Source organism: Microbacterium sp. VKM Ac-2923 (assembly GCF_022815605.1).
GTDB lineage: Bacteria > Actinomycetota > Actinomycetes > Actinomycetales > Microbacteriaceae > Microbacterium.
Window position 1 is genome coordinate 146,837 of the sequence record NZ_JALGRP010000001.1, and the last position, 57,671, is coordinate 204,507.

Annotated in this window: 49 protein-coding genes (2 of these 49 running past the window's edge); 33 read left to right on the forward strand and 16 right to left on the reverse strand. The window is 70.2% G+C overall.

Features of this window, described 5'->3' with window-relative positions; all coding sequences use genetic code 11:
- The 4 genes from MT347_RS00635 to MT347_RS00650 all read left to right on the forward strand — a co-directional run.
- Positions 1–813, forward strand: partial view of an endonuclease domain-containing protein gene (locus MT347_RS00635; RefSeq protein WP_243497138.1) — the 3' portion only. The gene continues 3 nt to the left of window position 1, outside the view; only the last 813 of its 816 coding nucleotides appear in the window; its start codon lies off the left edge, out of view; it ends in the stop codon at positions 811–813.
- A 211-nt stretch (positions 814–1,024) separates the two neighbouring features.
- Entirely contained in the window at positions 1,025–2,167 is a 1,143-nt protein-coding gene (gene purM, locus MT347_RS00640) for a phosphoribosylformylglycinamidine cyclo-ligase (RefSeq protein WP_243497142.1), read from the forward strand.
- A gap of 6 nt (positions 2,168–2,173) precedes the next feature.
- Positions 2,174–3,649, forward strand: a complete 1,476-nt coding sequence (gene purF, locus MT347_RS00645) for an amidophosphoribosyltransferase (RefSeq protein ID WP_243497145.1) — start codon at positions 2,174–2,176, stop codon at positions 3,647–3,649.
- Positions 3,646–4,863: a CynX/NimT family MFS transporter gene (locus MT347_RS00650; protein WP_243497146.1), complete on the forward strand. Its 1,218-nt coding sequence runs from the start codon at positions 3,646–3,648 to the stop codon at positions 4,861–4,863. Before purF ends, MT347_RS00650 begins: the two co-directional genes overlap by 4 nt.
- A 175-nt stretch (positions 4,864–5,038) precedes the next feature.
- On the opposite strand, the gene MT347_RS00655 is transcribed toward MT347_RS00650, so the two are convergent.
- Complete coding sequence (locus MT347_RS00655; RefSeq protein ID WP_243497148.1) at positions 5,039–5,716, reverse strand: hypothetical protein; 678 nt, start codon at positions 5,714–5,716, stop codon at positions 5,039–5,041.
- Between the two features lie 22 nt (positions 5,717–5,738).
- On the opposite strand from MT347_RS00655, the gene MT347_RS00660 reads away from it, so the two are divergent.
- On the forward strand, positions 5,739–6,038 hold the full coding sequence (locus MT347_RS00660; protein ID WP_243497150.1) for a hypothetical protein: 300 nt from the start codon (positions 5,739–5,741) through the stop codon (positions 6,036–6,038).
- A 591-nt stretch (positions 6,039–6,629) separates the two neighbouring features.
- Positions 6,630–8,195, forward strand: a complete 1,566-nt coding sequence (locus MT347_RS18525; RefSeq protein WP_374206480.1) for an Ig-like domain-containing protein — start codon at positions 6,630–6,632, stop codon at positions 8,193–8,195.
- A gap of 222 nt (positions 8,196–8,417) precedes the next feature.
- On the opposite strand, the gene MT347_RS00675 is transcribed toward MT347_RS18525, so the two are convergent.
- Entirely contained in the window at positions 8,418–8,600 is a 183-nt protein-coding gene (locus tag MT347_RS00675; protein WP_243497157.1) for a DUF3073 family protein, read from the reverse strand.
- A 163-nt stretch (positions 8,601–8,763) separates the two neighbouring features.
- Between MT347_RS00675 and MT347_RS00680 the strand changes: the two genes are divergently transcribed.
- Complete coding sequence (locus MT347_RS00680) at positions 8,764–9,276, forward strand: universal stress protein (protein WP_243497159.1); 513 nt, start codon at positions 8,764–8,766, stop codon at positions 9,274–9,276.
- Between the two features lie 4 nt (positions 9,277–9,280).
- On the opposite strand, the gene MT347_RS00685 is transcribed toward MT347_RS00680, so the two are convergent.
- A complete protein-coding gene (locus MT347_RS00685) occupies positions 9,281–9,886 on the reverse strand; it encodes a PadR family transcriptional regulator (protein ID WP_243497160.1) in 606 nt (201 codons plus the stop codon).
- A complete protein-coding gene (locus tag MT347_RS00690; protein ID WP_183418693.1) occupies positions 9,886–10,731 on the reverse strand; it encodes a DUF4097 family beta strand repeat-containing protein in 846 nt (281 codons plus the stop codon). Before MT347_RS00690 ends, MT347_RS00685 begins: the two co-directional genes overlap by 1 nt.
- Positions 10,732–10,905: 174 nt before the next feature.
- Here MT347_RS00690 and MT347_RS00695 point away from each other — a divergent pair, with 174 nt between their 5' ends.
- The 5 genes from MT347_RS00695 (at position 10,906) to MT347_RS00715 (ending at position 16,462) form a co-directional block, all read left to right on the forward strand.
- Positions 10,906–11,175 carry a Rho termination factor N-terminal domain-containing protein gene (locus tag MT347_RS00695; RefSeq protein WP_243497162.1) on the forward strand — a complete coding sequence of 90 codons (270 nt, stop codon included), beginning with the start codon at positions 10,906–10,908 and terminating at the stop codon, positions 11,173–11,175.
- A 4-nt stretch (positions 11,176–11,179) separates the two neighbouring features.
- Positions 11,180–12,145: a DNA topoisomerase IB gene (locus MT347_RS00700; RefSeq protein ID WP_243497163.1), complete on the forward strand. Its 966-nt coding sequence runs from the start codon at positions 11,180–11,182 to the stop codon at positions 12,143–12,145.
- A 176-nt stretch (positions 12,146–12,321) separates the two neighbouring features.
- Entirely contained in the window at positions 12,322–12,687 is a 366-nt protein-coding gene (locus tag MT347_RS00705) for a CrcB family protein (protein ID WP_243497983.1), read from the forward strand.
- On the forward strand, positions 12,684–13,049 hold the full coding sequence (locus tag MT347_RS00710) for a CrcB family protein (RefSeq protein WP_243497164.1): 366 nt from the start codon (positions 12,684–12,686) through the stop codon (positions 13,047–13,049). The genes MT347_RS00705 and MT347_RS00710 overlap by 4 nt, the downstream gene beginning before the upstream one ends.
- 251 nt (positions 13,050–13,300) lie before the next feature.
- Positions 13,301–16,462 carry an efflux RND transporter permease subunit gene (locus tag MT347_RS00715; protein WP_243497165.1) on the forward strand — a complete coding sequence of 1,054 codons (3,162 nt, stop codon included), beginning with the start codon at positions 13,301–13,303 and terminating at the stop codon, positions 16,460–16,462.
- A gap of 1,317 nt (positions 16,463–17,779) precedes the next feature.
- Here MT347_RS00715 and MT347_RS00725 read toward each other — a convergent pair.
- On the reverse strand, positions 17,780–18,682 hold the full coding sequence (locus MT347_RS00725) for an aldose 1-epimerase family protein (protein WP_243497166.1): 903 nt from the start codon (positions 18,680–18,682) through the stop codon (positions 17,780–17,782).
- On the reverse strand, positions 18,679–19,302 hold the full coding sequence (locus MT347_RS00730; protein ID WP_243497167.1) for an antibiotic biosynthesis monooxygenase: 624 nt from the start codon (positions 19,300–19,302) through the stop codon (positions 18,679–18,681). The genes MT347_RS00725 and MT347_RS00730 overlap by 4 nt, the downstream gene beginning before the upstream one ends.
- Positions 19,303–19,675: 373 nt before the next feature.
- On the opposite strand from MT347_RS00730, the gene MT347_RS00735 reads away from it, so the two are divergent.
- Positions 19,676–22,135 (forward strand): DEAD/DEAH box helicase, encoded by a 2,460-nt coding sequence (locus tag MT347_RS00735; RefSeq protein ID WP_243497168.1) that lies wholly within the window; start codon positions 19,676–19,678, stop codon positions 22,133–22,135.
- Between the two features lie 52 nt (positions 22,136–22,187).
- Here the strand turns inward: MT347_RS00735 and MT347_RS00740 are convergent, their stop codons facing one another.
- Positions 22,188–23,291, reverse strand: coding sequence for an Rv2578c family radical SAM protein (locus tag MT347_RS00740; RefSeq protein ID WP_243497169.1), 1,104 nt, complete (start codon positions 23,289–23,291; stop codon positions 22,188–22,190).
- A 119-nt stretch (positions 23,292–23,410) separates the two neighbouring features.
- Here MT347_RS00740 and MT347_RS00745 point away from each other — a divergent pair, with 119 nt between their 5' ends.
- Positions 23,411–24,538: a M15 family metallopeptidase gene (locus MT347_RS00745; protein WP_243497170.1), complete on the forward strand. Its 1,128-nt coding sequence runs from the start codon at positions 23,411–23,413 to the stop codon at positions 24,536–24,538.
- 174 nt (positions 24,539–24,712) lie between these two features.
- On the opposite strand, the gene MT347_RS00750 is transcribed toward MT347_RS00745, so the two are convergent.
- Positions 24,713–25,963: an LCP family protein gene (locus tag MT347_RS00750; protein WP_243497171.1), complete on the reverse strand. Its 1,251-nt coding sequence runs from the start codon at positions 25,961–25,963 to the stop codon at positions 24,713–24,715.
- Positions 25,964–26,190: 227 nt separating this feature from the next.
- On the opposite strand from MT347_RS00750, the gene MT347_RS00755 reads away from it, so the two are divergent.
- From MT347_RS00755 to MT347_RS00770, 4 genes are all read left to right on the forward strand, one after another.
- Positions 26,191–27,981: a TIGR03767 family metallophosphoesterase gene (locus tag MT347_RS00755; protein WP_243497172.1), complete on the forward strand. Its 1,791-nt coding sequence runs from the start codon at positions 26,191–26,193 to the stop codon at positions 27,979–27,981.
- Positions 27,978–28,328, forward strand: a complete 351-nt coding sequence (locus tag MT347_RS00760) for a hypothetical protein (RefSeq protein WP_243497173.1) — start codon at positions 27,978–27,980, stop codon at positions 28,326–28,328. Before MT347_RS00755 ends, MT347_RS00760 begins: the two co-directional genes overlap by 4 nt.
- The gene (locus tag MT347_RS00765; RefSeq protein WP_243497174.1) at positions 28,325–28,891 is read left to right on the forward strand and encodes a hypothetical protein; all 567 of its coding nucleotides are present in this window, start codon (positions 28,325–28,327) and stop codon (positions 28,889–28,891) included. The genes MT347_RS00760 and MT347_RS00765 overlap by 4 nt, the downstream gene beginning before the upstream one ends.
- Before the next feature lie 179 nt (positions 28,892–29,070).
- Positions 29,071–32,643, forward strand: a complete 3,573-nt coding sequence (locus MT347_RS00770; RefSeq protein WP_243497175.1) for a S8 family serine peptidase — start codon at positions 29,071–29,073, stop codon at positions 32,641–32,643.
- Between the two features lie 165 nt (positions 32,644–32,808).
- Here the strand turns inward: MT347_RS00770 and MT347_RS00775 are convergent, their stop codons facing one another.
- Both MT347_RS00775 and MT347_RS00780 read right to left on the reverse strand, forming a co-directional pair.
- Entirely contained in the window at positions 32,809–33,831 is a 1,023-nt protein-coding gene (locus MT347_RS00775) for a pirin family protein (protein ID WP_243497176.1), read from the reverse strand.
- Entirely contained in the window at positions 33,828–34,238 is a 411-nt protein-coding gene (locus MT347_RS00780; protein WP_374206466.1) for a GNAT family N-acetyltransferase, read from the reverse strand. Before MT347_RS00780 ends, MT347_RS00775 begins: the two co-directional genes overlap by 4 nt.
- A 32-nt stretch (positions 34,239–34,270) precedes the next feature.
- On the opposite strand from MT347_RS00780, the gene MT347_RS00785 reads away from it, so the two are divergent.
- From MT347_RS00785 to MT347_RS00825, 9 genes are all read left to right on the forward strand, one after another.
- Positions 34,271–35,014 (forward strand): alpha/beta fold hydrolase, encoded by a 744-nt coding sequence (locus tag MT347_RS00785; RefSeq protein WP_243497178.1) that lies wholly within the window; start codon positions 34,271–34,273, stop codon positions 35,012–35,014.
- A gap of 151 nt (positions 35,015–35,165) precedes the next feature.
- A complete protein-coding gene (locus MT347_RS00790) occupies positions 35,166–37,427 on the forward strand; it encodes a carbon starvation CstA family protein (RefSeq protein WP_243497179.1) in 2,262 nt (753 codons plus the stop codon).
- Between the two features lie 11 nt (positions 37,428–37,438).
- Positions 37,439–37,675: a YbdD/YjiX family protein gene (locus MT347_RS00795; RefSeq protein WP_243497180.1), complete on the forward strand. Its 237-nt coding sequence runs from the start codon at positions 37,439–37,441 to the stop codon at positions 37,673–37,675.
- A gap of 13 nt (positions 37,676–37,688) precedes the next feature.
- Positions 37,689–38,861, forward strand: coding sequence for a sensor histidine kinase (locus MT347_RS00800; RefSeq protein WP_243497181.1), 1,173 nt, complete (start codon positions 37,689–37,691; stop codon positions 38,859–38,861).
- The gene (locus MT347_RS00805) at positions 38,858–39,562 is read left to right on the forward strand and encodes a LytTR family DNA-binding domain-containing protein (RefSeq protein WP_243497182.1); all 705 of its coding nucleotides are present in this window, start codon (positions 38,858–38,860) and stop codon (positions 39,560–39,562) included. Before MT347_RS00800 ends, MT347_RS00805 begins: the two co-directional genes overlap by 4 nt.
- A 100-nt stretch (positions 39,563–39,662) precedes the next feature.
- On the forward strand, positions 39,663–39,809 hold the full coding sequence (locus MT347_RS00810) for a hypothetical protein (protein WP_243497183.1): 147 nt from the start codon (positions 39,663–39,665) through the stop codon (positions 39,807–39,809).
- Positions 39,810–39,811: 2 nt separating this feature from the next.
- A complete protein-coding gene (locus MT347_RS00815; protein ID WP_243497184.1) occupies positions 39,812–40,438 on the forward strand; it encodes a Fic family protein in 627 nt (208 codons plus the stop codon).
- A gap of 137 nt (positions 40,439–40,575) precedes the next feature.
- Positions 40,576–40,986, forward strand: coding sequence for a heavy metal transporter (locus MT347_RS00820; protein WP_243497185.1), 411 nt, complete (start codon positions 40,576–40,578; stop codon positions 40,984–40,986).
- Complete coding sequence (locus MT347_RS00825) at positions 40,983–42,437, forward strand: cation acetate symporter (RefSeq protein WP_243497186.1); 1,455 nt, start codon at positions 40,983–40,985, stop codon at positions 42,435–42,437. The genes MT347_RS00820 and MT347_RS00825 overlap by 4 nt, the downstream gene beginning before the upstream one ends.
- A gap of 293 nt (positions 42,438–42,730) precedes the next feature.
- Here MT347_RS00825 and MT347_RS00830 read toward each other — a convergent pair whose 3' ends face one another.
- Entirely contained in the window at positions 42,731–43,246 is a 516-nt protein-coding gene (locus tag MT347_RS00830; protein WP_243497187.1) for a CGNR zinc finger domain-containing protein, read from the reverse strand.
- A 25-nt stretch (positions 43,247–43,271) separates the two neighbouring features.
- On the opposite strand from MT347_RS00830, the gene MT347_RS00835 reads away from it, so the two are divergent.
- The 3 genes from MT347_RS00835 to MT347_RS00845 all read left to right on the forward strand — a co-directional run bounded on the left by MT347_RS00835 (position 43,272) and on the right by MT347_RS00845 (position 48,052).
- On the forward strand, positions 43,272–43,466 hold the full coding sequence (locus tag MT347_RS00835; protein ID WP_243497188.1) for a hypothetical protein: 195 nt from the start codon (positions 43,272–43,274) through the stop codon (positions 43,464–43,466).
- Positions 43,467–43,565: 99 nt separating this feature from the next.
- Positions 43,566–45,605: a DNA helicase RecQ gene (recQ, locus tag MT347_RS00840; protein ID WP_243497189.1), complete on the forward strand. Its 2,040-nt coding sequence runs from the start codon at positions 43,566–43,568 to the stop codon at positions 45,603–45,605.
- Between the two features lie 344 nt (positions 45,606–45,949).
- Entirely contained in the window at positions 45,950–48,052 is a 2,103-nt protein-coding gene (locus MT347_RS00845) for an acyl-CoA dehydrogenase (protein WP_243497190.1), read from the forward strand.
- 38 nt (positions 48,053–48,090) lie between these two features.
- Here MT347_RS00845 and MT347_RS00850 read toward each other — a convergent pair whose 3' ends face one another.
- On the reverse strand, positions 48,091–48,291 hold the full coding sequence (locus MT347_RS00850) for a hypothetical protein (RefSeq protein WP_243497191.1): 201 nt from the start codon (positions 48,289–48,291) through the stop codon (positions 48,091–48,093).
- Positions 48,292–48,369: 78 nt separating this feature from the next.
- On the opposite strand from MT347_RS00850, the gene MT347_RS00855 reads away from it, so the two are divergent.
- From MT347_RS00855 to MT347_RS00865, 3 genes are all read left to right on the forward strand, one after another.
- Positions 48,370–48,963 (forward strand): DNA-3-methyladenine glycosylase I, encoded by a 594-nt coding sequence (locus MT347_RS00855; RefSeq protein WP_243497192.1) that lies wholly within the window; start codon positions 48,370–48,372, stop codon positions 48,961–48,963.
- A gap of 187 nt (positions 48,964–49,150) precedes the next feature.
- The gene (locus MT347_RS00860; RefSeq protein ID WP_243497193.1) at positions 49,151–50,698 is read left to right on the forward strand and encodes a DEAD/DEAH box helicase; all 1,548 of its coding nucleotides are present in this window, start codon (positions 49,151–49,153) and stop codon (positions 50,696–50,698) included.
- A gap of 202 nt (positions 50,699–50,900) precedes the next feature.
- Positions 50,901–53,288 (forward strand): ATP-binding cassette domain-containing protein, encoded by a 2,388-nt coding sequence (locus tag MT347_RS00865; RefSeq protein ID WP_374206467.1) that lies wholly within the window; start codon positions 50,901–50,903, stop codon positions 53,286–53,288.
- 243 nt (positions 53,289–53,531) lie between these two features.
- On the opposite strand, the gene MT347_RS00870 is transcribed toward MT347_RS00865, so the two are convergent.
- From MT347_RS00870 to MT347_RS00885, 4 genes are all read right to left on the reverse strand, one after another.
- Positions 53,532–54,008: a dehydrogenase gene (locus MT347_RS00870; protein WP_243497195.1), complete on the reverse strand. Its 477-nt coding sequence runs from the start codon at positions 54,006–54,008 to the stop codon at positions 53,532–53,534.
- A 144-nt stretch (positions 54,009–54,152) separates the two neighbouring features.
- Positions 54,153–55,901: a sodium:proton antiporter gene (locus MT347_RS00875; RefSeq protein ID WP_243497196.1), complete on the reverse strand. Its 1,749-nt coding sequence runs from the start codon at positions 55,899–55,901 to the stop codon at positions 54,153–54,155.
- Between the two features lie 307 nt (positions 55,902–56,208).
- On the reverse strand, positions 56,209–57,447 hold the full coding sequence (locus MT347_RS00880; RefSeq protein WP_374206482.1) for a kynureninase: 1,239 nt from the start codon (positions 57,445–57,447) through the stop codon (positions 56,209–56,211).
- Positions 57,448–57,484: 37 nt separating this feature from the next.
- On the reverse strand, positions 57,485–57,671 hold the final stretch of the coding sequence (locus tag MT347_RS00885; protein ID WP_243497197.1) for a hypothetical protein. It continues 752 nt past the right edge of the window; the window shows 187 of its 939 coding nt (coding positions 753–939); the start codon falls outside the window, past its right edge — the gene reads right to left on this strand; the stop codon is at positions 57,485–57,487.

The following is a 57,671-nucleotide window of genomic DNA, read 5'->3' on the forward strand; positions in this document are numbered from 1 at the left end:
AGACAGCGAGGCGGAGTCGTCCGCGGCGTGCGGTTGAGCGAGGCCGGCGCATCGTGGCGCGCGGTGTCTGAGGCCGTGAACGACGGCAGGCTACTGCGGGTGCGCCGTCGGTGGCTCGCTCTGCCCGACGCCGATCCGCACCTCGTCGCCGCCGCGCGCGGAGGCGTGGTGCTCTCCTGTCTCACTGCTGCGGAGCACCTCGGACTGTGGGTCGCGACACGCCGCGGCGTGCATCTCGCCGCCGCGCCTCATGCCGGTCGCGTGGACGTCGCCGAGGGCACTCACGTGCACCGCATGAAGCCGTTGGTGCCTCGGCATCCGGATTCCCTCGTGGATGCCGTGGAGAACACGCTCGTCCTGGCGGCGATGTGCGTCCCCCGGGAGGAGGCGCTGGCGGTCTGGGAATCCGCGCTCAACAAGAGACTCGTCACGATCGACGCCCTGGAACGCCTCGCCCTGCCGGCGAAGGCGCGTGAGATCCTCCGGGTCGCGCAGCCCTTCGCGGACTCCGGGCTCGAGACCATCGTCATCACGCGACTGCGGTGGTTGGGGCTGAGGCTGCTGGCCCAGGCGTGGATACTCGACCACAGGGTCGACCTGTTGATCGGGGACCGGCTCGTTCTGCAGATCGACGGAGCGCATCACGTCGGCGCGCAACGGGCCGAAGACATCCGTTACGACGCCCTGCTGACGCTGAACGGCTACCACGTGATCCGCGTCGGCTACCGGCAGATCGTCGACGATTGGCCGAGCGTGCAGGACCTCGTCACGAGAGCCGTGGCGCAAGGACTCCATCGCGCGCGCCGTCCGTGATCCAGGCCGTGCACCCCGGCGCTGTGCGCTCCCGGTGAGAACGTCTTCGCGCCGGGCGTGCTGCGGGGAGGGGGAGGGGTGGAGGGAGGATGCCGTGGGGATGTGGGTCCTCCACTGGTCCCCGGTCCTCCGCCGGTCAGCGCGCCCGACGGGGCGGGCGGTAGCGACCCGCGCGACGCGCGTGCCTGTCGAGCCCGGGTAGTCTGTTGCGGTGGCCTCAGCTCCCCACGAAAACCCCTATTCCGCCGCCGGCGTCAACACTGCCGCCGGAGACCTCGCCGTCGAATTGATGAAGTCGGCCGTTCGCCGCACCCACGGGCCCGAAGTGCTCGGTGGTGTCGGAGGTTTCGCCGGTCTCTTCGACGCATCCGCCCTGCGCGACTACGCCAAGCCGCTGCTCGCGACTAGCACCGACGGCGTCGGCACGAAGGTGGCGATCGCGCAGGCCATCGACAAACACGACACCATCGGTGAAGACCTGGTGGGCATGGTCGTCGACGACATCGTCGTGGTCGGCGCGCGTCCGCTGTTCATGACCGACTACATCGCGTGCGGCAAGGTCGTGCCGCAGCGGATCGCCGACATCGTCGCGGGCATCGCCCGCGGCTGCTCCCTGACCGGCACGGCTTTGGTCGGCGGCGAGACCGCCGAGCACCCGGGACTTCTCGGCATCGACGATTACGACGTGGCCGGCGCCGCGACGGGCGTGGTCGAGGCCGACCGTATCCTCGGCGCCGACCGGGTGAAGGGCGGCGACGTCGTCCTCGCGCTCGCCTCCAGCGGCCTGCACTCCAACGGCTACTCCCTCGTGCGCCACATCATCGCCGGCGCGGGTATCGCGTACGGTGCCGCGTCCGCCGATCTCGGCGGCACGTGGGGCGAGGCACTCCTCGAGCCCACGCGTCTGTACACCTCGCCGCTGCTGCGCCTCCTCGACGACGGCGCGGTGGGCTCCGGCATCCACTCGCTCAGTCACGTGACGGGCGGCGGTATCGCCGCCAACCTCGCGCGTGTCCTGCCGCAGAACACGTGGGTCGACGTCGACCGCTCCACGTGGAGCCCCTCGCCGGTGTTCCGCGTGCTCGCCGACATGGGCGGGCTGGAGCTGATCGCGACCGAGGGCACATGGAACCTCGGCATCGGCTTCCTCGCCGTCGTCGCACCCGAGATCGCGGATGCCGCGATCGCGGCGCTCACGGCCGAGGGCATCGCCACGTGGCAGGTCGGCGTCGTCCGTGACGACGTGCGCCCCGAAGGCGAGTACGAACAGGGCGCGAAGGGCGTCGACGGAGGCGCAGTGCGCCTGGTCGGGACGTACGCGGATGCCGGACACCCGGCGAACGGAGCGAGCTAACACCCCATGTGCGGCATCGTCGGCATGGCCGGGCAAGGCCCGGTCAACCAGGAGATCTACGACGCGCTCCTCCTCCTCCAGCACCGTGGACAGGACTCCACGGGCATGGCCACCGCCGAGGCGAGCGGTGTCTTCCACATCCACAAGGCCCGCGGCCAGGTGCGCGAGGCGTTCCGCACCCGCGACATGCGGGCCCTCCTCGGCGACATCGGCCTCGGCCATGTGCGTTACGCCACCAAGGGCACCGCGTCGAACGAAGAAGAGGCGCAGCCCTTCTACGTCAACGCCCCCTACGGCATCGTGCTGGTGCACAACGGCAACCTGACGAACACGCGCGAGCTCACCCGCGAGTTGTTCAGCAAGGACCGCCGTCACCTCAACACCAGCAGCGACACCGAGCTGCTCGTGAACATCCTGGGTTCCGAGCTCCAGTCCGAGATCACCGGACCCGATCTCGACCCCGCGCAGGTCTTCCGCGCGGTCGCCCGCGTGCACGAGCGCGTCGAGGGCTCCTACGCCTCGATCGCCCTCATCGCCGGCTACGGACTCCTCGCCTTCCGCGACCCCTTCGGCATCCGTCCCCTCATCCTCGGCAAGCGCCCCGCCGCCGACGTGCCGGGCGGCGAGCCGCGCGACGAGTTCATCGTGGCATCCGAGTCGCTCGTGCTCGAGAACGCCGGCTTCGAGGTCGTGCGCGACATCGAGCCCGGCGAGGCGGTGTTCGTCGCCCTCGACGGCACGCTCCACGCCCAGCAGTGCGCGCCGAACGCGACCCTGGCGCCCTGCTCGTTCGAGTACGTCTACCTGGCTCGCCCGGACTCCGTGATGAACGGCGTCTCGGTCTACGAGACGCGCCTGCGCATGGGGGAGCGGCTCGCCGACACGGTCGCGAAGTACACCCCCGCGGGGTCCATCGACGTTGTCATGCCGATCCCCGACTCCGCCCGCCCGGCGGCGATGCAGGTCGCCCGCAAGCTCGGCATCGAGTATCGCGAGGGCTTCTACAAGAATCGTTACGTCGGCAGGACCTTCATCATGCCCGGGCAGGCCGTGCGCAAGAAGAGCGTGCGCCAGAAGCTCAACGCCATGTCGACCGAGTTCCAGGGCAAGAACGTCCTCCTGGTCGACGACTCGATCGTGCGCGGCACGACCAGCCGCGAGATCATCCAGATGGCTCGGGATGCCGGGGCGCTCAGCGTGACGTTCGCATCGGCCGCGCCGCCGGTGCGGTTCCCGCATGTGTACGGCATCAACATGCCTTCGCGGCACGAGCTGGTGGCCCACGGCCGGACGATCCCCGAGATCGCGCAGGAACTGGGCTGCGACTACCTTGTCTACCAGGAGGTCGACGACCTCAAGGCCGCGATCATGGAGGGCACCGACCTGGCCGACCTCGACATGAGTTGCTTCGATGGCCGGTACGTCACCGGCACCGTGTCGGAGGAGTACCTCGCCTGGGTCGAGGGCAGCCAGGAGTCTTGACCCACCGCGCGGCGGGACACGTCGCGCTCGCCGCGGCCGCCGTCGTCCTGCTGGCGTTGACGCTGCGCATCGCGGTCGCGTCGTTGTCCCCGTTGCTCACGGCGATCGGGCGTGACTTCGAGGTGCCCGCCGCCGTGGTCGGGCTCATCGGCATGGCGCCACCCGTGGCCTTCGCGCTGTCGGGCATGGTGACGCCGGCGATCGAGCGACGACTCGGGCTGGAGCGCACGGTGCTCGTCGCCGCGATCGTCGGCGCCGTGATGCTGGCGCTGCGGGCGGCCGCCGTCGACGCTTGGACGCTGCTGGCGGCCACCGCAGGTGTCTTCGCCGCCGTGGGGGTGGCGAACGTGCTGCTGCCCACCGTGGTGAAGAAGTACTTCCCGGAGCGCATCGGACTCATGACCACCGTGTACTCGACCACGATGGCCGTGGCGACGTTCACGCCGCCGCTCGTGGCGGTGCCCCTCGCTGAGGCGGTCGGCTGGCGGGGGTCGTTCGTGACGTGGGCGGCCGTGGCGGTGGTCGCGGTGGTGCCGTGGATCGGGATGAGCCTGCGCGCCCGTGCCTCGCGCTCCGACATCGTCGCGCAACCCCGGGCGTCGGTGCTGTCGCGTATCGTGCGGGTGCCGCAGACCTGGGCGCTCGTGATCACGTTCGGCGTGAACTCCGCCGTCGCGTACGGGATGTTCGCGTGGCTGCCGCTGATCCTCATCGACGACGCCGGGGTGGATGCCGCCGAGGCGGGCGGTCTGCTCGCCCTCTTCGCGTTCATGGGGCTACCGGTCTCGCTGCTGGTGCCCGTGCTCGTGGCGCGTCTCGGGCGGACGACCCCGTTCTACGCGGTGGCGATCCTCGGAGGACTGACGGGGATCGTCGGTCTTCTCGTGGCGCCCGCGGCGGCGACCGCACTGTGGGTGGTGCTCATCGGCATCCCGCCCCTGATGTTCCCGCTCGCCCTCGTGCTGTTCGGTCTGCGCACGCGCTCGCACGAGACCGCCGTCGCGGTCAGCGCCTTCGTGCAGAGCGCGGGCTACGCCTTCGCGGCGCTCACGCCCCTCGCGATCGGGGTGACCCACGAGCTGACCGGCGGGTGGACGGCGGGGCTCCTCGTGCTCGGCGTGGCATTGCTGCTCGTCGTTCCCGCCGCGATCGTCATGGCCAGGCGGGAGTCGGTCGAGGAGGCGTGGGAGAGGCGCACCGGGCACCGCTGGTGACATTGCCGCCGCTGGGGAGCGGCGAAAGGTGTGGGGCGGGTGAAATTGCCGTCCGCATGCCCGTCGATGCGACGTAGTCGGTGCCGCGTACGTCTGTGGATCCCTAGAGTGGCCCGGCTCGCGCCCTGTCCTCTCACAACTCTGGAGCATCCATGACACTGCCATCCGACCGCGATCACATCCCCGCGTCGTTCCCGCTTTCCCGTCGGGCGATCCTGGCGGCGTCTGCTTTCGCCGTCCCCGCCGTCGTCGCGGTCGGGACGAGCCCGGCCTTTGCCGCGTCGCAGCCGAATTCGCTCGCGCTTACGCTCTCGCCTTCCACCGTGGCTGCGGGTGAGACCACCGACGTGGTGGCGACGGTGACCGATTCGGCGGGTGCGCCCAAGGCCGGACAATCGGTCACGCTGACCTCGTCGTCGTCATCCATCACGTTCTCCGCCTCCACCGGCGTCACGCAGGGCGACGGCACCTTCCGCACGAAGGCGACCGTGGCCTCGTCGGCGAGCACGGGGAAGCCCACCATCTCTGCCGTCTCGGGGGGCGTGACCGCGGTCGCCACGCTGACGGTGGATACGTTCGCGATCACCACATCGGTGGCGCCCGTGTCGGGTGGGGGCATGCGTGTGACCTCGACCGTCCGCGACTCCGCCAGAAAGGTCGCCGTGGGGCGCACCGTGACGTTCTCCTCCCCCACGCGGGGGGTCTCGTTCGACAGCCCGTCGGGTGTGACCGACAGCAACGGACGGTGGACCTCGATGTTCAGCGCGACGAATACCACGCCGACGACTGCCACGATCGTCGGGACGAGCGGAGGGGTGGCATCGAGTTCCCCGTGGCCGATCCTCTCCATCACGGGCTCTCCCTCCCCGTCCTCCATGCAGTCCTACGTGCAGAGCCACTCGACCCTGCCACTGGCCGTCAAGTACGCGGACGGGCGGATCTTCGACGACACGGCGCTCTCCAACCTGATCTACGCGTCGACGACCTACTACAACGGCTACATGGGCACGAACGCTCAAGCCGGAGTCTCCAAGAGCGTCAATGTGAGGCTCGACGACACGACGAAGAGCGCGACGGTGTACTTCCACACGAACAGCATCACGGAGCGGGGCGTCGCCACGATCACGGTGAAGTGCAACGGCACGGTGGTCACGAGGACGGTCACGATCACCTGAACAGGGTCGCGGCGCGGCGGATGTTCGAGCCGCGACGGCTTTTCTGCGGTAGTCGCGGACCGCGGCGCGCAACGGGCGGATCGTCTGAAGGGTCGCACCCCGAGGGGTGCGACCCTTCACGCGTACTCGCAACGGTGTGCGGCGCCGGCGACTCGACGCGTCGACGCTAGTGATCAGCGTGCCCCTCGCGGGGGAACGCCTCAGCCGTCGCCGCGAGAGGCGGGTGAGATCGGCCATCGCGCGCTCGTCCGCAGGGTGAGACGCATGCGGGGAGCGGAGTTCATCTTGGGGTGAACTCCGATCCTCAGGCCGCGGTGGGCGCGCGACATCATCCGAGGAAGGCGAAGACGAGAGGGCATGTAAACATACAGTCTGAGAGGGTTCGTCCACTCGTCGAACCGCTGATCCTCGGGAGTTTCCATGTCGCATCGCAACGAGCAGAAATCGATCGCCTCACCGTCGAGTATTCCTCGACGGGCGGTTCTAGGGGCTTCGGCGGTCGCCGTTCCCGCCATCATGATGACCGCGTCGTCGCCCGCGGTGGCGGCGTCGGGCCAGACGATGGCCATCGTGCTGTCTCCCTCGTCGGTGATGGCCGGGGGCACCTCGTCGGTGGTCGTGACGCTCAAGAGCGCGGCGGGCGCTGCGGTGGTCGGACAAGCGGTGACGCTGTCGGCGGCGACGGGGGTATCGTTCTCACCGGCGACCGGCCCGACGCAGTCCGACGGCACTTTCCGCTCGACGCTCACGGTCGCCTCGACGCGTGCGGCCGGGACGGTCACCGTATCAGCGCTCGTCAGCGGGGCCAACGCGAGCGCGGCCCTGTTGGTCAAGACCGTGGCCGTGGCCGTGGCGGTCTCGCCGGCGTCGTCCGTGCGGGGTGATTCCGCGACGGTGACGGCGACGGTGAAGGATTCCAGCGGTGCTGTCCTGTCGGGCCGCGCGGTGACGTTGTCGACCTCGAGGTCCGGCGTGTCGTTCGCCGCGGCGAGTGGGACGACCAACGCGTCGGGACAGTTCTCCACCACGGTGAGGTCGACCACGGCGACGGCGGCGGGGGCGGCGACGCTCACCGCTACGTCGCTGGGGGCCTCGGGAAACGCGTCGTGGACGATGCTCGGGGTGAAGGTGGCGGTGGCGGTTTCGCCGTCGTCGATCGGCGCAGGCGGGGCTTCCGTCGTGACGGCGACGGTGACCGACTCCAACGGTGCCCCGCTGGCGAATCGTGCCGTGTCATGGGGAACCACGTACAGCAAAGTGGCTCTCAAGGACGCCAGCGGAACGACGAACGCGGCGGGGCAGGTGCAGACGACGCTGCAGACGCGAGGCAACACGCCGGTCGGGGCGGGAACGGTGTCGGCGTCGAGTCTGGGCGCGTCGGGAAGCGGCGCCTTCACGGTGTCGACACCGACCTTGGCCATCTCCGCACCCCCGGAGATCTCGGCCGGAGGCAACGCCACGATCAGTCTGTCGGGGTGGCCCGGGCGCGATGTCACGGTCACGAACAGCGGATCCGGTATCGGTTACCCCAACGGGCCCACCGCGATCTTCGCCGCCAATGGCTCTGCCAGCGTCGTCGTCAGCGTCAGCAACGCGGCCGTTCCGTCGGTGACCTTCACCGCGACCTCGTGGGGTCTGGTGGCGTCCACCACGGCGCGCGTGGGTCCGGCCGGCTCGGCGGGAGCCGGCGGCACCCGACTCGACCTGGCGACGTTCACCGACGGGATCAAGCCGTCGAGGAACCAGGTCGTCGACGCGCTCCTGTTCGATGTGCTGACCGCCAGCGGGACGACTGTGCCGTCGAACCAGTATCACGTTCTCGTTCCGAGCAGCGCACCGAGCGGGTTCGGATGGTTCGCCCTCAACGCGAGAGCCGGTGGGGGTGGCCTCACGGGCGGCTTCCGGGCGGTCTCTGCGGGGCAGTGGCTGGCTGGATCCGGGGCGGCCAACGAGTTCTCGGAGACGCTGGCGCTGCGCCGGCTCGACGGCGCGGCCTTCAACAATCGGAGCGTTCCGACCGGATCGGGCTCGGATTACATCACGGCTAAGTCGCGCACGGGGGCGGCCTTCTCGTACACTCCCGCGATCGGCCTCTTCGCCTTCGCGTTGAACGGCGCACAGTACGTCCGCTTCGAGTCCCGGGTCGCATGGGTGTGATGCGCGGATCCCGCTGAAGAAGAGAAACCGCTGGCCGCACTCGTCCCGGAAGGGAGAGTGCGGCCAGCGGCGTTCCACTCGCGTGAGTGTGCGCCCGCCCGTAACCACGCGCAGCGAAGAAGAAGGTCGTGCACGCCACGAGCGTCCACCGTTGCTGAGGCTCCCGGACAGCTCACGGGGCATCCCGGCGTCGGTACTCAGGCAGGGAGGAAAGAGCGGAAGCTACGCCTTCTCGTCTTCCAGAGTGTCGCTGTACTGATCGGCCCACTTGTCGATGTACGCGTCTTCACCCGGAGCGGGTGCACCCAATTCGCGCTCGAGAGCGGAGTAGTTCACCGAATAGGTGTCGTACTTCAGCTCACGGGCGATCTTGGTGTTCTTCGCCTTCTGACGGCCACGCCCCATGCGAGACCCCCTCACGATCGACGTCGAGGGCCGCGCTGTGGGCCCTGCGTATTGCGGTTCCGGACCGAGCCGGTAAGAGTAACAACCAGGATATCACGGCGCATTCCGGCCGAGCCGTCGTGCAGCGTCCGCCCGGATCACCGGGCACCCGAGAGGAGCCGCCATGACCGATCAGCCCCACCCTGTCCCCGCGGGACCGGTGATCGCGGGCGTCGTCCCCGGCCAGGCGTCACGGGTCGTGCGCGAAGCGGCGCGGTACGCCGGGCTCGCCGGGGTCGAGCTCGTGGTGGTGCACGTCGACACCACCCGGTTCGTGGCGTTCGAGGATCCCGACGGCTACGTGCACTCGTCGTCGGTCGACGTCGCGGGAGCAGCCGCGAAGGCCGCGCTCGAGGACGTGCGGCTGTCCGCCGTCGAGGCGCTGGGCGACCACGGGGTCACCTGGCGCGTGCGCCAGGAGATCGGCGATCCGGCGCTCGCCCTGATGCGACTCGCGGATGAGATGGGGGCGTCGCTCCTCGTCGTGGGTACGCGCAAGCGCGGGCTGGGGGAGTCGCTGCGCGAGTTCCTCACCGGATCCGTCGCCGCGCGGTTGAGCCACCGTCAACGCCGACCGGTGCTCGTCGTCCCGCAGGACGACCCGGTCGGCGCCGACGATCAGCTGCCGTGGGAGTGAGGCGTCAGCCGCGCATCGCGCGAGTGACCGCCTCCGACGCCTGACGCAGTGCCGCCTCGATCTCGTCGACTCCGGATGCCGCGAGCTCCCCGCCGCGGGTGACGTGCGACCGCAGCTCCGATCGCACACGGCCGCGGAACTCGTTGATCGCCGCATCGGCGCGTGAGAGCTGTTCACGACTTCTGACGCGGGGGTCGTCGGTGGGGGTGGCGTGCGCCTGCTCCCGCTCCTCGCGGGACGCGGCGGCGAGATCCGCGCGCAGGCTGCGCATGGCATCCCGCACGCTTCCGCGCACCTCGTCTGCGATCAGGCGGACGCTGTCGGCCAGACCCGCCTGGATGCCCTCGAGGTCGCCGGTGCGATTCGCGACCTCGGCGCGCCCGGCATCCGTGATCTCGTAGACGGTCTTCCGCCCGTCGACGGCTTTCGTGACCAGACCCTCTTCTTCCAGCTTGGACAGTCGGGGGTAGATGGTGCCGGCGGATGGCGCGTAGGTGCCGCCGGTGCGCTCGGTGAGTGCCTGCATGAGGTCATAGCCGTGGCGCGGCGCCTCATCGAGCAGACTCAGGATGTACAGGCGCAGGTCGCCGTGGGAGAAGACGGGGCTCATCACCACTCCTCCTCTCCGGCGAGTTCCTCGGGCCGCAGGCCCGAGATCCCGCGTCGGAGAACCGTGATCTCGCCGGAGACGGTGTTGGCGCGCACGTCGACGAACGATCCCGCGAGCGCACCCGTCGAGCCGGTGTAGTTGGTAGGGCCCTTCCCCGACCGCACCTGACCGTCGATCTGCACGCGGCCGCTGACCGAGCGGGAGACGTAGTTGGCCGGGAGGGAGCGGTCGAGTCGCACGGTGGCCGTGCCGCTGACGGAGTTGAGACTGATCGACTGGGTGGTCCCGCTGGAGTCGACGAGCATCGCTCCCGACACCGTGTCGATCGAGGCCTTGGTGATGCGGCCCGTGGCCGCGACGTCGCCCGAGACGCTGTTGGCGCTCAGGGCGCCGTCGAGCTCGCGCACCTGCACGTCGCCCGAGACGGCGTTGAGGTCCACGTCGCCGACGAGGCCGTCGACCATGATGTCGCCCGAGACGGTGTTCAGGCGCACGTCGGTGCGAAGGCCCGCGACGAGCGCGCTCGCGCTGACGACGCCGAGGGTCAGCGCGACGGTGCGGGGAACGGCGACGCTGACCTCTGCCTTGGGGCCGCCGGCGCCGAAGTTGCGGAACACTTCGAGGAAGTTGTCCCACCGCAGCTGCGGGTGGTCGATCTCGAGGCGGCCGTCGACGACCTCGATACGGAGGTCTTTGACGGTGACGCCGTGTACTTCGATGCGCGTGTCGGGCTCATCGTGGGCGATGACGTCGACCTGTCCGCCGACGAGGCCGATCTTGAGCTCACGCACGGCATCGAGGTCGATGACGCGCGTCTCTCCGGGGTGGATGATCCATTTCTCCATGACTGAGGCTCCTCACTCGCGATATATCGCGTTAGACCGAGTATCGCGATATATCGCGTTCGCGTCAACCCGCTCGGGGTGTGAGGTCGCTGAGTGCGACGCGCACCTTGTCAACCCGCGTCGGCGCTTCCGCCCCCGCCCGTAGCGTCGGTGTCCCGGATGGAAGGAGAGACGATGCCTCAGGGAAGAGGGTCCAGCAGTCTTAAAGACCCCGAGCTCTACGAGGAGCTGCGTCAGCAGGGCGATTCGAAGGAGAAGGCCGCGCGCATCTCGAACGCCGCTGCCGCCCGCGGGCGCGACAAGGTCGGCGAGAAGGGTGGGCACGCCGAGAACTACGACGATCGCACCGTCGCCGAGCTGAAGAAGCGGGCGAAAGAGCTCGGGATCACCGGCTACTCGGGCAAGAAGAAGGCGGAGTTGATCGACCTGCTCCGAAACCACTGACGCGATGGCCCGCCTGATCCGCGTCCGACCGTACGAAGACCCGGGCTACCGCCGGGTGCGGTCGGGTTCGGGGTTCCGATTCGTCGACCACACCGGTGCGGCCGTGCCCGAGCGCGACGCCGAGCGTGCGCGCGGCCTGGTCATCCCTCCGGCCTGGCGCGAGGTGTGGATCGCCAAGGACGCCAACGCCCATATCCAGGCGGTCGGCACCGACGAGGCCGGCCGACGGCAGTACACGTACCATGCCGACTGGTCGAAGCGGCAGGACAAGGGCAAGTTCGCGCGTGCCCTTCAGTTGGCCGAGACTCTGCCGCGGGCACGTGCTCGTGTGACGCAGTCGTTACGTCGCGCCGAGGTGGACCGTGAGCGCGTACTGGCGGTGTCGTTCCGGTTCCTCGACCTCGTCGCCCCGCGCGTGGGCAACGCGCGCTACTTCGTCACGAACGGCAGTCGCGGTCTCACGACCCTGCAGAGACGGGATGCCACGGTTGACGGCGACCTGATCCGCCTGTCGTTCCCGGCGAAGAGCGGTAAGCGCGCCGAGCTGTCGGTGCGCGATGCGGAGCTGGCATCCATCGTCGGGGAACTCGCTCTCGGCCGCTCGCGCGCCGCGCTGCTCAGCTACAAGCGGGGCCGCCGGCGAGTACCCCTCACCACCGGCGACGTCAACGCGTACGTGCGCTCGCTCACCGGGGGGCCCTTCAGTGCCAAGGACTTCCGCACGCTTCGCGGCACGATCCTGGCGGCCGAGTCGTTGGCCGCTGCGGGAGCCGTGGGCGGAAAGAACGAGCGGAAGAAGGTCGAGGTCGCGGCGGTGCGGGCGACGGCCGAGGCCCTCGGCAACACCCCCGCCGTCGCCCGCGCGAGCTACATCGACCCCCGCGTGTTCGCGCTCTACCGCAAGGGCCGCACCATGGAGCTCGGCGGATCGAAGGATGCCGCGATCCGGCGGCTGATCCTGGGGGAGTGACCGCGTCCCCTGGCGTGGCAAGCGCGGCAATTGGGGCGGGCGTAAGCTCTGTCCTCCGTGCGACCCCGGTCGGCATCCGCGGTCGCACGGACGACGTCGTGCACATCGATGATTCGCGCGGTCGCCGGGCGCATGGAGGGTCGACGCCGGGCCCGGCGTAGGGTGGCGCGGTGACCATGTGGCGTGACGTCGTCCTCGTCGCCGTGGGTGGCGCGATCGGCACTGCCCTGCGTGCGGGCACCACCCTCGCGCTCGGTGACGACCTGGGGTCGGCCCTGGTGCCGCTCATCAACATCCTCGGGGCGTTCGCCATCGGCATCCTGTTCGGGTGGCGGTCCCGGATGCCGGCATCCTCACGCGTGCAGCGCGTGCAACTCTTCCTCGGCACCGGCGTACTCGGCGGCTTCACGACCTACAGCGCGCTCGCCGTCGAGGCGGCGGAACCGGGCCTGCTGTGGTGGGGCATCGGCTCGGTGGTGCTCGGCACGGGGGCGGCGTGGGGTGGCCTGCTTCTCGGACGCGGCCGGCGGCGACAGCGATGACGCCCGCCGTCTTCGTCGCGGTGGCGGTCGCGGGGGGCGTCGGCGCGGCGCTGCGTTTCCTGCTCGACACCGCGGTGCGGCGCGCGACCGGGGATCGCTTCCCGTGGGGGATTCTCGTCGTGAACGTCACGGGGGCGTTCGTCCTCGGCATCCTGAGCATGCTTCCGGCGGACGAGGCCTGGCGGTGGATCGTGGGCACGGGGCTGCTCGGCGGATACACGACCTTCAGCGCGGTCGCGGTCACCACGGTGCTGCTGGCGGAGGAGGGACGATCGACGACGGCGACCACCTATGCGGCGGTGTCGTTCGTGGGGTCGCTCATCGCGGCGGCGGCGGGGCTGGCACTCGGCGCGCTGTTCTGAGGCGTGCGGTCCCTTCGACAGGCTCAGGCACCTTCGACAGGCCCGAGGATCTTCGGCAGGCTCGGGGACCTTCGTGCGGGCGAGGGGATCGACCCCGCAGGGGCCGGGGACGGTCAGCACTCCCGCGTCGGTTCGCGCCGTCGCGAGACTGATCCACAGCGGCGGGCCCCTCCCGGCCCGCTCGCCGCCGCGCATGGGATACTTGCCCCGATACATCTCTGTATCGAATCTCGACTCCCGAAGGGTGCTTCGTGTCGTATCTGGCCGTCTTGAGCCTGAAGAATCGCGCCCTCATCGCCCTGGTCACGATCGTGGCGGCGATCTTCGGCGGCCTGGCTCTGACGAGCCTCAAGCAGGAACTCATCCCCTCGATCGAGTTCCCCCAGCTCGCCGTCGTCACGACCTACCCCGGCGCGTCGCCTGAGGTCGTCGAGGCCGACGTGTCCACACCCATCGAGAACGCCATCCGCGGCGTCGAAGGGCTCGAATCCACGACCGCGACCAGCACGACGAACTCCTCCATCGTCTCGGCGTCCTTCACCTACGGCACCGATCTCGCCGGCGCGCAGCAGAAGATCCTCGCGGCGATCGCCCGGATCGACGACCAACTGCCCGACTCGGCCGACACCACCGTCGCCTCCGCGAGCATCGACGACTTCCCCGTCATCCAGCTCGCCGTCACCGGGTTCGACGACGCCCAGGCCACGCAGTCGGTGCTGCAGACCAGCGTCATCCCCGATCTCGAGGACGTCGACGGCGTCAACGGCGCCCAGATCGTCGGCGGCTCCGGTCAGCGCGTCACCATCACCCCTGACTCCACGCGTCTCGGCGAACGCGGCTTCAGCCAGGGGGCGATCACCGATGCCCTGGATGCCAACGGCATCCTGTTCCCGGGCGGCTCGCTCACCGAGGGTGAGCAGACCCTCACCGTACAGACGGGCGCGAAGCTGACGAGCGTCGACGAGATCGCCGCCCTCCCGCTCGTGCCGACGGATGCGGCACAGTTCGCAGAGGGCCAGACCACGATCGGCGACGTCGCCGCGGTGGAACTGCAGTCGGATCCGACGACCACCCTCTCCCGCGTCGACGGACAGCCGGCCCTCACCATCGCCGTCACCAAGCTCCCCGCCGCCAACACCGTCGACGTTTCGCGCGGGGTGCTCGCGGTGCTGCCCACGCTCGAGTCCGCGCTCGGTCAGGGTGCGACCTTCACGGTCGTCTTCGACCAGGCCCCGTTCGTGCAACAGTCCATCGACGCCCTCGCGCAAGAGGGTCTGCTCGGCCTCGTCTTCGCCGTCGTGGTGATCCTGGTGTTCCTCATGTCGGTGCGATCGACGCTGGTCACCGCGATCTCGATCCCGACGAGCGTGCTCATCACCTTCGTCGGGCTCCAGGCCTTCGGCTACTCCCTCAACATCCTCACCCTCGGCGCCTTGACGATCGCGATCGGTCGTGTCGTCGACGACTCCATCGTGGTGATCGAGAACATCAAACGCCATTACGTGGGCGATGCCGAGAAGATCCCCACCATCATCCGCGCGGTGCGCGAAGTGGCGGCGGCCATCACGGCATCCACGATCACCTCGGTCGCGGTGTTCCTGCCGATCGCCTTCGTCGGCGACGTCACGGGCGAACTGTTCCGGCCGTTCTCGCTCACCGTGACGATCGCGATGGCGGCGTCGCTGCTGGTGTCGTTGACGATCGTGCCCGTGCTCGCGTCGTGGTTCTTGAAGCCCGGAAAGGTGATCCGGGATGCCGACGGCAACCCGATCGACCCCGAAGCCGCCGACGCGCCGCCCACGCGTCTGCAGAAGGCCTACGTCCCGGTGCTGAGCTGGACCCTCAAGCACTCGTGGGTGACCCTGACCCTGGCGGTCCTCGTGCTCGGCGGCACGCTGGCGTCCGTTCCGCTGCTGAAGACCGACTTCCTCGGGGACTCCGGCCAGAACACCTTCACCGTCACGCAGAAGATCGGGTCCGCGCCCAGCCTGGATGCCGAAGACGCGGCGGCCCAGAAGGTCGAGGCCGTGCTGCTCGACACCCCCGGCGTGCAGACGGTGCAGACGTCGATCGGCTCGAGCGGGTCGGCACTGCGCGACGCCTTCTCGGGTGGCGGAACCGGCATCACGTACTCGATCACGTCGGAGTCCGGCACCGATCAGGTCGAATTGCGCGAGCGCGTGCGCACCGACCTCGAGGCGCTCACGGATGCCGGTGAGATCGAGGTGCGCGCCGCCGGCGGCGGCTTCGGGTCCACCGACATCACCGTCGACGTCACCGCCCCCGACTCGCAATCCCTCCAGCAGGCGAGCGACGCGGTCGTGGCGGGCCTGGAAGGACGGGACGGCATCGGACAGGTCACCAGCAGCCTGTCGGCATCCCTTCCCTTCGTGTCGGTGCGGGTCGATCGCGACGCCGCCGCCGAACGCGGACTGTCGGAGCGTGCCGTGGGTGCCCTGGTGTCGGGGGCGCAACAGCCCCGACAGGCCGGTACGGTCGAGCTCGACGGTCGCGGCGTGACCGTGTACCTCGCCACCGCGAACCCCCCGCAGACCATCGACGACCTCCGCGCTCTCGAGATCCCCAGCGCACGCGGTGCCGTGCGCCTCGATGAGATCGCCACCGTCGAGCAGAGTCAGACTCCCCCCTCGATCACGACCTCGCGCGGGCTGCGCACGGCATCCATCACCGTCACGCCCACCTCCGACGACCTCGGCAGCTCGTCCGGAACCGTCACCGACGCCCTCGCGGTCGTCTCACTGCCCGACGGGGCGACCGCCGAGGTCGGTGGTGTCGTGACCGACCAGCAGGACGCGTTCGCGCAGCTCGGGTTGGCGCTGCTGGCGGCCATCCTCATCGTCTACGTCGTGATGGTGGCGACCTTCAAGTCGCTGCGGCAGCCGCTCGAGCTGCTCGTCTCGGTGCCGTTCGCCGCCACCGGGGCGATCATCATGCTGCTGATCACGGGGGTTCCCCTCGGCGTCGCCGGCATGATCGGCGCCCTGATGCTCGTCGGCATCGTCGTGACCAACGCCATCGTGCTCATCGACCTGGTCAACCAGTACCGGGCGCGTGGTCTGAGCGTGCACGACGCGACCATCGTCGGCGGCGCCCGACGCCTGCGGCCCATCCTGATGACCGCGCTCGCCGCGATCTTCGCGTTGGTGCCCATGGCGCTGGGGATCACCGGACACGGCGGCTTCATCTCGCAGCCGCTCGCGGTCGTGGTGATCGGCGGGCTCGTCTCCTCCACGTTCCTGACCCTGCTGGTGCTCCCGACCCTCTACAACCTCATCGAAGGGGCGAGCGAGCGGCGCCGAGAGCGTCGAGCCAGGCGCTCCGACGCCGCGAGCGAGTCAGCGAGCGACGACGAGCATCCGGTGACACGTCGCGAGTTCCGCGCGCAACACTGACGACGCGCGGCCGGAGCGCTATCCGCCATCGCAGCGGAGAAGCGCCCGGCACCGCCGCGCTGGCGAGACGACGCCGCCGCGATGAACCGGTGTCGGTGCCCACCCGGCGTGGCGCCAGGTGCCGGTCGCGGTGATCCCGGTCGGGGGCCGGCGCGCGACGAGGGGCGACGCCGGCGAAGCGTGCGCGCGCGGCCCTCGTCTGTTGCGTCGGTCGCCGCAGACCGCTGCGACGACGTTCGCCGGCCGCGGGCGAGGGCTGCATGATCGCCACGGTGCGGCGGACGCGAGGCGGAGTCGATCGGCGGGGGCCGCCGACGGGGAGGCGCCGGCTGCGACCGGCGACCGTCAGGCGGATGCGACGGGGCGTGTCGAGCGCGTCGCGGCGGGCGACACCTCCGGCGTGCGGGTCGGCGCGAGCCGCGACGGAGGCGAGCGTATGCGTGAGCATTCCCGACCAGGCGAACATCGCGCTGCACGAGATCGTCTCGAACAGGGCGAGATTGATCGTGGCGGTGACGAAGAGCGTGATGGACAGAGCGAGCCAGACGAGCGCGACACCGGTGCTGATCGCCATGCGGATACCGAGGCGGCGCAGCATGACGGGTGCGCTCGCGAGAAGGACGAGGAAGCCGAGCACCATCATCGCGGCCACGCGGTCGTGGAGGTCTTTGTCGGTGTTCAGCGGCACGCACCCCACGAGGGCCAGGTTGATGCCGACCGTGTTCAGGCAGACGCAGGCGAGGGTCGCGGACCCGCGGCGCACGCGTCCACGTCCGAGGCGACGGATATCCCGGCGCACGAAGAACGCGAACACAACGACCATTGATCCGCTTACTTTGAGCGTCGTATTGAACAATGCGCTCGAGAAATCGCCGAAGATGCCGAGCTGGCTGAAATGGAGTTGCCACCACAGCGGGTCGCTGGTGGTGGCCATGGAAAGCAGGAGGCCGCCGAGCAGAACCGACAGCACGGCCGTTCCGACGTGCAGCGACGGCAGCGCCGCGAGGCGGCGGGAGAGTCCTCCGAGACGCGGCAGGGGAAGGATTTCGGGGTCGACTGACGGGAGCGCGGTGCTCATGTGGGGGAGTCTTTCCTCGGGACGGAACGGGACCCCCAGAACGTGGGATCCTCGGCCCCCGTCGGCTTCAAGTGGATTTCGCCAAGAGAGCCATGGTTCTCGGCCGCCCCGGCCTCGACGGAAACCGTCAAGGCAAATGGTAGCTTTTGTCCGACCGAATTGGAGAGGCCTGTTCTTTTCTTTCCCCCAGGTCAATAAAGAAATCGCTTGTCCCCCAAATGGGGGACAAGCGATGGTCTTCACGAGAAGCGGATGCCCCATTCCCGCGACAGGGTGGCTCCCGGTTGAAGGGCATCGAGGTCCGTTCCGGTGGCGAAGGCGTTCGCCGGTGCCGTCATGGGTTCGATGGCGACGGCGAGCGGTTGCCCCGGGTACCGGTCGGTGGTGAAGACCTGAACCCACCGGAAGCCCTCGTCCTGCCACAGCTCCAGGCGCCTCCCGTCGGGGGCGGTGAGCGTGTGCCGCGCGCGGCCGTCGGCATCCTGCTCCAGGCCGCGATAGCCGTTGTCGAGCGACGCGTCACCGAGGCGCTGCCCGCCGCGCAGATCGTTCGCGGCGCTGACGGGTACTTCGTCGACGGGGATGTTGCGCTCGTCCAGCACCAGCGTCGTCGTGCCCGTCGAAGCCACCACGAGGTCTTCGGTCGGCACCCCGCCGATCTGCAGGTACGGGTGCACGCCCAGCGCGACCGGGGCGGTTCTCGCGCCGATGTTCTCGACGCGGTGCGCGACGTGGAGTCCGTCGTGCCGGAGCGTGTAGGTGACCCGCGTGCGCAGGTGGAACGGATACCCCGTCTGCGGCACGACATCGGCGCCGAGGACGAGGCGCTCGTCGTCGTGCTCGAGGGACTGGTAGGTGCCGAAGCGCAGCAGACCGTGGCTGGCGTTGCCGAACTTCGGCTCGCTGATCGCGAGCTGCAGGTCGTCGCCGGCGAAGGTGTACCTGCCATCGCGGATGCGATTGGGCCACGGCACGAGCACGACCCCGGATGCCGCGGGCGTGGGCGCGTCGTCGGGATAGGGCGGCACGAGGTCGACGCCGTCGACGGTGAGCGCCCGCAGGGCGGCGCCGACCTGGGTGATCTCGGCGGAGGAGTGGGGACCGCGCAGGTGGAAGCGCTGTCCGGTGGGATCGGCGATCATGACCGGGCCTTTCTCTTTCGGGGCGGGCGCTGCAGCCACGGCCGCAGCAGGCGGGTGACCCACGGGAGCACCGCGTAGGTCATCACCGGGGTGAGCAGGAGGGTCGTCGCCAGGACGCGCAGCACGAGCGGGATCTCGGCGAATCCCGGCACGAATCCCAGCAGCCATGAGGCCAGCAGATTGGTGGGGAAGAATCCGACCCAGATCGTCACGGCCTGCTTCCACCGCGGCGGCGCGGCGGGCACCGGCTGCTGCACGGGGGAGGTCGTGGCATCCGTGGACGCGAGCACTGAGCCGAACGAGGCGTCGAACCACCCTTCGATGCCGGTGCGCCGCTCGACGCGCTCCTCGCGGGCGAAGGGACGGCCGGAGTCGAGCCACCACTGCCGCGGCGAGGACGTCTCCCACCCCTCGAGGGTCGTCATGTCGCGGAACCGGTAGAGCATGTACCAGAGGTCGCTGTCTTCGCCCGCGCGCACCCAGCCCGAGCCGAGGAAGCCCGGGAACGCGGTCGCGAGGTCGGTCCCGGCCTGCATCCAGGAGGTCGCTTCGGCGGTGCGCGTCGGGTCGATGCGCCGCTCGATCGCCACCGTGATGGGGTGGGCGTCGGTGTCTGCCATGCGTCCATCTTCGCGGAGGTGCGCGGGCGCGTGTCGCGAATGGTGCGGCGTACTGCCCCCTCGTCCCACTTCCGCGGAGCGTGTCCCGCGTGTGGCTGCTCCGAGCGGGTGGGAGTCGCCACACGTAGGACACGGGTCGCCGGAGGACGCATGGATGCCATTCCCAGGCGCGACCGGTAGCGTGGGGCGGTCGGCTCTGGACACCGCGTGTGATGCGCGGATGGGTTTGTGAGTTCAAGGGGCCGATGGACAGGACGCGGATCGCGGCCTCGACCATCATCAGTGAATGGCCCCCGGCCGACGATAGTCCGGGTTTTGCACCGCCGTGCGGTGCTGCTGTCTCGCGCGAAACAGAACCCAGAAGGACATCGTCATGCCCAAGAACAAGAAGCCCGCCGGCGGTCGACCCGCCAAGAACTTCGAGCCCCGCTACGCCGCGCAGACCTCGTTCCAGGACCGCAAGCGTCGCCCCGGTACCGAGGCTCCCACCAAGCCCGGCAGCAAGAGCGCCGGCCACCGCGGTTACCGCCCCGAGGCGGAGTCCTCCGGTGACAAGGGTCGCTGGAACGCCTCCGACCGCGCCGGCCGCGCCGAGGCCCGCAACATCCGCACCTCGGCGCGCGATGACCGCCCGGCCCGTTCGTTCGAGGACCGTCCGGCTCGTTCGTTCGACCGCAGTGACCGTCCGGCTCGTTCGTTCGACCGCAGTGACGAGCGTCCTCGTCGTGACGCCGGTGAGCGTCCTGCGCGTTCGTTCGACCGGACCGATCGTCCTACACGTTCGTTCGACCGGACCGATCGCCCTGCGCGTTCGTTCGACCGCACCGACCGTCCCGCTCGTTCGTTCGATCGTGACGAGCGTCCTCGTCGTGACGCCGGTGAGCGTCCTGCGCGTTCGTTCGACCGGACCGATCGCCCCGCGCGTTCCTTCGACCGCACCGACCGTCCTGCTCGTTCGTTCGACGAGCGTCCCGCGCGTTCGTTCGAGCGTCGCGACGAGCGTCCCGCCCGAGGCGACGACCGTCCGGCTCGTTCGTTCGACCGCGCCGATCGCCCGGCTCGTTCGTTCGATCGTGACGAGCGTCCTCGTCGTGACGCCGGTGAGCGTCCTGCCCGTTCTTTCGACCGCACCGATCGCCCCGCTCGTTCGTTCGACCGGACCGATCGCCCCGCTCGTTCGTTTGATCGTGACGAGCGTCCTCGTCGTGATGCCGGTGAGCGTCCTGCGCGTTCGTTCGACCGCACCGATCGCCCGGCTCGTTCGTTCGACGAGCGTCCCGCCCGTTCGTTCGAGCGTCGCGACGAGCGTCCCGCCCGAGGCGACGACCGTCCGGCTCGTTCGTTCGACCGGACCGACCGCCCCTCGCGTTCGTTCGACCGGACCGATCGCCCCGCGCGTTCGTTCGATCGTGACGAGCGTCCCCGTCGTGACGCCGGTGAGCGTCCCGCTCGTTCGTTCGACCGCAGCGACCGCCCGGCTCGTTCGTTCGACGACCGCCCGCGCCGAAACGACGGCCCGAGCCGCAGCGACGGCCCGAGCCGCAGCGACTGGAACAACACCCCGAAGCGCTCCGCCGAGCACGAGCAGCGCGTCGACGTGGTGCACGAGCGTCTCCAGGCGCAGGCAGTGGATGCCGCGACCGAGACCGGTGCCGGCTTCGCCGAGCTCGGCCTCGGCGACAACCTGGTGCGCGCCCTCGCGAGCCTCGGAGCGGCGAGCCCCTTCCCCATCCAGGCCGCCACGGTGAAGCCCATCCTCGACGGCCGCGATGTCCTGGCGCGCGGCCGCACCGGCTCGGGCAAGACGATCGCCTTCGGCGCCCCGCTCGTCGAGCGGATCCTCCGCGCTCAGGCCGGTCAGCGTCGTGAGTTCGGACGCTCGCCCAAGGCGCTCATCCTGGCGCCGACCCGCGAGCTCGCCCTGCAGATCGACGGCACCGTCCAGGTGCTCGCGCGCAGCGTCGGCCTCTTCACCACGCAGATCTACGGTGGCGTGCCCCAGGCACGTCAGGTGGGTGCGTTGAAGAAGGGCGTCGACATCGTCATCGGCACCCCGGGCCGCATCGAGGACCTGCTCAACCAGGGCAAGCTCGACCTCTCGCAGGTGCAGGTGACCGTGCTCGACGAGGGCGATCACATGTGCGAGCTCGGCTTCCTCGAGCCCGTGCAGCGCATCCTGCGCGCCACCGCCGACGGCAGCCAGAAGCTGTTGTTCTCGGCCACGCTCGACCGCGAGGTCGCGGCGCTCGTCGACGAGTTCCTCGTGGAGCCCGCCGTCTACGAGGTCGCCGGCGAAGACCAGGACTCCGGCACGATCGAGCACCGCGTGCTCGTGATCGACCACCGCGACAAGGCCGAGATCCTCGGCTCGCTCGTCGACCGCGCGGGTAAGACGCTCGTCTTCGCCCGCACCCGCGCATACGCCGAGATGCTCGCCGAGCAGTTCGACGGTGCCGGTATCGCCGCGGTTGCCCTGCATGGCGACCTGAACCAGCAGAAGCGCACGCGCAATCTCGAGAAGCTCACCTCGGGACGCGTCAACGTGCTCGTCGCCACCGACGTCGCCGCCCGCGGCATCCACGTCGACGACATCGACCTGGTCATCCAGGCCGACGCGCCCGACGAGTACAAGACGTACCTGCACCGCTCGGGTCGCACCGGTCGCGCCGGTCGCAGTGGCACCGTGGTGACCCTCATCACCCGTCAGCGTCAGCGTCGCATGACCGAACTGCTCGACCGGGCCGAGATCCAGGCGCCGTTCGAGCCGGCGCAGCTCGGCGACGACCTGATCGAGGAGATCTCGGGTCGCCAGCTCGCCGACGTCACCTCGTAACCGTCACGCGCACCGAGACCCCCGTCGCTTCACGCGGCGGGGGTCTCTGCGTTCAGAAGAGCGTCGGCTCGCTCGCCGGCGCGACCTGGGGGCGCGCGGATGCGATGACCCCGGTGCTTCGCACGGGCCCCAAGCTGCCGCCCGACGGAGTGCGGGCAGCCAATCCCGGTTGCGGGCGGCCGCGGGGGTGGTCGTCTTCGTCCCACCCGTCGAGTCGGTGCATGCGCAGCAGGGGGCGCATGCGTTTGCCGAGCCACGTGCGGTACGCCTTGGGAGCGGTGGCGGATACGCCGGGGTACAACCCGAGGTAGGACGACACCAGGTGCGGATGCTCGCGCTCGAGCCACTGCAGGAACCACTGCTTCGCCCCCGGACGCAGATGCAGGGCTCCGTAGACGACGCGAGCTGCGCCGGCCGCGCGAATGCGCGCGAGGGCGTCGTCGAGCACGGGGATCGAGTCGGTGAGGTGCGGCAGGATCGGCATGAGGAAGACCGTGACGCGGAAACCCGCGGCCGTCGCCGCGCGGACGGTGTCGAGTCGCGCGTCGGCGCTGGGCGTCCCGGGCTCGATCGAGTGCTGCAGGGCGTCGTCGAAGACGGCGATCGACATCGCGAGCGTGACCTTGACCTCGCGGGATGCGTCGGTCAGCAGCGGCAGGTCTCGCCGCAGCAGAGTGCCCTTGGTGAGGATCGAGAACGGGGTGCCGTTCTCGGTGAGCGCCCCCACGATGTCGGGCATGAGCCGGTAGCGCCCCTCGGCCCGCTGATACGGGTCGGTGTTCGTGCCGAGCATGACGGGCTCGCGAGCCCAGGAGCCGCGACGGAGCTCTGTTCGCAGCACGTCGGCGACGTTGATCTTGACCACGATCTGCGAATCGAATTCTGCGCCGTAATCGAGGTCGAGGTATTCATGCGTCTTTCGAGCGAAGCAGTAGACACATTGATGAGTGCAGCCCCGGTAGGGATTGACGGTCCAATCGAACGGCATTGCAGAGGCGCCGGGAACGCGATTGAGGGCACTCTTCGCCATCACCTCGTGGAAGGTCATCCCGGCGAACTCGGGTGTCGTCACCGACCGCACCAGGCCGTCCATTCGCTCCATGCCGGGGAGTGCGGCCGTGTCGTCGACGCCCAATTGCTGCCTTTGCCACCTCATTCTCACAGTCGAACACATGTTCGAAGGCATCGCAAGCGTGTCGCGCGGTCACTCGTACATCCGGGGTCTCCCGCTCCGGATAGTCGACCCTCACAGAATCCCGCGGGACAATGGAATCGATGATGTCCCCCGATCCCGAGCTCTCCCCCCGCCGCGCCGCGCGCGCGGAGGCCGAGCGACTCGCGACCGCGGCTCTGACAATCACACCGGCGGCAGACGCGCCGACCCGCCGACAGCTGCGGGCGGAGAGTGGTCTTGCCGCCGAACAGGAGGGGTCCGGCATCCGGGCCCTCCTCGCCGTCCGCGGACTGACACTCGCCGCTCGACGACGGCGCGCGGGCGTGCTGGCGGCCGCCATGCTCATCGTGGTGGCCGGGGCCGTGGCGATCGGGGCCGCTGCGTCGGCGGGTGGCGCTGGCCCGGTCGCGGAAAGCGCGGACGTCGACGCATCGACGCTCGTCGCGGGGCCGCCCGCCGTCCCCGACGAGGGTCTACCGGTTCCGCAGATCGCTGCTGTCGCGGCGACCGCGACCCCGTGCGACGACCCGGCGTTCACCGCGGCGCTCGCCTCGGGCGATGACGCGGCCGCCATCGCCGCAGCGGGAGGGGGGAGCGCCTTCCGAGCGGCCGTGGCGGCCGGTGTCGCTCCCTGCGTCTCGCTGTCGGATCCGAACCGCGAGTGGGTCGTCGTCAACAAGCAACGCCCTCTCGATCCGCTCGACTATCGCGCCGGCGATCTCGTCATGCCGCAGAACGTTCGAGCGCTCGAGGAGTCGTCGCTGCGCTCCGCTCCCGCGAGCGCCCTGACCGAGTTGGTGCGGGCCGCATCCGATGCGGGGGCGGGCGAGATCGGATACCTCAGCGCGTTCCGCTCGTACGCGACGCAGCAGTCGACCTACGCCGGTCGCGTCGACGTGGGCGGCGTCGAAGAGGCCGACCGTGAGAGCGCCCGCGCGGGCTACAGCGAGCATCAGACGGGGCTGGCCGTCGACATCGTTCCGTGCGACGGCTCGTGCGGGACCCTCGACGACATCGCCTCGTCATCGCAGGGGGCGTGGGTGCGGGATCACGCGTGGGAGTACGGCTTCATCACGCGCTACGCCGAGGGCCGTGAGAGCGTCAGCGGATACCTGCCCGAAGCATGGCATCAGCGCTACATCGGTCGCGAGCTCGCCCGCGCTTACCACGAAGGCGGGTACACCACGCTCGAGGAGTTCTTCGGTCTGCCGGCGGCACCGACGTACTGAGCGAGCGGATGCCTGGCCTGACGGCATCCACTTGCTTGCATCCGAGGATGCTGAGCCTGTCGAAGCCTCCGGTCGTGTCGGCCTCCGGCCCCTTCGACGGGCTCAGGGGCCTGGGGGAGAGTCCGGTCGTGCGGCCCGTCGACAGGCTCAGGGGCCTGGGCGCGATGACGTCCGTCAGTTGACGACGCCGGCGCTGCAGGTCTGCTGTGCCGCGCTCGACCCGCTGATCGACGGCGGCAGCGCGACCGCTCCGGTCGTGGGATCGACGGTGCCCGGCTCGACCTCCTCGACGGGCGGGGTCTCGCCCGGCGATTCTTCGGGCGCCGGTGTCGGGTCGGCGACCACGGTGCCGCCGTTCACGGCGACGTCTCCGGTGACCTCGATCGCCTGGTTCGCCGCGAGGGCATCCCAGAGCACCTGCGCTGCCTCCCAGTTGGGGGCGACGCGGTTGGCATCCGAACTCGCGGTGACCGTCGGGTACTGCACGAAGACGATGTCCTCGAACGGCACGTCCTTGACCGCCTGGGCCACCTGCACGAGCGTGAGGGGATTGGTGAGGCTCTGCGTCGGGGTGACGTTGCGCAGGCCCGTGGATGCCAGCCGGAACAGCGTCGCGGGGTTGGACAGCACCTCCTCGCTGACGAGCTTGCGCGCCAACCGCGACATGTACTGCTGCTGGTTGCTCACCCGGGCGAGGTCGCTGCCGCCGACGCCATAGCGGGTGCGAAGGAACTGGAGAGCCTCGACCCCCTGAATGGTGCGGGGGCCGGCCTCCCAGTCGATGCCGGTGTTCTCGTCGCGCATGGCGCTGGCGAGGCAGATCTCGACGCCGCCGATGGCGTTGGTGATCTCGATGACCCCCCCGAAGGTGACCATCGCACCGAACTGGATCTGCTGGCCGCTCATGTCGGAGATCGCCGTGATGACGCACGATAGGCCGCCATAGGTGTAGAGCTCGTTGATCTGCAGGTACCCGCCGTCGAAGCGGCCGCCGTCCGAGGTGTCGCACGCGGGTGCTTCGAACACCAGGTCGCGTGGGAACGACACCACCGTGACCTTTCGCGGGGCGTCCGAGATGTGCACGAGGATGTTGACGTCGTTGAGGCGCCCCTCGGAGTCGGGCCCCTCGCAGCGCTCGCCGAAGAGAGCGATGAGGTTCTCTTCGCACGCGTCGATCCCGACGACCATCATGTTGACGCCGCCCTCGAGTTGGCCCAGGTCGGGCGGCACGGGCGGCTGGTTCTCGACCACGACCGCCTCGTCGACGAACTCGGCGGTGAGGTCGTAGGCGGTGTACGACACGACGCCGATCACGGATACGACGGCGACCACCGCGGCCACCGCGAGGAGGGTGGCGAGCTGACCGAGCGGATGCGGGGAGCGCAAGCGTGCGTGCTGTGCGACGGGGCGACGGCGCCGGGGCATAGCGAACTCCTCACGTTTTCCGCAGTATAGCGACGCGGGATGCCGAGGCCCGGGCGCGGCACGACCACCCCGTCGCTGCGCGCATCGCCGGGGGACCAGACGCGCGAGCGGACGCGTATCGACAGCGCGCTCGTCCGCGCCGCATCGGAACCGCGGAACGGAGCCTCGACGCGACTCCCGCGGAACCGCTACATTCGGAACCGCTCTCCGCCCGAACGGATGCTCCCATGACCGGTCTGTCCCGCCGCCATTTTCTCGCCTCGATCGCCGCTGCCGCCGCCGCCACGGGGCTCAGCGTCGACTCACTCGCCCCTACGCTCGCCCGCGCGGCGACCGCCCCCGAGATGCCCGCCGATGTGCCGACCACGCTGCTGCAGACCATCCGGCAGGGAGCGGTCGTGTCGGGGAGATACCGCTCACTCGTCCTCGGACCGGGCGAGCCGTACCTCCCGCGGCTCGACGTGCTGCGCCGCTCCCCGGGGGCGGGGCGGGCGGCCACCCGTCGTTCCCTGCTGTACCTCGGTCATCTCTCCGATCTGCACGTCATCGAGGCGCAGTCGCCGGGCCGCATCGAGCCGATGATCGTCCAGGACCACTCGGCCTGGGGCTCGGCCTTCCACCCGCAGGATCCGCTCAGCCCGCATGCGACCGCGGCCATGGTGCAGGCCTTCTCCGATGCGCGCTACAGTCCGCTGACCGGAGCGCCGATGAGTGCCGCGATCGTCACCGGCGACAGTGCCGACATGCATTCGCACCTCGAGCTGCGGTGGTACATCGACCTGATGGACGGCCGATCGGTCGATCCCGCCACGGGCGGCCCGAGGTGGCAGGGCGTGCAGGCGTGGGAGGAGGCCGTCTGGGCCTATCGCCCCGGCGATCCGCGCGGCGGAGCGTTCGGCGACTACGGGTTCCCGAGGCTGCCCGATCTTCTCGCGCAGGCCATCGCCGCCCCCGTGACGTCGGTGGGGCTCCCCGCCCCCTGGTACGCCGTCTACGGCAACCACGACACGCTGCTCTTGGGGACGTTCGACATCAGCCCGCAGCTGCGCGCGCTCGCCGTCGGCGCCCGCAAGTCCTTCACCCTGGATGCCACGGCGGGCACGGCCTTCGAAGGGTGGGCGGCGAGCACCGGTGTGCTCGGTCAGGCTCTGGCGGCGCTCGGGCTGGCATCCGGGAAGCCCGGGTTCCGCGGGGTGACCGCCAACCCCGACCGCTTCCTCTTCGAGCAGCTCGACTTCATGGCCGAGCACTTCCGCACCGAAACCACCCCGGGGCCTGTCGGACACGGCTTCACCACGCACAACCTCACCTCCGGTGAGACGTGGTGGCAGACCGACCTCGCTCCGCGCGTGCGCGCCTTCGGCCTGGACACCTGCAATGCGGTGGCCGGCCCCGACGGGGCGGTGCCCGCGTCGCAGATGACGTGGCTGCGCACGCAGCTCGAGATCGCGCAGCGCGACCAGGTGCTCGCGTTGATCTTCAGCCACCACAACAGCCTCACCCTGGAGAACCGCGCGACCCGGCCCGGCGTCGATGAGAAGCTGTACGGGGCGGAGGAGTTCGTCGCGATGCTGATGGAGTTCCCCGTCGTCGTCGGGTGGCTCAACGGCCACACCCACCTCAACCAGATCCTCGCCCACACGAGCGCGACCGCGGGGTTCTGGGAGATCACCACGGCCTCGTGCATCGATTTTCCGCAGCAGCAGCAGGTGGTCGAGATCGTCGACAATCGCGATGGGACGCTGTCGCTGTTCACCACGGTGCTCGACCACGCCTCGCCCGCCGTCCCCGGAGACTCGGGCTCGGTGGCCGATCTGGCAGCGCGCAGTCGCGAGCTCGCCGCGAACGACTGGGCCGAGACCCCGCTCATGCGTCGAGGATCTCCGTTGGATCGCAACACCGAGCTCCTGCTGCCGGCGCCTTTCGACCTTTCCGTCATCACCGACGCGCAGCTCGAAGCGCAGCACGTGGCCGAACGGGCGCGCCTGGTGGCCTACGAGACGGCGCGGGGACTGTGAGGCGCGCGGTCGCCGCCGTCGCGGTCATGGTCGGGGTCGTGCTCCTGGCCGGCTGTTCGCAGGTCGCCGCGATCGCGCCGGTGGGCGGCAACCACCTCACCGAGGTGCGATTCGCCGCGATCGACGTGCTGCACGAGCGCGGTATCGCCCTCGAGACCGTCCCCACCTGCACCCGGGCGGAGGACGGCGCCATCGCCTGCGCGGGCACGACGACCGACGCGGTCGCCGTCACGGTGCGATCGCCCGCCGCCGACCCCGACGCGTTCACCGTCGTCGTCGGGTCGGACACGGTGTTCGACGGCAGCGTGAGCGTCGTGATCGATCGCGCCGCGGGAGTCGCACCGTGAGGCGCGCGGCGGTGCTGGCCGCGGTGGTGCTCGCTCACGCCGCGGTGCAGGCACTGTGCGTGGTGCCTGGACTCACGCCGGCGGCTTCTCCGGCGTTCCTCGGGCTCGTGGGCGCATCGGTGGCCGCGCTGGTTGCGGCATCGACGGTCGTGCTGGTGCGCGCGGGCGAGCCAGGGGAGGAGTCCGTCCGACGGCGTGCTGCCCGGGCCGTAGCGGCCGTCGTCGTCGCACTCCTGATCGTCGGGGCACTCGCGGTGATCTCGGCACCCGCCGTGGTCCCCGCCGTCGTCGTCGCGTTCGTCATCGCCGCTCCCGCGGGCAACGGTGGTGCCACGGCGCTCGACGGCCTGCGCGCGTTCGCTCGGCATCCTCTGCGTTCCGTGCTGCTCGCTCTCGCCACCCTGCTGGGCGTGATGCTCCTCGCCGTGGCGGCGTTCGCGTGGGGGTTCTTCGTCACCGGCGCCCTCGGCGCGTTCGCCACGTGGGTCGTCACGGGCTCCGTGGGAACCGTGCTCGTGCGCGCGTGGGCGCGACGAGCGGTCCGCCCACCCGCCAGGCCCTGACCGCGTCGTCGCGTCGGCGCCGGCGAGGGGACGACGCTTCCTTCGTTTCCAGGCTGTGACGTTTTCGGACTCCGTCCAAACTGGGCGTTGGTGATCAATCCCCTCTGCGTTATGTTTGTGCAACGCGCGCCACTGCTGCCGCGCACAACGCTCAATCATCCCCCCGTTTGGAGCGCACTATGGGTCGAACCCTGCGTTCAGTCACGGCCATCGCATTGGCCGGACTGTTCACCGCCACAGGAGCCACCGCCGTTCAGGCCGCCGACGTGGGCGAGGGGGTGACGCCCCCCACCCCCATCGAGTCGGCCACCGGCCGCTACATCGTCGTCCTCGACGAGGCCCCCGTCGCCACCTACGACGGCGGAGAGCCCGGCTTGGACGCCACCAAGTCCGCAGACGCCAAGCTCGACCCCGACTCGCCCGCGGCGCGGGAGTACTCGGCCTTCCTCGAGCAGCGCCAGCAAGACGTCGCCGACGAGGCAGGCGTCCGCCGGGACACGACCTACACGGTCGCGGTGAACGGCTTCAGCGCCACGATGGATCCGAACCAGGCGGCGAAGCTCGCCGCCACCAAGGGCGTGCAGAAGGTCGTCCCCGACGAGATCCGCCACCCCCACGCGGTCCCCTCCACCGAGTTCCTCGGACTCGAGGGCGACAACGGCGTCTGGCAGCGCGTCGGCGGTGTCGACGCCGCGGGCGAGGGTGTGGTCGTCGGCGTGATCGACACCGGCATCGCTCCGGAGAACCCCGCATTCGCGGGCGACCCGCTCGGAACCACCGCCGGCGACGAGCCCTACCTCGACGGTAACGACGTCGTCTACCGCAAGGGCGACGGCTCCGACTTCCGCTCGCCCCGCGTCGCCGAGGGCAACGGCTGGTCGCTGTCGGACTACACCACCAAGCTGGTCGGTGCACGCTACTTCGACCAGGGTGCGGCCGCCACCGGCTTCATCTTCGAGGCCGACTACGTCTCGCCCCGCGACGGCGACGCCCACGGCTCGCACACGGCCAGCACCGCGGCCGGCAACACGGGCGTGGCCGCCGATGTGGAGGGCGTCGACTTCGGCGCCATCTCGGGCGTCGCCCCCGCGGCCAAGGTCGCCGCCTACAAGGCGTGCTGGGCCGGCCCCGACCCGCTCGTGACGACGGATGACGTCTGCGCCCTGAGCGACCTGCTCGGTGCCATCAACGCCGCCGTCGACGACAACGTCGACGTCATCAACTACTCCATCGGCGGCGGGGCGGCCAGCTCCACGTTCGCCCTCGAGGACCAGGCGTTCTTCAACGCCGCCGCGGCGGGCGTGTTCGTCGCGGTCTCGGCGGGCAACTCCGGTCCCGATGCCTCCACGGCCGACCACGCCTCGCCCTGGTACACCACCGTCGCCGCCTCCACGATCCCGACCTACGAGGGCACGGTGACGCTGCCGAACGGCTTCGAAGCCGCCGGCGCCTCGATCTCGGTCCCCGCGGGGGAGCAGGTCACGGCTCCCGTGGTGTACGCCGGTGACATCGCGGCATCCGGAATCGATCCCGCCAACGCGGCCCTGTGCCTGCTCGGATCGCTCGATCCCGCGAAGGCCGCGGGCAAGATCGTTGTGTGCGATCGGGGCGAGAACGCCCGCGTCGAGAAGTCGCAGGCCGTCAAGGACGCCGGGGGCGTGGGTATGATCCTCGTCAACGTCACCCCTGCCTCGGTCGACAACGACTTCCACGCGGTGCCGACCGTGCACCTCGACGCGCGGTACCGTGACGCTCTGCTGGCTTACGTGCGGGAGACCCCGGATGCCACGGCCACCCTCATCGGCGAGAACATCACCGACGTGGTGACCCCGACCCCGCAGGTCGCCGGATTCTCCAGCCGCGGACCGATGTTGGCCGACGGCAGCGACATTCTGAAGCCCGACGTGTCGGCGCCCGGTGTCGCGATCCTGGCCGCGGCCGCCAACGCCCCCGGCGCCAGCCCGACGTTCGAGTTCCTCTCGGGCACCTCGATGTCGTCGCCGCACGTCGCCGGTCTCGCCGCGCTGTACCTCGGCGAGCGACCGTTGGCCACTCCCGCCGAGGTGAAGTCCGCGATGATGACCACGGCATACGACACCGTCGACGCCGAGGGCGCCCCCGCGGAGGACCCCTTCGCCCAGGGCGCCGGTCATGTCGACCCGACGAAGTACTTCGACCCGGGCCTGCTGTATCTGAACGGCTCCGCCGACTGGGCGGCCTTCCTCCAGGGCAAGGGACTCTACGACTTCGGCGTGGAGCCGATCGACGGCAGCGACCTGAACCTCGCGTCGATCTCGATCGGTTCGCTGGCCAAGCCACAGACGATCACCCGCACGGTGACCTCGACGCAGGCCGGTTCCTTCTCGGCATCCATCGTGGTGCCCGGAGTGGATGCCGTCGTCGAGCCGTCGACGCTCGAGTTCGGCGCGGCGGGCGAGGAGAAGACGTTCACGGTGACGTTCACCCGCACGACGGCCGCCGCCGAGCAGTGGGCGACCGGCTTCCTCACCTGGGCGAGCGGTGACACGCAGGTGCGCTCGCCGATCGCGATCCGTCCCACGACCGCCGAGGCTCCCGCCGAGGTCACGGGCACGGGCCCGTCCGGCACCACGAACGTGGAGATCCTGCCCGGGATCAGCGGTGAGCTGCCGCTCACCCTGGCGGGCCTGACGGCCGAGACCCTGCTGACCGACCCCGACAACCCCGTCGAGGGACACTCCGGTGACCAGGACTCCGGTGACGCCGACGGTTATGTCCGCTGGATCGTGGAGGTGCCCGAGGGGACGACGCTCTCGCGGTTCGACCTCGATTCCTCCGACGACGCCGGCAGCGATCTCGATCTGTTCGTCTCGCGCGTCGTCAGCCCGGACGACCTGCGGTACTACGAGCGGTTCACCTCGGCGACGGGCTCGGCCGACGAACGGGTGTCGCTGTCGAACCCCACCCCGGGTACCTACCTCGTCGAGGCGAATGTCTACTCGTTCACCGCACCGTTCACGTGGGACATGACTTACGCGAATGTCGCCCCCGGTGGCGAGGGCCAGCTCACGGCGACGCCGAACCCGCTGCAGGTGGAGCAGGGCGTCTCGACCTCGTACGACCTGTCGTGGCAGGGTCTCGCCCCGCAGACGCAGTACCTGGGCGTCGTGACCTACGGCGATTCCGCGGTGCAGACCGTGCTGACGGTGGATTCGGGAGAGGCCGCCCCCGTCGTGGTCGAGGCCCCGACGGTGTCGGGGACGGCCGCGATCAACCGGACCCTGCGCGCCACCCCCGGCACGTGGGATCCGGCCGAGGTGACCACGACGTACCAGTGGCTCCGTGACGGCGAGCCCATCCAGGGCGCGACCGCGCAGACCTACCGCGTGCAGCGCGCCGACCTCGGTCGTGTGCTGAGCGTGCGGGTGACCGCCACGTCGACGGCCACCGGGCTGTCGGGGACCGCCGACAGCAACGGGGTGGCATCCGTCGTCACCTCGCGCACGGAGGTGACGGTGAGCCCGTGGGTCGGGCGCACCACCGACACGTACAAGATCACCGTGAAGGTGCGGCCCGCCGGCGGTCCCGCGGCGACGGGCGACGTGGTCGTCAGGGTCGCGGGCAAGGACTACCCCGCCACCCTGCAGGATGGCCGCGTCACGGTCACCCTCGACGCGCAGACGCGGGGCGCGAAGCTGGTCAAGGTCACCTACGGCGGCAGCACCACCGTCCAGCCGTCGGGCGCGAGCAGCGCGTTCATCGTGCTGCGGTAGTCACCGTCGAACCACTGCGGCGCCCGGGCTTCGGCTCGGGCGCCGCAGTGCTGTGCGCGGGGGCTCGAGCGCCGCTGTTCGCGTGGAGGGTCCCTGAGCCTGTCGAAGGGACCCGGGCGCCTTCGTGGTTTCGGAGGCTTCGACGGGCTCGGCCTCCTGCGTCCGTCAGGCGCGTCGCCGGCGGGGCGTGAGCCGCACCGCCGGCAGCGGTGGCGCCGGGATGCGCTCGGGACCGTGGTCGACGACCGTGCCGAAGCGCTCGCCCTGCGCCTCCCACTCCTCGCGGGCGACGACGATCTCGTCGTGCGATCGGCCGACGAAGTTCCACCACATCACGATGTCGGCCTCGAACGGCTCGCCGCCCAGCAGGAACACCCGGGCGCCTTCCTCGCTGCGGAGCTCCAGACGGTCGCGACCCTTACCGAGGTAGATCAGTCGCGTGTGATCGACGGATGCCGTCGTCCCCGGTTCGAGGGCGGGCGAGGGGCGCCGCGCGGCATCGGCGTGGGTGGCATCCATTCCCGTGATCGCCTCGGCGGTGCCGATCATGCCGTAGACGGCGTACTCCCACTCGGGGCGGAGGGGCACGCGCACGCCGACACCGGCGGGCAGGCGCACTTCCGCGCCGACGATCGGCGTGTGGACGGTCGCGGGCGACTGCACCGGGCCCAGCGCGCCCATCACGACCACGGCATCCGCCCCGTCGCCGAGGTCGAGCACCGGGAGGTCTTCGTGCCGTTCGAAGGCGGGCCCGCCGTGGCGCCGGGCTTCGGGCAGCGCGACCCACAACTGCAGCGCGTCGAGGGGGATCGGCTGCTCGCCCACCGAGTACTCCGAGTGCGCGATCCCCGCGCCGCTCGTCATGAGGTTGAGGGCGCCGGGGCGCACCACGACGTCGCTCCCCACGGCATCCCGATGCCTGACCTCCCCGACGATCGGCCAGGTGACCGTCTGCAGGCCGATGTGCGGGTGCGGCTCGACGCGCATGAGGGTGTCCTGCGGGCCGAAACGGTCGAGAAAACACCACGCTCCCACCATCGGCAGCGCACGATGCGGAAGGGTGCGGTGCACCTCCATGCCGCGCACGCCGCCGAGCGGCACCTCGCGTGCCTCGATGACCAGGGCGCGGGGTCCGTCGCAGTCGATCGGGCCCTCGGATGCCGGGGGTGCGACGTCGAGCCGGGTCACGACGGTTCGCTGGGTCCAGCGGAGTCCGCGGCATCGTCGTCGTTCGGCCACTCGACCACGAGGCCGGGCACGTCGTGTTCGCGCAGGAAGTGGGCGACGAAGGGGCAGGAGGGGATGACGGTGCCTCCGCGGCGGGCGAGATCCCCCAGCGCTTCGCTTGCCAGCGCCGATCCGAGCCCACGACCCTTGAATGCCGGGTCGATCTCGGTGTGGGGCAGGTTCAGGCGGTCCTCGCCCGCGGGGCGGAACTGGAGGAATCCACCGAGCTCGTCGCCCACGTGGATCTCATAGCGGCGTGCCTCGTCGTTGCGGGTCACGGTCAGTTCATCGGCCATCGGCGTCTCCTGTCGTCGGTGTCCCCTGCAACGTACGTCGAGTCGCCGGTGTTCCGCACCCCCTCGACACATCTGCAGAGAAGCCCGCCGTCTATGGTCGACCCATGCGACGCAACGGCGTGTGGTTCTCGGATTCCGGCGAAGGCGTCCCGCTGCTGGTGCTCCATCCCGGCGGAACGGACTCGCGATCGATGGGAGCACTTTGCGCCGAACTCGCCGACTACCGGATCCTTCTCATCGACCGCCCGGGCCACGGTCGATCGGCCGATGTGGACGGTCCCTGGTCGTTCGAGCGCATGGCCGACGTAGTGGCCGAGGTCCTCGACGACCTCGATATCGAACGTGTGCACGTGCTGGGGTGGAGCGACGGGGCGATCGTCGGACTCCACCTTGCGCTGCAACGGCCTGACCTCGTCTCCACTCTGGTGTTCGGGGGAGGGGTGTTCCACCACGAAGGGTGGCACGACGGTGTGCTCAGCGACGATCCGCCACCCGCGTTCATGGCGGAGTCCTACGCCGAGGTGTCACCGGACGGCGCAGCGCACTGGGCTGACGTGGTCGCCAAATCGGTCGAGCTGCACCGCGCTCACCCGTCGCTGACCGCGAACGACCTCCGCCAGGTGCGCCTGCCCGTGCTCGTCATCGTCGGTGACGATGACGAAGTCCGCTTCGATCACGTGGTGGGCATGTACGAGGCGCTTCCGGATGCCGAACTGGCGGTGATCCCTCGGTCCACTCACGGTCTGATCGTGGAGAAACCCGACGTCGTCGCGTTGTTCGTGCGCGATCTTCATCGCGGCGACCGCAGTGATGGCGTCGCGCCTCGACGCCGGGTGATGCGCGCATAGCGGCCCGGGGCCTGGATCGACGGGCCCGCCCGCGCACGCCGTTCGTCGCACCGTTTGCGCCGCTCACCGCACGACCCACGGATGCCGCTGGCTCACTGCCGTGGCATCCGGTTGGCTTTGCGAGTCCGCAGTGCCGCGAGCAGGAGAATCCATGAGCGCTTCCGTCGACGACGACATCGTCACCGATCCGAACCTTCCCCCCGTCGCCGTGGAGCCCGAGAAGCTCCGCAGCAGATGGACCCCCGCGAAGATCGCCCTCTGGATCGGGATCGCCCTGTTGGGCGGTCTCGGCTGGACGATGCTCGCGATCGTGCGCGGCGAGACGGTGAACGCGATCTGGTTCGTGTTCGCCGCCGTCTGCACGTACCTCATCGGCTATCGCTTCTACTCGAAGGTCATCGAGCGCTTCATCACGCGTCCCGACGACCGCCGGGCCACGCCCGCCGAACGCAAACAGGACGGCAAGGACTACGTCCCCACCGACCGACGCGTGCTGTACGGCCACCACTTCGCCGCCATCGCCGGCGCCGGGCCCCTCGTCGGCCCCGTGCTCGCCGCGCAGATGGGCTACCTGCCGGGCACGATCTGGATCATCGTCGGCGTCATCCTCGCCGGCGCCGTGCAGGACTACCTCGTGCTGTTCTTCTCGATGCGCCGCGGCGGCCGCACGATCGGGCAGATGGCGCGTGACGAGCTCGGCAAGATCGGTGGCACGGCGGCGATCCTCGCGAGCCTGCTCATCATGCTGATCATCGTCGCGATCCTCGCGCTCGTCGTCGTCAACGCTCTCGGTGAGAGCCCGTGGGGCGTGTTCAGCGTCTCGATGACGATCCCGATCGCCCTGTTCATGGGCCTCTACCTGCGCTTCATCCGCCCGGGCCGCATCACCGAGATCTCGATCATCGGTTTCGTGCTGCTGATCGCGGCGATCGTCGCCGGCGGCTGGGTCGCCTCGACCGAGTGGGGGTATGCCGCCTTCCACCTCGATCGCACCGTCATCGCGTGGGGCATCATCGTCTACGGCTTCGTCGCCGCGGTGCTGCCGGTCTGGCTGCTGCTCGCCCCGCGCGACTACCTCTCCACCTTCATGAAGGTCGGTGTCATCGTCATGCTCGCCGGCGCGATCGTGCTTGTGCGCCCCGAGATCTCGGTCCCCGCGTTCACCGAATTCGCCGGTGGTCAGACGGGCCCGGTGTTCAGCGGGCCGATCTTCCCCTTCCTCTTCGTCACGATCGCGTGCGGAGCGCTGAGCGGATTCCACGCCCTGATCGCTTCGGGGACCACCCCGAAACTGCTCGAGAAGGAGCGCCAGACGCGCTTCATCGGCTACGGCGGCATGCTCATGGAGTCGTTCGTGGCGATCATGGCGCTGGTCGCCGCGTTGTCGATCGACCGGGGCATCTACTTCGCGATGAACTCGTCGCCCGCGGCCACCCTCGGCACCGTCGAGGGCGCGGTGGCGTTCGTCAACGGCCTGGGACTCGCGGGTGTCAACCTCACGACCGACATGCTGACCTCCACCGCTGCGGCGGTCGGCGAGGAATCGATCGTCTCTCGCACCGGCGGTGCCCCGACCCTGGCGCTCGGTCTCGCGCACATCATGCAGCAGGCCCTCGGCGGTCAGGCGATGATGGCGTTCTGGTACCACTTCGCCATCATGTTCGAGGCCCTCTTCATCCTCACGGCGGTGGATGCCGGAACCCGCGTGGCCCGCTTCATGCTCCAGGACTCGATCGGCACCGTGATCCCCAAGTTCAAGGACCTCTCGTGGCGACCGGGTGCCTGGATCTGCACCGCGGTGATGGTGGCCGGGTGGGGTGCGATCCTCATCCTCGGCGTGACCGACCCGCTGGGCGGCATCAACACCTTCTTCCCGCTGTTCGGCATCGCCAACCAGTTGCTCGCCGCGATCGCGCTCGCCGTGGTCCTGGCCATCGTCGCCAAGCGGGGCCGCTCGTACTTCCGGTGGCTGTGGATCGTCGCGCTGCCCCTGGCCTTCGCCGCCGTCGTGACCATCACGGCATCCATGTACAAGATCTTCTCGCCGGTTCCGGCGGTGGGGTACTGGGCCAACCACTTCGCGTTCCGCAACGCCCTCGCCGAGGGCAAGACGGAGTTCGGGACGGCCAAGAGCGTCGCCGCGATGGAGGCGGTGGTGCGCAACACCCTCGTGCAGGGCGTGCTGTCGATCGTCTTCGTCACCCTCGCGATCATCGTCATCCTCATGGCCGTGATCGTCACCGTCCGGGCGATCCGCGCCGGCGGCGGAGAGAATCTCGAGGACGCACCCGTCCCCTCGCGCCGATTCGCCGCCGCGGGGTTCCTCGCCACCAGGGAGGAGCGCGCGATCGAGAAGGAGTGGGAGGCCCTCCCGGCCGACCACCCCGACCGTCCCTCCGTCTCCACCCACTGAGCGCTCCGGTGATGACCGACGTGGATGCCACGACCCCCGGCCCCCTGCAGCGCCTCGGCGCCCAGGTGGTGCGGGCGGGTCGTGGCATCCGGTGGTACGTCACGACGCTCATGGGCGACCGGGCGTACGACGTGTACGTGACGCACCTGCGCGCCCAACATCCGGATGCGAACCCGCTGACCGAGCGGCAGTTCTGGCGGCAGCGCACGGCGGAGCAGGACCGCAATCCGGGCGCCCGCTGCTGCTGAGTAGGCTGCGACAATGCTCGATGCTCCGCTGCTCGCCGGTGCCGCGGGGGTCGTCGTGGGCGCGGCGCTGACGCTCGTCCTGGTCTTCGCCCGCCGCTTCGCGCTCGCCCCGCGCGACCTCGGCAGCGACGCCGAACGGGCGACCCACCGCACCCTGCACGTGGCGGCGGCTGCGGCGGCGGCCCTTCGCGGGGGACGCGACGAACCGGATGCCGCTCGCGCGGCGAAGCACCTGCGCGTGCTCCTAGCCGCCGACGCGGTGGCGATCGTCGAATCGGCGGCCGACCGGGTCGCCGTCGACGGGCCCGACGCCCTCGCCGCCCCCGCCCGGCGCGTCGCCGCCCGCGTATACGAGTCGGGGCGTCGTCAGGTGTTCACCGAGGCGGGCGAGGCCGCGGTGGGCGCACCGATCGTCGTCGACGGGCGGGTCTGGGGCGCCGTGGTCGCCTTCGCCGCCGACGTCCGCGCGCCGCTCGTGCGGGCCACGGGCGATGTCGCCGACTGGTGCGCCGCCCAGATCGAGCTCGCGGGTCTCGATGCGTCGCGCGCGGCGCTCGCCGAGGCGGAGCTGAGGGCGCTGCGGGCGCAGATCAGTCCTCACTTCATCTACAACGCCCTCACGGCGATCGCATCCTTCATCTCGACCGACCCGCCCCGTGCGCGCGACCTCGTGCTGGAGTTCGCGGACTTCACGCGGTACTCGTTCCGGCGGCAGGGGGAGTTCACCACGCTGGCGGAGGAGCTGCGCAGCATCCACTCGTACCTCGAACTCGAGCGGGCCCGCTTCGGGGAGCGCCTCACCGTGCGGTTGCGCATCGCCCCCGAGACGCTGGCGACCGTCATCCCGTTCCTGTCGGTGCAGCCGCTCGTCGAGAACGCGGTGCGCCACGGGCTGGAGCGGCGCGAACGCGGCGGTGTGCTCACGGTGACCTCGATCGACGACGGCACGCACACCGAGGTGATCGTCGACGATGACGGAGTGGGGATGGATCCCGACGAGCTCGCGACCCTGCTCGACCTGGATGCGCCGTCGCCGCACGTGGGTCTGCGGAACGTCGATGCGCGACTCCGCCAGTTGTACGGGCCGGGAGGCGGTCTCGTCGTCGAGACAAACGTCGGTTCGGGCACCTCGGTGCACCTGCGCGTGCCCAAGTCCCAGCCCCAGCACGAGACGGCCCGTACATGAGCGTCGCGGTGCTCGTGGCCGACGACGAAGCTCCCGCGCGTCACGAACTCGCGGCGCTGCTCGCGGCCGACCCCCGGGTGTCGGTCGTGCACACCGCGAGCGGCGGTGCCGAGGCGCTGCGGGTGCTGGAGCGTGGCGAGGTGGCGGTGGCGTTCCTTGACATCCACATGCCCGGGATCACGGGGTTCGACCTCGCTCGGGCGCTCGCCGGCCTCCGCACGCGTCCGCCGGTCGTGTTCGTGACCGCCGACGACTCCGGCGCTGTGCGGGCGTTCGATCTGGAGGCCGTCGACTACGTGCTCAAGCCCGTGCGGGCCGAACGCCTGTATCGCGCGCTCGGCCGGGCCCTCGCCGTCGAGGCGGGTGCCGACGCGGCCGACGACGAGACGATCCCGGTCACGGTCGGCACGTCCACGCGTCTCGTGCGCCGGGCGGACGTGCGGTGGGTGCAGGCGAACGGCGACTACTCGCGCCTATACACCGCGTCATCCGATCACCTCGTGCGCGTTCCGCTGTCGGACCTCGCCGATCGATGGGCGGACGCCGGCTTCGTGCGCGTGCACCGTTCGTACCTCGTGCACCGCGATGCGGTGACCGAGGTGCGGCTGGCGGGGTCGGCGCCCACGGTCGCGCTCGCTGAGATCGAGCTGCCGGTCAGCCGTCGCCTCGTGCCCGCCGTGCGTGACGCGCTGCTGCGCTGACGGGGCCACCTCCACCGGTGCCGGCCGCAGAGCCCCGATGCGTCCGCCGGCGTCCGCCGGTAGAATGACGCAGGCGAACATTTCTGAAAGGGCGAGCCGCATGCGCAACATCAGTCCGGAGACTCTGCGCCGCACCGTCGAGAAGTCGACACGCTCCTCGGCCGCTCTCGAACGGCGCATCGTTCCTCCGACCTACGTGCGTTCCGAGCGGGTCGAGCGCTTCCTCGCCGCCCGGCGTGCCTCGTAGGCGTGCTGAATCCCGCCTACGGAGAGACTCCGCTCGACGCCGACGAGGCTGACGCCCTGACGTCAACTGCGCGAGCGATGTTGGGAGACGATCCCGATAAGGCCGATGTCTACGCGATCGAACAAGACATCAGTGACGAAGTCGGAATCGTACTCCTTCAAGAAATCCTCGATGGAGGACTGGGTCTAACAGAGATGTTCGACGACCAGTTCGTGCGCAGGTTACACCGCACCTTGTACGGCGATATCTGGCAGTGGGCGGGCACCTATCGGCTCACGGAGAAGAGCGTCGGCATCGATCCGGCTTACATCGCCGTGGAACTCCGACAGTCGCTGGACTCGATCGCCTACCGATGGAGTCATACGAACGATTGGTCGCCGCGAGAACTCGGCATCGCCGTGCACGCGGAGGTCGTTCGCATCCATCCGTTCGTCGACGGCAACGGTCGTGCGACGCGATTACTCGCCGACCTAGTTCACACCGCCGCTCAGGGTGAGTCTGACTCGTTCTTCGTATACGACTGGGACGTCGACAAACGCGCCTATATCGACTTGTTGAGGAGCTACGACGTCTCCCGGAACTCTGGCCCGTTGGCAGCTTTCATCCCCGTGACAGAAGTATTCGACTGACGTACGCGTGTCGCACCTGTGCGACGAGGTGTCACCCCGCCAGCGCGCGCGGGAGCCGGTCGCCGCGAAGTACATCGCACCCTTCCACTCCGGACCGCAGTGAGGGGGGCGCAGCCCTCACGCAAACGAGGCAGCGGATGCCACGATGGGATGCCATGACTCCCGAGCCGCGCCCCCTTCCGCGCGTGCGGGTCACGGCATCCACCGCGGGTCGGGTGTCGCGTCCCGTGACGCGCGGCGTCGCGCTGCCCGGCCGGGTGGCGGACGAGGCCGACGAGGTGTTCTCGCGCGGACTGGTGCGCGCGCAGCTGCGTCTCGCGCTCGGTTGCGTCGCGGCCTTCGTCGTGGTCGCTGCGGCCCTGGCGGGAGTGATCGCGGCTCTCCCCGCGCTGGGCGACCCGACGCTGTGGTCGGTACCGCTGTCGTGGCTGCTGCACGCGTACGGGTTTTACCCCGTGATCCTCGTGTTCGCCCTCATCTACGCCCGGGCCGCCGCTCGCAACGAGCGTCGATACCGGCAGCTCGCCGAACCCGAGGATGCCGCGTGAACCCGGTTCTCGACCTCACCGCGGTGGGGCTGCTCGTGGTGACGACCGCGGTGCTCGGGTTCGCCGGCATCCGGTCTTCTCGGACGCGCAGCGACTTCTTCGTCGCGTCGCGCAGCGTCGGGAGCGTCTGGAACGCCTCGGCGATCAGCGGGGAGTACCTGTCGGCGGGGACGTTCCTGGGACTCGCGGGACTCGTGCTGCTGTCGGGGGCGGAGGGCTTCTGGTTCCCGATCGGGTATGCGGCCGGGTACCTGCTGGTGCTGCTCTTCGTGGCCGCGCCCCTGCGCCGGAGCGGCGCGTACACGATCCCCGACTTCGTCGAGGCGCGGCTGGAGTCCCGTGCGGTGCGTCGGGTGACCAGCGTGGTGGTGCTCGTCATCGGGTGGCTCTACATCGTGCCGCAGCTGCACGGGGCCTCCCTCGCCCTGGGGGTGGTCGCCGACGTGCCGCGGTGGACGGGTGGGGTGCTCGTGGCTGTGCTGGTGGCCGCGGTCGTCGCCGCGGGTGGGATGCGCGCGATCACGGCGGTGCAGGCGTTCCAGTACTGGCTCAAGCTCACGGCCCTGCTCGTTCCCGCAGTGTTCCTGCTCGTGGCGCTGTCGGGCGGAGGCACCGACATCGACCCCGCCCGTGTGTTCCCCGCCGAGAGCGGTCCCGGCGCGATCGACGCGTACGCCACCGTCTCCCTGCTGATGGCCCTCCTGCTCGGAACGATCGGCCTGCCGCACGTGCTCGTGCGGTTCTACACGAGTCCGAACGGGGCGTCGGCTCGGCGCACCACGGTGGTCGTCATCGTGCTCATCGGAGCGTTCTACGCGGTGTCGTCGACGATGGGCCTGATCGCGCGCGTCGTGGCGCCCGACCTGGCGGTGGCCGGCGTCGCCGACACCGTGGTGCTCGCGCTTCCCTCGCGGGTCTTCCCGGGCTTGGTGGGGGAGCTGCTGACGTCGCTGCTGGTGGCCGGGGCGTTCGCCGCCTTCCTCGCGACGTCGTCGGGGCTCGTCGTCTCGCTCGCCGGGGTCGTCAGTCAGGACGTGTTCGGGGGAGGGGTGCGTTCCTTCCGCCTCTCGGCCGTGCTGTGCACGGCGGTGCCGCTCGCCGTCGCTCTCCTGACGGAACCGGCGGGGCTCGTCGCCAGCGTCGGCCTGGTGTTCGTCTTCGCAGCGTCCACCCTCTCGCCGGTGCTGCTGCTCGGCGTGTGGTGGCCGCGCCTCACCGCGCGCGGCGCGGTGGCGGGCATGGCCGTGGGCGCCGTCTCGTGCGGGGCGGCGCTCCTCGCGGGCGGGTGGCTCCGCGTCACGGGCGAATGGGCCGTGCTCGTCACGCAGCCGGCGGCCTGGACCATTCCGTTGACGACGGTCGTCATCGTGGCGGTGTCGCTGCTCGACCGGGGCGGCGCGCCCGCGCGGGTGGAGCGGTATCTGGCGCGGCTGCACACGCCGGACGCGTGAGGTGGTGGGGTTGGCGCGCGCGTGAACGCGGGGCGCGGGGTGCGCGGTGCCGCGCATGTCGGAACGCCGGGCCGCGGGCGCGCACGTGTAACCCGCGGGGCGCGCACGTGTGAACCGCGGGGCGCGCACGTGAAAACCGCGGGGCGGGCACGTGTGAACCGCGGGGCGCGCACGCATAAACGCTGTTCGTGCCCATGAACGCGATGTCCCCGTGTTTATGCGCACGAATCGCGTTCATGCCGCGGTCTCGGGCGGTCCATGCCCGTCGCACGCTTCGGCTGGGCCCGGCGACGTCAGCCGCGCGCCCGATGCCGGCGCACGGCTGCGCGGTTCGCGCATCGGACCGAGCAGTAGCGCTGCCGGCCGTTCCGCGTGACATCCACGACAACGTTCGCGCAGGGCTCGGCGCCGCACCGACCCAGTCGGTTCATCCCGCGGGTGACCAGGTGCAGAGACGTCCCGACCGAGATGACGGCCGCGAGGACACGAGGGAGGGTTTCGTAGTTATCGCGGTAGTGCAGGTGCCACCCCTCCCCGTCATGGTCGGTGAGGCGCGGGTAGGCGGCTACGGCCGCCATCTGCGCGTTGAGCAGGAGCGCGCGCTCGTCGGGGTCGGTCGCATCCACGACTCGGAGCCATTCGTCGATGACCCGTCGGGTGTCGACGTGATCGTCGGATGCCGCGGCGAATCGCATCGTCATCCCCATCTCGATCGTGCGCTCTTCGATGCCCGCGCGGTCGACCGGCCAGTCGTTGGCGAGCGAGGCCGCGAGAAGGACGGCGTACTCGCCGTAAGGGTTGAGATGCATAAGGACATTACATCAGGCTGGGCACATGACCGCCTCCCGACTGCTGCCCGCCGCGGCCATGGCCCCTCTTCACGAACACGCCTGGATCACCGAATCTCTCCACGCGACCAGTGAGGGACGTGTCCGATACGTGCGCTGCACCGGGTGCACCGCACGACGCATCGACCTCGATCCGGTCGTCCTCGCGCCGGCGTCCGCACTGTCGCGCGTGATCGGCTGACCCGCATCTCCGCGTGGAGCCCCTCCTCCCCAGGTGACTGACCCGCACGGGACCGGGCATGCACCGGTCGGTGTCGGCGGTCCGGGTTAACGTGGAGGGGTGACACATCCCGGCGCCGCCCCCGAGCCATACGCCGACGCGCCGCCCGAGCCGTACGGCGTCTTCGACGATCCGTACGCGGGCGCCGAGTGGGACCCCGATCAGTTCGCCCCACCCGAGGATCTCGACGCGCCGCCTCCGCCCGTCGATCCGTCGTCGCCGTTCGCGCGCGCGGTCGTCGCGACGGGCACCGCGCGCGAACTTCCGGCCGTGCGCGATTTCACCGGCCGCGACCCCCGCGAGGTGCTGCACGAGGTCTACGGCTACGACTCTTTCCGCGGCGACCAAGCCGACATCGTGCAGCACGTCATCGACGGCGGCGACGCGGTCGTGCTCATGCCCACCGGCGGCGGCAAGAGCGTCACCTTCCAGGTGCCGGCGCTCGTGCGGCCGGGCACGGGGCTCGTCGTCAGCCCGCTGATCGCGCTCATGCATGACCAGGTCGAGGCGCTGATCGCCAACGGCGTGCGGGCGGGCTATCTCAACTCGACGCAGGCTCCCGCGGAGCGTCAGGCCGTCGAGCAGGCCTACCTCGCGGGCGAACTCGACCTGCTCTACGTCGCGCCCGAGCGTCTGAACGGGGCCCAGACCCTCGCGTTCCTCGCCCGGGGTCGCCTCAGCGTCATCGCGATCGACGAGGCCCACTGCGTGTCGCAATGGGGTCACGACTTCCGCCCCGACTACCTCGCCCTCGGCGACCTCGCAGAGCGGTTCGCCGGCGTTCCACGCATGGCTCTCACTGCCACGGCGACGACCGCGACCGCCCAAGAGATCGTCGAGCGGCTGCGCCTGCGCGATGCCCGCGGCTTCGTCGCGAGCTTCGACCGGCCGAACATCCAGTACCGCATCGACGCCAAGGTCGACCCGAGGCGTCAGCTCGTGCAGTTCATCAAGGCCCAGCCCGACGGCTCGGCAGGCATCGTCTACGCACTCAGTCGCAAGAGTGTCGAGCAGACGGCGGCGTACCTCTGCACCCAGGGGCTCGACGCCCTGCCATACCACGCGGGCCTCGACGCCTCCGTGCGCGCGGCGAACCAGTCGCGCTTCCTCCGCGACGACGGCGTCATCATGGTCGCGACCATCGCGTTCGGGATGGGCATCGACAAGCCCGACGTGCGCTTCGTCGCCCACATCGACCTGCCCAAGTCGGTCGAGGGCTACTACCAAGAGACCGGACGCGCCGGCCGCGACGGCGACCCGTCGGTGGTGTGGATGGCCTACGGCCTCGGCGACGTCGTCCAGCAGCGCCGCATGATCGACCAGTCGCCCGGCGACCGTTCCTACAAACTGCGCCTCGGCCAGCACCTCGACGCCATGCTCGCCCTGTGTGAGACGGTCGGATGCCGTCGGCAGAACCTGCTCGATTATTTCGGTCAGCGCTCCGAGCCGTGCGGCAACTGCGACACCTGCCTCACCCCGCCCGACACGTGGGACGGCCTCGTCGCTGCGCAGAAGCTCCTGTCGACGATCGTGCGTCTGCAGCGCGAGCGCGGGCAGGCGTTCGGCGCCGGGCACCTCATCGACATCCTCCGCGGAGCCAAGACCGAGCGCATCGCCCAACAGGGCCACGACCGACTCAGCACCTACGGGCTCGGCGGCGACCTGTCCGATCAGGACTGGCGCAGCGTCATCCGTCAGCTGCTCGCCCGGGGCATCATCGTCGCTCAGGGCGACTACGGCACGCTCGCCCTCAGTGAAGCGTCGGCGCCCGTTCTGCGCGGCGAGGCGCCGGTGCCCCTCCGTCGCGACGTGCTCGGTCGCACCGGGGGAAGCGGCGGGGGGAGTCGTCAGCGCAAATCGAGCGCCGACGAGGTGGCACCCGCCGACCGCGACCTGTTCGAGGCGCTGCGCGCCTGGCGAGCAGAGAAGGCCCGCGAGCAGGGAGTACCGGCGTACATCGTGTTCGGGGATGCCACGCTCCGCGCCATCGCCGCCGCCCGCCCCGCATCGGTCGGCGACCTCGACGGCATCACCGGAATCGGCGCCAAGAAGCGCGAGGCCTACGGCGACGGCATCCTGACGGTCGTCGCCGCGAGCTGACGTGCGCGCGGGCCCGGTTCCGTTCGACCGGCTCAGAGCCTCGTCCCGAGGTGGCCGAGCCCGTCGGCGCCACCGGTCGTGATCTGACTCTGTGGGTTTGGAGGTGGCTGAGCCCGTCGGCGCCACCGGTCGTGATCCGAGTCCGTGGTTTAGGGGTGGCTGAGCCTGTCGATCCCACCGGTCGTGTCTCTCTCCAGCGCGCTCCCCGGGAATGTTGACCATCCACAACGACCCCGCGGTCCGCCACCCGGCAGGCTTGTCGTCGATCCACACAATGATTGCCCGGTCGTTGTCGAACACCTACCGTTATCGCCATCCCTGAGCCCCGTCGAGAGGTGCCGACAATGACCGACGCCGCCGTCCGTCCCACCACGCCCGCCACGAGCACGCGTACGCCCGTCGGAGGCGCGCCCACTGCGGCGCACACCGCCGCGGAGGCCGCAGAAGCCCGCATCGACACCGAGCGGGTCACCGACCTGCTGCTCGGCACGTGGGCCGAAACCCGCCGCCAGGCGCGCGAGATGATCAAAGACCCCGCGCTGTGGCGGGACGACAGCCTCGGCATGGACGCGCACCGCGAGCGCACGCTCAGCCAGCTGCACCTGCTCGTGCAGAACAAGGCCGTGCACCGGGCCTTCCCGAAGCGCTTCGGCGGCGAGGACGACAACGGTGCGAACATCGCCGGCTTCGAGGAGCTCGTCGCGGCCGACCCGAGCCTGCAGATCAAGTCGGGTGTGCAGTGGGGCCTCTTCGGTTCGGCGGTGTTGCAGCTCGGTACGGCCGAACACCACGAGAAGTGGCTGCCCGGCATCATGAGCCTCGAGATCCCCGGTGCGTTCGCCATGACGGAGACCGGTCACGGATCCGACGTCTCGGCCATCGGGACGACCGCCACCTACGACGCCGACACCGAGGAATTCGTCATCCACACCCCCTTCCGTGGCGCGTGGAAGGACTACCTCGGCAACGCCGCCCTGCATGGCAAAGCGGCGACCGTGTTCGCGCAGCTCATCACGAACGGCGTCAACCACGGCGTGCACTGCTTCTACGTGCCCCTCCGCGACGAGGACGGCGCCTTCCTCCCCGGCATCGGCGGCGAAGACGACGGCCTGAAGGGCGGTTTGAACGGCATCGACAACGGCCGTCTGCACTTCGACGACGTCCGAGTGCCGCGCACGAACCTGCTCAACCGCTACGGCGACGTCGCCGCCGATGGCACCTACTCGAGCGACATCGCCAGCCCCGGACGTCGGTTCTTCACGATGCTCGGCACCCTCGTGCAGGGTCGTGTGTCGCTCGACGGCGCAGCCGCATGGGCCTCGGCCATCGGCCTGATCATCGCCATCACCTACGGCAACCAGCGCCGCCAGTTCGACTCCGGCAGCGGCACGCCCGAGGTCACCCTTCTCGACTACGGCAAGCACCAGCGTCGCCTGCTGCCGCGCTTGGCGACGACATACGCCGAGATCTTCGCGCACGACGAGTTCCTGCAGAAGTTCGACGGCGTCTTCAGCGGCGCCCTCGACACCGACGCCGATCGTGAAGACCTCGAGACCCTCGCCGCCGCACTCAAGCCCCTGTCGACCTGGCACGCGCTCGACACGCTGCAGGAGTCGCGCGAGGCCTGCGGTGGACAGGGCTTCCTCTTCGAGAACCGCCTGGTGGGCCTGCGCGCCGATCTCGACATCTACGTCACCTTCGAGGGTGACAACAACGTCCTCCTCCAGCTCGTCGGAAAGCGCCTGCTCGCCGACTACGCCCGTCAGTTCACCGGCAAGGATGCCAGGCGGCTCGCCGCCTTCGCCGTCGGGCAGACCGCGGGCAAGCTGTTCCACGGGGCCGGGATGCGTCAGCTCGGTCAGGCCGTCAGCGACTTCGGCTCGACCGCCCGCTCCGTCGAGAAGGGCTTGCGCGCCGAGCAGCAGCACGAACTGCTGACCGGTCGCGTGCAGCAGATGATCGCCGACATCGCGGGACGCTTGCGCCCGGCATCCAAGCTCTCCCGTGAGGATGCCGCTGCGCTGTTCAACGAGAACCAGTCCGAGCTCATCGAAGCGGCCCGAGCGCACGGCGAACTGTTGCAGTGGGAGGCGTTCACCGACGCCATCAACCGCATCGACGACGCCGACACCCTGCGGGTGCTCACCTGGCTGCGTGATCTGTTCGGTCTGCAGCTCATCGAGAAGCACCTGGCGTGGTACCTCATCCACGGGCGCCTGTCGACGCAGCGTGGGGCTGCCGTCTCGAGCTACATCGACCGCCTCTGCGCGCGGCTCCGCCCGCACGCGCAGGATCTCGTGGATGCCTTCGGCTACAGCCCCGAGCACATCCGCGCATCGATCGCCTCGGGCGTCGAGGACGACCGCCAGAACGAAGCGGCATCCTACTACGCGGCGCAGCGAGCGGCCGGCACTGCACCGGTGCCGGAGAAGAAGCCCGGCCGGTGAGCTACTGACGGGCGGCGGGTCGTGAGACCCTACCCGCCTCAGTGGCGACCGAGTGCGCGCAACCTCACGATCGCGAGGATCGTGACGAGGATGCCGGCGACGAGCATGATCACGGCGAACCACGGGGGACCGCCCACGGCGAACGCCACGATGCCGACGACCACCATGACGACGGCCAGGACGAGGCCGATGAGCAGGGAGACGCGGGTTCGCCGGGGACCCATAGGGATGCTGTGCATGCTCGGAGGGTATCGGTCGGCGGGGGCGGTGTCTCGCGCGGGATCCACCGTGTCGGAGGCCCCACCTAGCCTGGGAGCATGAGCGATCTGGTGACCGGTGCCGACGGGGTCCTCCGCTGCGCGTGGGCGGGCGGCGACGCCGAATACCAGCGCTACCACGACGAAGAGTGGGGGACGACGCTCCACGGCGACCGCCGGTTGTTCGAGAAACTCAGCCTCGAGGGTTTCCAAGCGGGCCTGGCGTGGATCACGATCCTGCGCAAGCGTCCGCGGTTCCGCGAGGTGTTCCACGGCTTCGAGCCGTCGACCGTGGCGGCTTTCGGTCCTGATGACGTCGACCGGTTGCTCCAGGATGCCGGCATCATCCGCCATCGCGGAAAGATCGAGGCCGTCATCGGCAATGCGGGGATCGTCGCCGGCATGGGGGAGGGCGAGTTCGACGCTCTGATGTGGTCGTTCGCACCCGCCGAGCACGCACCGCCCGGCACCTTCGCCGAGGTGCCGGCCGTGACGCCCGAGTCGACCGCGATGAGCAAAGAGCTGCGCCGCCGCGGATTCCGCTTCGTCGGTCCCACCACGATGTACGCCCTCATGCAGTCCTCGGGCATGGTCGACGACCACGTCGCGGGGTGCTGGCGCGCGGTGGGGCAGCGGCCCGCGACACGCCGGTAGCCCCTCACCCGGTAGACTGGTGGGCGGAGCTCTCGCTCCCAGCGTCGTCGAACGCACCGGCCCCCTCTTTCGGGGCCTTTGACCTTCACGGCGAACGGATGCGCCACTTGGCGCCTTCGCCCATTGCAGCCGCAGCATCGCGGCATCCCGAACCGCCGTGCGCGCGTGCGCCGCGGCAGGAGTATTCATGACGTCTCAGACTTTCGCCGACCTCGGCGTACCCGCACCCCTCATCGACGTTCTCGCCTCGCAGGGCAAGAACGAGCCCTTCCCGATCCAATCCGACACCCTGCCCGACACGCTCGCCGGTCGTGACGTGCTCGGTCGCGGCAAGACCGGCTCGGGCAAGACCCTCGCCTTCGCGCTGCCGTTGGTCGCGCGACTCGCGGCGAAGACCGACCGCCGCCGTGGCCGTCGCCCCCGCGCGCTGGTGCTGGCACCGACGCGTGAGCTCGCGAACCAGATCGACGAGGTCATCAAGCCCCTCGCCGCGGCCTTCCAGCTCACCACCACCACCGTGTACGGCGGCATCAACCAGAAGCGCCAGGTCGATGCCCTCGCGACCGGCGTCGACATCCTCGTCGCGTGCCCGGGCCGCCTCGAAGACCTGATCAGCCAGGGCTTCGCCAACCTGGGTGACATCGAGATCACCGTGCTCGACGAGGCCGATCACATGGCCGACCTCGGCTTTCTCCCCGGCGTCACGCGCCTGCTCGCCCGGACGCCCGGCGACGGCCAGCGTCTGCTGTTCTCGGCGACGCTCGATAACGGCGTCGACAAGCTGGTCAAGCGGTTCCTGCGCAACGAGGTGCTGCACTCGGTCGACGAGGCGCACTCGCACGTCGCCGCGATGACCCACCACGTCTTCGCCCCCGCTGACGCCGACGCGAAGAAGGACCTCGTCCAGACCCTCGCCTCGGGCACTGCGCGCCGCATCCTCTTCATGCGCACCAAGCACCAGGCCAAGAAGCTCGCGAAGGCCCTCACGGCCGCCGGCATCCCCTCGGTCGACCTGCACGGCAACCTGTCGCAGCCGCAGCGCGACCGCAACCTCGCCGCCTTCGGCGATGGCCGCGCACGGGTTCTCGTCGCCACCGACGTCGCGGCCCGCGGTGTGCACGTCGACGGCGTCGAACTGGTCGTGCACGTCGACCCGCCCGTCGAGCACAAGGCGTACCTGCACCGCTCGGGCCGTACGGCTCGCGCCGGCACCGCCGGTGACGTCGTCACGATCATGCTTCCCGAGCAGCGCCGCGACACCCTCGACATCCTGCGCAAGGCCAAGATCTCGGCCGCCCCGCAGGCCGTGACGCCGACCTCGCCCCAGGTCGTCGCCCTCGTCGGTGAGGTGGCCCCTTACGTCACCCCCGAGCCGATCGTCGCGCAGCCGCAGGGCGGCGGACGCTCGCAGGGCGCGAACGCTCAGCGCAAGCGCGTCGAGCGCGCACAGGGCCAGGATGCCGCGTCGGCCGGCGGCGGACGCCGTCGTCGCGGACGCAGCGGAAGCGGCCAGTCGACCGAGGCTCCCGCCGCAGCCGGACACGCGCCCCAGGGCGGTCGTGGACAGGGCCAACGCTCCGGCGCCGGTCGCGGCCAGGGCGCCGGTGGCACCCAGCGCAGCGGCGCGGGCGCCGGTCGTGCGCAGGGCGCGGGTCGTTCGGCATCCGGTGCTCCGACGACCGGCATGGTCGTTGGCTCCCGCAGCCCCCGGACGAACCGTCGCGCCCAGGGCTGACCCGTCCTTCACATCCTCGGTGCCCCCGCAGATCCGTCTGCGGGGGCACCGTCGTCTCCGGGCGCGTGCGGGGGAGGCCCCTGAGCTCGTCGAAGGGCCGGCGGCTTCGACAGGCTCAGCGTCCGGGGTGGGCCGCGTCGCAAGGTTCTCGCGTCGCGCACGACATGTTCGTGACGCTTCCGGATGCCGCGGCGTCTCGCGGATGTCGGAGGTCTCCGCCACACTGGGTGACGATCCCGAGGAGGCACCCGTGACCGACCCCGATGCCCACGACGTCATCCGTGTGCGAGGCGCGCGCGAGAACAATCTCAAGAACGTCGATCTCGACGTGCCGAAGCGGCGCCTGACGGTGTTCACCGGAGTGAGCGGCTCGGGCAAGTCGTCGCTGGTGTTCGGGACGATCGCCGCCGAGTCGCAGCGGCTCATCAACGAGACCTACCCCACGTTCGTGCAGCAGTTCATGGGCGAGCTGTCGAGGCCCGACGTCGATGCGCTCGAGAATCTCAGCGCCACGATCCGCGTCGACCAGGAGCGCATGGCGGCGAACGCCCGCTCCACGGTGGGCACCGCCACCGACGTGCACGCCATGCTGCGGGTGCTGTTCAGCCGTCTCGGTCAGCCGCACGTCGGGTCGTCGCAGGCGTTCTCGTTCAACGTGCCCTCCATCTCCGGCGCCGGCGCGGTCACCATCGCGACGGGGGCGAAGAAGGGGCAGAAGGAGCGCCGGTCCTTCGAGATCACCGGCGGCATGTGTCCCGAGTGCGAGGGGCTCGGTCAGGTCAGCGACATCGACCTCGATCAGCTCGTCGACAAGACCCTCTCGCTCAACGCCGGGGCGATCCTGGTGCCGGGCTACACCGCCGACGGGTGGATGGTCCGCATCTACGGCGAGTCCGGTTTCCTCGACGCCGACAAGCCGGTGCAGGACTTCACCGAGCAGGAGAGACACGACTTCCTCTACAAGGAGCAGACCAAGGTCCGGGTCGCCAACACCAACATGACCTACGAGGGGCTCGTGCCCAAGGTCACCAAGAGCATGCTGCAGAAAGACCGCGACGCGCTCCAGCCGCACATCCGTGCGTTCGTCGACCGTGCCGTCACCTTCGTCGCCTGTCCGGCCTGCGGGGGCACCCGTCTGAACGAGGGCGCCCGATCGTCGCGCATCGGCGAGGTCAACATCGCGGATGCCGCGGCCATGCAGATCACCGATCTCGCGGCCTGGGTGCGCACGGTCGACGATCCCACCGTCGCACCTCTCGTGCAGGGGCTGCGCGAGACCCTCGACGCCTTCGTGCACATCGGACTCGGCTACCTTTCCCTCGACCGGGCCAGCGGCACGCTCTCGGGCGGCGAGGCCCAGCGCACCAAGATGATCCGGCACTTGGGGTCGAGCCTCAGCGACATCACCTACGTCTTCGACGAGCCGACCGCGGGGCTGCATCCCCACGACATCCAGCGCATGAACGAGACGCTGTTGCAGCTGCGCGACAAGGGCAACACCGTGCTGGTCGTCGAGCACAAGCCCGAAGTGATCGAGATCGCCGACCACGTGGTCGACCTCGGCCCACGAGCGGGGCGCGACGGCGGTACGGTGCAATTCGAGGGCGACGTCGAGGCGCTCCGCGCATCCGACACCCTGACCGGTCGTTTCCTGGATCATCGGGCAGAGCTCAAGAAGACCGTCCGTGAGGCGACCGGGGCCATGCCGATCCGGGGCGCCTCACAGCACAACCTTCGCGATGTCGACGTCGACGTCCCCCGCGGTGTGCTGACGGTGGTGACCGGCGTCGCGGGCTCGGGCAAGTCGTCGCTCATCCATGGCAACCTGCGCGCCTTCGACGATGTGGTCGTCGTCGACCAAACCGCCATCAAGGGGTCACGTCGCAGCAGTCCGGCGACGTACACCGGCATCCTCGACGCCGTGCGCGCTGCGTTCGCCAAGGCAAACGGGGTCAAACCGGCTCTCTTCAGCGCGAACAGCGAGGGCGCCTGCGTCGCATGCAAGGGCCTCGGGGCGATCGTGACCCAGCTGGGCTTCCAATCGATCGTCGAGACGGTGTGCGAGTTGTGCGAGGGCACGGGGTTCTCCGACGACGTGCTGGAGTACACCCTCGACGGCAAGAACATCGCAGAGGTTCTCGCGATGTCGGTGACCGAGGCGGCCGAGTTCCTCGTCAAAGGACCAGCCGTCGCGGTGCTCGGACGCCTGCGCGACGTGGGGCTCGGGTACGTGACTCTGGGCCAGTCGCTGAACACCCTCTCCGGTGGGGAACGTCAGCGTCTCAAGCTCGCGATCTCGATGGCCAAGACGGGTGCCGTCTATGTCCTCGACGAGCCGACGACCGGCCTGCACCTCGCCGACGTCGACACCCTGCTGCGCCTGCTCGACCAATTGGTGGATGCCGGCAACACGGTCGTCGTGATCGAGCACCATCAGGCCGTGATGGCGCACGCCGACTGGATCGTCGACCTCGGACCAGGGGCGGGTCGCGACGGCGGCGTCGTCGTCTTCGAGGGGACACCCGCCGAACTCGTGGCCGCGAGGTCCACGCTCACCGGCGAGCACCTCGCCCGGTACGTCGGGGTCTGAGCGCCGGCGTTCGAGCGAGAGTGGCGCGTCGGTCCTCAGTGCCTCCGGCCGATCTCCAGGCTGCCGTCGACCGTGCGCGTTGAGATGCGCGTCAGGCCGAGTGCCGAGGTTGCTGTCAGCCGTGGGGGCTGAGTGTCGCGTCAGGCCGCGGCGCGTCGGGCAGGGTCTCCAGGCTGCCGTCGACCGTGCGCGTGGAGATCGGCGTCCGGCCGTGTCGTGTCGGGCCGTGTGTCGAGGTTGCTGTCAGCCGTGCGTGTTGAGCGTCGCGTCGTGGAGGTGCCGGTCGCCGTGCGGCAGCACCTTCACCATCACGCCGCGACGGCGCAGGTCGGCGACCGCGCGGGTCCCGTCTTCGCGCGTCGCGCCCAGCGCATGCACGCTCGCGACGACGAGGACGTCACCGCCGGTGAGGGTTCCGAAGAAGCGATCGAGGCGGTTCGCCCACCCTTCCATCGTCTCGGGCGCGGGGTGACGGAAGCCCTCGATCGGCACCCCGAACCGGGTGAGATCGTCGCGCTGCTGCACCACGGTCGGCATGTCGGGCCGCGAGACGACGAGGCCGACGAGCCGCGATCCGGCCGGACGCGCCCGCCACCAATCACGGTCGCTCTGCAGCTCGGTGAAGCACTTCGGACACTCGGCCGCCGTGTGGGCGTGAGCTACGGTGCCGGTCGCGGCGGCATCCACGGATGACGGCATCGTCGGGATCGAATCGCTCATGGAGACCTCCGCCTCCATTCTGCCTCACACCCGGCAGCACCAGCGGCTTCGTGCCGGGGCGCAAGATGTGCATCGGGGCGGACGCCGGACGCCCCACTGCACATCCCACGCCCCGTCAGGCTCGCGGTCACGTCCTCCCGTCCCTCAGTCGTCCCCGCCGCCGTCGATGCGCAGTTCCAGGCTCAGTTGATCGGCATCCAACTCGGCGAGGGCGTGACGCAGAGCGGCGGTGCTGTAGCGGCCGTCCCGTCCCGCGTCCTGCAGGCGCCGGCGCATGGCCTCGATCGAAGCGAGGCGCAGCTCGAGGAAGTCGCGCACTTCCGCGGAGGCGTCTTCGTCCGGCGGCTGCACGATGCGGGCTCCCACGCGTTCGAGAAGCTCGGGTGGGAAAGACCCGCCGTCGCGCCGCCGGAGTGTGCCTCCGCGCAGGGCGTCGGCCGAGGCTTCGCGCAGCTCCGCGCCGAGCGTACGCTGCTCATCGCGCGTCGGCCCCTCGCCCCCCTCCCCGTCCAGGCCGACCACGCGCACCACCGCGGGGAGGGACAGCCCCTGCAGTACCAGGCTGAACAGTGCGACGAGGAACGCCACGAAGATCAGCAGGGGACGTTGCGGGGTGTTCTCCGGCAGGGTCTGGGCGGCGGCGAGGGTCACCACCCCGCGCATGCCGGCCCACACGATGACGGTGCCGTGGCGCGCGCCGAGCGGGGCGTCGCGGTAGTAGTCCAGATCGGCCATGGTGCGGGCGATTCGGGTTCGCATCCACCCGATCCGGCGCTCCGTCCGGGCGGGATCCGCGCCCCGGATGCCGAACTGCCCAGGCGTCTCGCGGTACGCCTCCTCGAACCGGTCGAGACGCTCCTGGGCCCCCTCGATCCGACCCTGACTGTGCGCGTGGCGGCGCCCGCGGAGTCCCTGCACCCAGATCAGCCCTGCCACCCAGAGCCCGCGCACGATCAGCACGATCCCGAGGGCACTGAGTGCGAGCCACGTGCCGTGCCACAGACCCTCGCGCTCACTGAGGTTGGCGCCCACGATGTCCTTCAGCTCGAGACCGAAGACGAGGAACACCCCACCCTCGAGGACGAGTTCGACCGTGCGCCAGTTCAGGCGGTCGCTGATGCGCTGCTCGGGCGTGAAGCGGCGCGCGGCCCCCTGGCCGGTGACGATTCCGGCGACGACGGCGGCCACCAACCCCGACCCACCGAGGTGCTCGGTGGGCAGGTAGGCGATGAACGGGACCGTGAAGCTGAGCGCCGTGTTGGCGGCCGGATTCGCCAGCCGCTCTCGCACGCGCAGGTTCACCCAGCCGACGACGGCGCCGAGCACGAGCGCGACGGCGACGGCCCAGGCGAAGTCGGCGACGGCGTCACCGAATGCGAATCCGGACGCCACGGCTGCCACCGCTGTGCGCAGCAGGACGAGCGCGGTGGCGTCGTTGAGCAGGCTCTCGCCCTCGAGCATCGTGACGACGCGGGGCGAGATGCCCAGCCGCTTGGCGATCGAGGTGGCCACGGCATCCGTGGGGCTCAGGATCGCCCCGAGGGCGATCGAGAGGGCGAGGCCCAGCCCGGGGATGACCGCCCAGAAGAACAGGCCCAGCAAGACGGAACTGATGACGACGAGCACCACGGAGAGCCCGGCGATCGGGGCGAAGTCGCGCCGGAACTCGATGGCAGGTAGCTGGACGGCCGCGGAGTACAGCAGCGGGGGCAGCACCCCCACGAGGATGATCTCGGGATTCACCGCGAACGGCGGGACGAACGGCAGAAGGCTCACTCCCGCGCCCACGGCGAGGAGCACGAGCGGACCCGCCACGTTGAAGCGGGGTCCGATGACCGTGGCGAGCGCGACCACCACGACGCCGGCGATGACGACGAGGAGGGGATCGATCATGCACCGAGGCTAGCCCCCGGGTCTTCTCCCTGCGCACCGCGATGCCGTCGCCGTGCGAGCCTGCGTCCGTTGGCCCACCGACCGGTGAGACGGCGTCCGGCTGACGAGACGGGTGCAGCCTGCAGCCGGGACGTCGGCGAGATGCCGTCTCGCGGCGACCGCCGGCTGCGCCGTTCGCACGAGCCGTGACCCCGCGAGTCGCAGCCCGCGACCTGGCGCGACCCGCGACCCGCCGCGACCCGCGACCCGCGACCCGCGACCCGGCGCGAGCCGTGACCCGCGACCTGGCGTGACCCGCGACCCCGCCTCAGGCCTCCGCGCGCACCGCCGCCGCGACCGCGCGCAGGCCCGCCAGCGTCTCCACGAAGCTCGTCGACAATGGAGACAGGCCGATCCGCAGGCCGTGCGGATCGCGGTAGTCGGGGATGACGTCGTCTTCCCACAGGCGTGCGGTGACGGCCCGCATCGCGGGGTGCGACAGCGTCACGTGTCCGCCTCGTTCGCCGGCGTCGCGTGGCGAGGCGAGCCGCACCCCGAGGGGACCCAGGATGCCATCGGCCACCCGCACCGCGAACTCGGTCAGCGCGATCGACTTCGCGCGCACAGCCTCGATCCCGGCTTCCTCGAGCAGGTCGAGGGTGTCTTGCATCGCGATCATCGCCAGCACCGGGGGCGTGCCCGAGAGGAACCGGCGCATGCCGTCGGCCGGGCGATACACCGGGCCCATCGAGAACACGTCGGCTGCGCCCATCCACCCCTGCACGGGCTGGGTCAGGGTGTCCTGAAGGCCCTCGGCGACGTAGGCGAACGCCGGCGAGCCGGGCCCACCGTTGAGGTACTTGTAGGTGCAGCCGACGGCGAGGTCGGCGCCCCACGCGTCGAGCTCGACAGGAACGGAGCCGGCCGAGTGGCAGAGGTCCCACAGGACGCGGGCGCCGGCGTCGTGTGCGATCGCCGTCAGCCCGGCGCCGTCTGCGAGGTACCCCGAGCGGTACGACACGTGGCTCAGCAGCACCACGGCGGTGCGCTGGTTCACCGCGGCGCGGAGCAGGTCGGCATCCACTCCGCGGGAGGTGTCGACGTCGACCCAGACGACGCGGGCGCCGCGCTCGGCCGCGATGCCCTCCACGAGGTACCGATCGGTGGGGAAATCGTCGCGGCCCACCACGATCTCCGTCCGTCGCGGATCGGTGCGCATCTGCGCGTCGAGGGCCGCTCGGATCAGCTTGTAGAGCAGCACCGTCGTCGAGTCGCCGATGACCGTCTGACCGGATGCCGCGCCGAGCGCGAGTGCCCCGATGCGGTCGCCGATCGTGAAGGGCAGCTGCATCCACTGCTCGTCCCATCCGCGGATGAGGCGACCACCCCATTCGTCGGTGACGAAGCGGGCGAGGCGGTCGGCGGTGGCGCGCGGGGGGCGCCCGAGCGAGTTGCCATCGAAGTAGATGAGCGACGTCTCGGCGCCGACGAACGCCGCGCGGTGGTGCGCCAACGGGTCGTCGGCGTCGAGGGCCGCGGCTTCGGCCTCGAGCGAGACGCGGGGCACCTCGAGACCGTCGACGGAGCCGAAGTCGGGGGTGGGGTCAGTCGACACGCGTGAGCTCCTCGGTGACGACCACGGTGCCGTGGCTGAGCCAGGTCGGCAGGTCGTCGGGATCGGCGGGTGAAGGACCCGGCAGGAAGGTGGAGACCGCGCCCGTCGCCTCGACGTGCGGCCACGGATCGGTGAGGGTGGCCACGAGCGCGTCGCCGCGCACACCGGCCTCGTGC

Excerpts from the sequence above, each read along its gene's own strand:
- purF (WP_243497145.1), top strand. The coding sequence starts at position 2,174 with ATGTGCGGCATCGTCGGCATGGCCGGGCAAGGCCCGGTCAACCAGGAG.
- MT347_RS00660 (WP_243497150.1), top strand. The coding sequence starts at position 5,739 with ATGCAGTCCTACGTGCAGAGCCACTCGACCCTGCCACTGGCCGTCAAG.
- MT347_RS18525 (WP_374206480.1), top strand. The coding sequence starts at position 6,630 with ATGGCCGGGGGCACCTCGTCGGTGGTCGTGACGCTCAAGAGCGCGGCG.
- MT347_RS00675 (WP_243497157.1), bottom strand. The coding sequence starts at position 8,600 with ATGGGGCGTGGCCGTCAGAAGGCGAAGAACACCAAGATCGCCCGTGAG.
- MT347_RS00680 (WP_243497159.1), top strand. The coding sequence starts at position 8,764 with ATGACCGATCAGCCCCACCCTGTCCCCGCGGGACCGGTGATCGCGGGC.
- MT347_RS00685 (WP_243497160.1), bottom strand. The coding sequence starts at position 9,886 with ATGAGCCCCGTCTTCTCCCACGGCGACCTGCGCCTGTACATCCTGAGT.
- MT347_RS00690 (WP_183418693.1), bottom strand. The coding sequence starts at position 10,731 with ATGGAGAAATGGATCATCCACCCCGGAGAGACGCGCGTCATCGACCTC.
- MT347_RS00695 (WP_243497162.1), top strand. The coding sequence starts at position 10,906 with ATGCCTCAGGGAAGAGGGTCCAGCAGTCTTAAAGACCCCGAGCTCTAC.
- MT347_RS00700 (WP_243497163.1), top strand. The coding sequence starts at position 11,180 with ATGGCCCGCCTGATCCGCGTCCGACCGTACGAAGACCCGGGCTACCGC.
- MT347_RS00705 (WP_243497983.1), top strand. The coding sequence starts at position 12,322 with ATGTGGCGTGACGTCGTCCTCGTCGCCGTGGGTGGCGCGATCGGCACT.
- MT347_RS00710 (WP_243497164.1), top strand. The coding sequence starts at position 12,684 with ATGACGCCCGCCGTCTTCGTCGCGGTGGCGGTCGCGGGGGGCGTCGGC.
- MT347_RS00725 (WP_243497166.1), bottom strand. The coding sequence starts at position 18,682 with ATGATCGCCGATCCCACCGGACAGCGCTTCCACCTGCGCGGTCCCCAC.
- MT347_RS00730 (WP_243497167.1), bottom strand. The coding sequence starts at position 19,302 with ATGGCAGACACCGACGCCCACCCCATCACGGTGGCGATCGAGCGGCGC.
- MT347_RS00735 (WP_243497168.1), top strand. The coding sequence starts at position 19,676 with ATGCCCAAGAACAAGAAGCCCGCCGGCGGTCGACCCGCCAAGAACTTC.
- MT347_RS00740 (WP_243497169.1), bottom strand. The coding sequence starts at position 23,291 with ATGAGGTGGCAAAGGCAGCAATTGGGCGTCGACGACACGGCCGCACTC.
- MT347_RS00745 (WP_243497170.1), top strand. The coding sequence starts at position 23,411 with ATGATGTCCCCCGATCCCGAGCTCTCCCCCCGCCGCGCCGCGCGCGCG.
- MT347_RS00750 (WP_243497171.1), bottom strand. The coding sequence starts at position 25,963 with ATGCCCCGGCGCCGTCGCCCCGTCGCACAGCACGCACGCTTGCGCTCC.
- MT347_RS00755 (WP_243497172.1), top strand. The coding sequence starts at position 26,191 with ATGACCGGTCTGTCCCGCCGCCATTTTCTCGCCTCGATCGCCGCTGCC.
- MT347_RS00770 (WP_243497175.1), top strand. The coding sequence starts at position 29,071 with ATGGGTCGAACCCTGCGTTCAGTCACGGCCATCGCATTGGCCGGACTG.
- MT347_RS00780 (WP_374206466.1), bottom strand. The coding sequence starts at position 34,238 with ATGTGTCGAGGGGGTGCGGAACACCGGCGACTCGACGTACGTTGCAGG.
- MT347_RS00785 (WP_243497178.1), top strand. The coding sequence starts at position 34,271 with ATGCGACGCAACGGCGTGTGGTTCTCGGATTCCGGCGAAGGCGTCCCG.
- MT347_RS00790 (WP_243497179.1), top strand. The coding sequence starts at position 35,166 with ATGAGCGCTTCCGTCGACGACGACATCGTCACCGATCCGAACCTTCCC.
- MT347_RS00795 (WP_243497180.1), top strand. The coding sequence starts at position 37,439 with ATGACCGACGTGGATGCCACGACCCCCGGCCCCCTGCAGCGCCTCGGC.
- MT347_RS00800 (WP_243497181.1), top strand. The coding sequence starts at position 37,689 with ATGCTCGATGCTCCGCTGCTCGCCGGTGCCGCGGGGGTCGTCGTGGGC.
- MT347_RS00805 (WP_243497182.1), top strand. The coding sequence starts at position 38,858 with ATGAGCGTCGCGGTGCTCGTGGCCGACGACGAAGCTCCCGCGCGTCAC.
- MT347_RS00810 (WP_243497183.1), top strand. The coding sequence starts at position 39,663 with ATGCGCAACATCAGTCCGGAGACTCTGCGCCGCACCGTCGAGAAGTCG.
- MT347_RS00820 (WP_243497185.1), top strand. The coding sequence starts at position 40,576 with ATGCCACGATGGGATGCCATGACTCCCGAGCCGCGCCCCCTTCCGCGC.
- MT347_RS00830 (WP_243497187.1), bottom strand. The coding sequence starts at position 43,246 with ATGCATCTCAACCCTTACGGCGAGTACGCCGTCCTTCTCGCGGCCTCG.
- MT347_RS00835 (WP_243497188.1), top strand. The coding sequence starts at position 43,272 with ATGACCGCCTCCCGACTGCTGCCCGCCGCGGCCATGGCCCCTCTTCAC.
- MT347_RS00845 (WP_243497190.1), top strand. The coding sequence starts at position 45,950 with ATGACCGACGCCGCCGTCCGTCCCACCACGCCCGCCACGAGCACGCGT.
- MT347_RS00850 (WP_243497191.1), bottom strand. The coding sequence starts at position 48,291 with ATGCACAGCATCCCTATGGGTCCCCGGCGAACCCGCGTCTCCCTGCTC.
- MT347_RS00855 (WP_243497192.1), top strand. The coding sequence starts at position 48,370 with ATGAGCGATCTGGTGACCGGTGCCGACGGGGTCCTCCGCTGCGCGTGG.
- MT347_RS00860 (WP_243497193.1), top strand. The coding sequence starts at position 49,151 with ATGACGTCTCAGACTTTCGCCGACCTCGGCGTACCCGCACCCCTCATC.
- MT347_RS00865 (WP_374206467.1), top strand. The coding sequence starts at position 50,901 with ATGTCGGAGGTCTCCGCCACACTGGGTGACGATCCCGAGGAGGCACCC.
- MT347_RS00870 (WP_243497195.1), bottom strand. The coding sequence starts at position 54,008 with ATGAGCGATTCGATCCCGACGATGCCGTCATCCGTGGATGCCGCCGCG.
- MT347_RS00875 (WP_243497196.1), bottom strand. The coding sequence starts at position 55,901 with ATGATCGATCCCCTCCTCGTCGTCATCGCCGGCGTCGTGGTGGTCGCG.